Consider the following 56,511-nt stretch of genomic DNA (forward strand, 5'->3'; position numbering starts at 1 on the left):
GACGCTGACGATGCTGTGCGGCACCCAGGGCGTCAACGGCGGCGGCTGGGCCCATTACGTCGGTCAGGAGAAGGTGCGCCCGCTCACCGGATTCACGCATCTGGCGATGGCCCTGGACTGGTCGCGCCCGCCGCGTCAGGCGACGCAGACCCCCTACTGGTACATCCACTCCGGCCAGTGGCGCTACGACCAGTTCGGGACCGACACCTTTGCCGCGACGACGGGCACCGGACGCTTCGCGGGCACCTCGATCGCCGACACGATCGCGCTCAGCCAGCGGCTCGGCTGGCAGCCGTTCTATCCCCAGTTCGACATCAACTCCCTCGATGTCGCCGGCCGTGCCGCCGCAGCGGGTCAGGAGACCGTCCCGTACCTGGTGGACGCGCTCAAACAGGGAGAGATCAACTTCGCGGCCGAGGATCCGGATGCGCCGAACAACTATCCGCGCATCTGGTCGGTCTGGCGCGCGAACACCCTCGGCTCCTCGGCGAAGGGGGAGCAGTACTTCTTCCGGCACGTGATCGGCACGGAGGACGCCCTCGACGTCGAGGAGACCCCGGAGGAGTTCCGGCCCCGGGACGTGCGATGGCGGGAGGAGTCGCCCACCGGCAAGATCGATCTGATGCTGACCCTGGATTTCCGGATGACCACGCACACCCTGCACTCCGACGTGATCCTGCCGGCATCGACCTGGTACGAGAAGCATGACCTGTCCACCACGGACATGCACCCCTACGTGAACTCCTTCAGCCCGGCGATCGAGAACCCCTGGGAGGCGCGCACCGACTGGCAGGCCTGGGAGACGATCGCGAAGAAGTTCAGCGAACTCGCGGTGGAGCACCTGGGGACCCGGACCGACGTGGTCGCCCACCCGATGCAGCACGATTCGCGCGGCGAGCTCGCGAACCCTCACGGTCGCGTACGGGACTGGAAGGCGGGCGAGTGCGAAGCCGTGCCGGGCAGGACCATGCCGAACTTCATGGAGGTGGAGCGCGACTATACGGCGATCCACGAGAAGTTCACCTCCGCCGGCCCGCTGCTGGAGACCCTGGGGATGACCACCAAGGGACTGACCTTCGACGTCACCGAGCATGTCGAGCGCCTGCGCGGGCTCAACGGGACGGCACGCTCCGGCGTCGGGGCAGGGCAGCCGCTGCTGCGCACCGACCGGCAGGCCGCAGAGTTCATCCTCGCGCTGTCCGGCACCACGAACGGGAAGATGGCGACCGAGGGGTTCAAGACCCTGGAGGAGCGCACCGGGACCCAGCTGCACGACCTCTCGGCCGAGGCCGAGGGCAGGACCATCGAGTTCTCGGACACCCAGGCCTCTCCGCAACCGGTGATCACCAGCCCGGAGTGGTCCGGCTCGGAATCGGGAGGGCGCCGCTACAGCCCGTTCACCATCAACGTCGAGCGGATGAAGCCCTGGCACACCCTGACCGGGCGGCAGCACTTCTACCTCGATCACGACTGGATGCTGGAGACCGGGGAGGCGATGCCCGTGTTCCGCCCGCCGCTGAGCATGACGGCCCTGTTCGGGGAGGTGGGCATCGGGGAGACCACGCACGACGGCGCCTCGCCCGGGATCAGCGTGCGGTTCCTGACCCCGCACAGCAAGTGGTCGATCCACACGACCTATGTCGAGACCTCGCCGATGACGAACCTGTCCCGCGGCGGGCAAACCATCTGGATGAGCGTCGAGGACGCCGAGGCCGTGGGCATCGCCGACAACGACTGGATCGAAGCGGTCAACCGCAACGGCGTCGTCGCGGCCCGTGCGATCGTCAGCCATCGGATGCCGCAGGGCACCGCATTCATGTACCACGCCCCGGAGCGGATCATCGGCGTGCCGCTGACCGAGCGGGACGGGAAGCGCGGCGGCATCCACAACTCGCTGACCCGGCTCATGCTGAAGCCGTCGCACCTGATCGGTGGGTACGCCCAGCTCTCCTACGGCTTCAACTACATCGGACCGTCCGGGACGCAGCGTGACGAGGTCACCGTGATCCGCAGACGCACCGTCCCCGTCGAGTACTGAGCACCGGAGAACAGGAGGAGGAGCGGCATGCGCGTCATGGCCCAGATGTCCATGGTGATGAACCTGGACAAGTGCATCGGCTGCCACACCTGTTCCGTGACCTGCAAGCAGGCATGGACCAACCGTGATGGCACCGAGTACATGTGGTTCAACAACGTCGAGACGCGGCCCGGGCAGGGATATCCCCGTGGCTACGAGGACCAGGAGAAATGGAAGGGCGGCTGGGAGCTGGACAAGCGCGGCAAGCTGCGCCAGAAGGGCGGCGGCCGGCTGAAGAAGCTGCTGACCCTGTTCGCGAACCCGCTGCTGCCCGGCATCGACGACTACTACGAGCCCTGGACCTACGAGTACGACAACCTGCTGAACGCCCCGGCGCAGCAGAACATCCCCACGGCACCGCCGAAATCCCAGATCAGCGGCAAGCCGATCGATATCCAGTGGTCGGGCAATTGGGACGACGACCTCGGCGGGACCTACGCCAACAAGGACAAGGACCCGATGATCCGGGGGATCGAGGAGAAGGTCCAGCTCGAGTTCGACCAGACCTTCATGTTCTATCTGCCGCGGATCTGCGAGCACTGCATGAACCCCACCTGTGTGGCCGCCTGCCCGTCGGGCGCCATCTACAAGCGCAGCGAGGACGGCGTCGTGCTGGTCGATCAGGACGACTGCCGTGGATGGCGCATGTGCGTCTCCGGCTGCCCGTACAAGAAGGTCTACTTCAACCACAAGACCGGCAAGGCCGAGAAGTGCACCTTCTGCTATCCCCGGCTCGAGCTCGGGGAGCCGACCATCTGCGCCGAGACCTGCGTCGGGCGCCTGCGCTACATCGGCCTCGTCCTGTACGACGCCGATCGCGTCACCGACGCGGCCTCGACGCCCGACGAGAAGGACCTCTACGAAGCGCAGAAGGACCTGATCCTGGACCCGTACGACCCGGAGGTGATGGCGGCGGCCGAGAAGGGCGGCATCTCCTACGACTGGATCCTGGCTGCGCAGAACTCGCCGATCTATAAGCTGATCAAGGAGTACGAGGTCGCACTGCCCCTGCACCCGGAATACCGCACCCTGCCGATGGTCTGGTACATCCCGCCGCTGTCGCCGGTGGTGGACTCCGTGGCCGACAGCGGCTTCGATGCCGAGGACGCCGACAACCTGTTCGCAGCGATCGACACCCTGCGGATCCCGGTCGAATATCTGGCGAACCTGTTCACCGCCGGCGATGTCCCGACCGTGGAGCGCGTGCTGTACCGCATGGCCGCGATGCGCTCCTACATGCGCGATGTGGACCTGGGCCGGGAACCCAAGGAGGGCATCGCCAATGCGGTCGCCATGACGGGCCAGACGATGCGGGACATGTATCGGCTGCTCGCGATCGCCAAGTACGACGAGCGCTACGTCATCCCGCGAGGCCACGGCGAGTCCGCCCACAACCTGGAGGGCATCGGCACCGACTGCCCGCTGAACAGTGAGGGAGGGCCCGGGATGGCGGCGGAGGCCGAGGGCGCGGGCATGGCGGGTCCCGGATATGCGAGCAAGCGCGAGGAGGGCAACGTGCCGAGCCCGGGCGAGGGCCGGGTCAACCTGCTGAACTGGGACGGCAAGGGACTTCCACAGGGGCTGTTCCCCGAACCGACCGCCGGGGGTGCCTGATGGGACTGCTCTCCCGTGTGCTCGAGCGCCGCGGGGCCGAGGTGCCCCTGGCGCAGAAGCGAGATCCCCTGCACGCCTCCGGTCTGTCCGACGCCGAGCTGCGGGCCACCTGGATCTGCGCCTCCTGGCTGCTCGGGTACCCCGATGCCGCCCTGCTCGGACAGGCCGACGTGATCCGCCGGCTCGCCGAGGATCTGCCCGAGCAGACGGGATCCGGCCTGCTCGCCGGTCTCGAGGCGATCGGAGCACTCCCGCTGACCGAGCTGCAGTCCCGCTATGTCGACACCTTCGACACCCGCCGCCGCGGATGCCTGTACCTGACCTACTTCAGCCAGGGGGATACCCGCCGCCGCGGCATGGCCCTGGTCCGGATCAAGCAGGACTTCCGCGCCGCGGGGGCCGAGGTCGGCAACAACGAGCTGCCCGACCACCTGCCCACCGTGCTCGAGTTCGCCGCCGCGTACGACGCGGAGCGGGGCGCGAAGATCCTGCGCACCAACCGTCCCGGCCTGGAGCTGCTGCGGATCCACCTGCAGGAGATCGACTCACCGTGGCACGGCGTCCTCGAGGCGATCTCGGAGACGCTGCCACCGCTGGATATGGAGGACCGCGAGGCCGTGATGCGTCTGGCGGCCGAGGGCCCCGACGACGAGACCGTGGGGCTGGACGGCTACGGGCAGGAAGAGGACGCCGCAGCGGTCGCCGCCCACACCATGGCCGCCCCGTCCTCCTGCGATCACGACGCCACCGCGGGTGCCGTCCCGATCGAACTGACGAAAGGCCCCCGACGATGAGTGATGACACGACGCTGGACATCCTGCTCTGGACGGTTCTGCCCTATTTTGTGCTGGCGATCTTCATCCTCGGCCACGTGTGGCGCTTCCGAACGGACCAGTACACGGTCACCAGCCGGTCCAGCCAGCTCTACGAATCCAAGCTGCTCCGGTTCGGCTCGCCCCTGTTCCACTACGGCATCATCGCCGTCTTCTTCGGCCATCTGATGGGACTGCTGATCCCGCAGCGATGGACCGACGCGGTCGGCATCACCGAGTCGATGTACCACTGGGGGCCTTCGGGATGGGGATCGTCGCCTCGGCGGTCACCGCCGGCGGCATCATGATCCTCGCCTGGCGACGCACCACCAACGACCGCGTCAAGACCGTGACCCCGGTCGGCGACAAGATCATGTTCGGCCTGCTGGGGCTCTCCATCCTGCTGGGGATCACAGCGACCCTGTTCAACCTCGAGAATTCGTACAACTATCGGGAGGGACTGTCGATCTGGTTCCGGAACTTCTGGACCCTGAACCCGGATCCGTCCCTGATGGCGGCGGCGCCGCTGTTCTTCCAGCTGCACGTGCTGATGGCGCTGGTGCTGTTCGCGATCTGGCCGTTCTCCCGCCTGGTCCACGCATTCACCATCCCGTTCGGCTACCTGAACCGCCCGTACATCCTGTACCGGTCCCGGGACGACTCCGAGCGGAAGCCGCGCCCGGGCTGGGAGAAGAGCGACATCCCCGCGGTGCCGGGGCCCGCGACCGCACGGCGACGAAAAAAGACCTGAGCCGCGCCATCGTCCGGAAACGATGACACGGCCCAGGCCGATGGTCGGGCTGACAGGATTTGAACCTGCGACCCCCTGACCCCCAGTCAGGTGCGCTACCAAGCTGCGCCACAGCCCGCAATAATGCGGAGCCCTCCGTGACCGGAGGACCGAGGAATACAGTACCCCGACTTCGGCCCGAAGGGCGAATCGACAGGTGCGTGACCTGCGGCACCTATGACGGGGCCACCGAACTCCGGCCCGCCCGGCAGGGGCGCGGCAGACCCACGGGGCCTGGGCCCTGCGGGTCTGCCGGATCTGTGCAGGCCCCGCTCCTACACTGCTGTCATGCAAGAGGCCGGGCATCAGACTCCCCACGGCGAGACCCCGTACTCGCCGACCTCGCTGCTGCGCGCCCTGACCGCGAATCCGTACAGCGTGGCCCCATTGCGCCCGCATCAGCACCCGGCCGCCGAGGCGGCACCGCCGGATAACCGGTACACCAGGGTCGTCACGCTGCTGCTGGCCCTGCTCCTCGGCTTCGCGGTCGCCGTCTCCGTGGTGGACCTGCGCCACGAGGCCGCCGCGGAGGACAGCCCCCGAACCCTGCTCGAGACGGAGGTCCGCGAGACCCGCACCGAGACGGAGCAGCTCGAGCAGCGCCGCGCGGAGCTCGAGGGGCAGATCACCGACGCGCAGGCCTCCGTGCTGGAGAAGGGGGATGCCGGTGCCGCAGAACGTCTGGAGGCGTTCGAGACCGCAGGCACCGGCGTGGCGCTGTCCGGCCCGGGCCTGGTGCTCGAGATCGAGGACTCCGTCCCGCTGCCCGCGAGCCCGGGTGTGAGCACCGGCACCGTCAACCGGGTCACCGATGGGGACCTGCAGATCGCCGTGAACGGGCTGTGGGCGGCCGGCGCCGAGGCGATCGCCGTGAACGGGCAGCGGGTCGGTCCCACCACGGCGATCCGCACCGCCGGCTCTGCGGTGCTGGTCGACTTCAGCCCCCTGTCGCCTCCGTACCGCATCACCGCTCTCGGTGATCCCCAGCAGCTGCGCACCGAGTTCGAGGAATCGGAGGCGGGGGAGTACCTCCAGCAGATCTCCACCCGCTATGGCGTCCGCAGGTCGTGGGAGGACGCGGAGGAGCTCACGGTCCCCGCGCGGTCCAGCGGCACCCTGCGGGAGGCCTCGATCCTGGAGGCGGGCGGGGACGCGGCTTCCGAGACGGTCCCTTCCCAGCAGCCGTCGACCACCCCAACGACTGCCGCGACGCGCGGCCCCGAGGAGGACTCCCCGTGATCGCCATCATCGGACTGGTGCTGGGCATCGTGCTGGGCGTCGTCGTCCAGCCGGACGTGCCCGTCGTCCTGCAGCCCTACCTGCCCATCGCCGTGGTCGCCGCGCTGGACACCCTGGCCGGTGGCCTCAGAGCCAGCCTCGACGGTGCCTTCGACTCACACGTCTTCATCACCTCGTTCCTGTTCAACGTGCTGATCGCCGCGTTCCTCGTCTTCCTCGGTGATCAGCTCGGGGTCGGCTCGCAGCTCTCCACCGCGGTCATCGTGGTGCTGGGCATCCGCATCTTCTCCAATGCCGCCGCGATCCGGCGTCTTCTGTTCCGCTCATGAGCGACGGCACCCGCACGCCGACGACCACGCACCAGCAGAGGCTGGTGTGGCGGCGCCTGGGCGACACCCTGCGCCCGCAGGCGTCCCTCGCCCAGGTGATCGTGGGTCTGCTGTGCCTGCTGCTGGGCCTGTCGATCGCCGCTCAGGTGCGCGAGAGCGAGGATTCCCTCGAGGGCGCCAGCCAGCAGGAGCTGGTGCGGCTGCTGGACGAGTCCGGTCGGCACACCGCCGATCTCGAGGTCGAGAATGCGGAGCTCGAACGCACGCTGGAGACGCTGCGATCCGGCCAGGAGGACGACGTCGCGGCCCAGAACGCCGCCGAGGAGCGTCTGGCGGACCTCGAGATCCTCGCCGGGACCGTGCCGGCCCACGGCCGCGGCATCGTCATCTCGATCGCCGATCCCGCTCAGGGCGTGCGCGCCTCGACTCTGCTGGGCGTGGTCCAGGAGCTGCGCAACGCGGGGGCGGAGGTGATCCAGATCGGCGACGTGCGGGTGGTCGCCTCGACCTCCATCACCACGGGTGCCGACGGTCGGCTGCAGGTGGACGGGACCGCTGTCGATGCGCCCTATGTGGTGCGGGCGATCGGGGACCCCTCGGTGATGGAGCCCGCGCTGCAGATCCCCGGCGGGGCCGCCGACTCGGTCGCCGGCGACGGCGGGAGCCTCGCGGCGAACGCCGATGACGACGTGCGGATCGAGGCCACGGTGGAGCTCAGCACCCCGGAGCATTCTCGGGTGGTCAAATGATCGTCAATTCTTGTCCCCACGTGGCTCGGAAGTCCCCGCCGACCGCCTCGGGCATGCGAAGATGACGGTGCCGAATCCTCTGCGCTCATCGCACAGGATCCGCAGCAGGCCAGGAAGGGGTGCGCGGTGTCAGGGAACACCGAGTGGAACGACGAGAATCTCGACCACACGTCGAAGTTGAGCGCGATCTCGCCCAACGATCCCGTGGACGATGCCGAGCCCGGTCTCTCGTCGCAGGATCGCCGGGCGATCGAGAACCTGCCCCCGCGCAGCGCGCTGCTCATAGTGCGGAAGGGCCCGAACCTCGGGGCGCGCTTCCTGCTCGACTCCGAGACCACCGTCGCGGGCCGTCACCCCAAGTGCGAGATCTTCCTCGACGATGTGACGGTCTCGCGCAAGCACGCGGCCTTCGTCCGTGACGGGGAGGGATTCCTGGTGAGAGATCTGGGATCACTCAACGGCACCTATGTCGGCAAGGACCGCGTGGACGAAGCACGCCTGCAATCCGGTCAGGACGTGCAGATCGGGAAGTATCGGCTGACCTACTACGCGTTCAACGGGACGGTCTGACTCGATGCCGGCTTCTGCCTCGCGCAGGCTGAGCTCGTCCACAGCCTCTCGGCTCAGCATCGGCCAGGTGCTCGAGATCCTGCGCGACGAGTTCCCGGAGCTCGCGCATTCCAAGCTCCACTATCTCGAGTCCGAGGGTCTGATCGCGCCCGAGCGCACCGCAGCGGGGTACCGCAAGTACTGTCGCGAGGACGTGGACCGGCTCCGCTTCGTGCTGCGGGCCCAGCGTGATCGGTTCTGGCCGCTCAAGGTCATCAAGGAGCATCTGCTCGAGCACGGGGTCGACTCCGAGGTCACCTCCATCGCCTCCCGGCCCGGCCCCACCTCGACCCTGCAGGCGGTCCGGCTGGACCGGCGGGGCCTGGCCCGCGAGGCCGGCGTCGAGGAGGAGTTCCTCGTCGAGCTGGAGCAGTTCGGGATGCTGTCGGAAGGGCCGCTGTTCTACGGTGCCACCGAGCTCGAGATCGTCACCGCCGCCCGGGATCTGGCGGACGAGGGCCTGCACCCCCGGCACCTGGTGATGCTCCGCACGGCCGCTGAGCGGGAAGCGCACATGATCCGCTCCGTGGCGCGTCCCCGTTCCCGTTCCGGTGACTCCGCTGCACGCGGCGAGGCCGAGGATTTCGCACGTGACCTGGGGGAGTCGATGATCGCCCTGCACGGGGCGGTGCTGAGGACCAAGCTCCGGGAGAGCTGAGGCCCGCCGGGCCGTCACCTGTCCGTGACCTTCAGGCGGCGCGTTGCTGTCGGTCGGCGGACTCTTCGCGCTACCCTGGTCAGGTGCTCTCATCCTTCCCCCTCGGAGAGCCGGAACCCGGAGGTAGCTGTGAACGCCACGCCAGGCGATGATCGCACTGAACAGTCCACCATCCCCGCAGAGCCTGCCCAGGGCGTGCTCTTCGACGATGTGGTGGACACCCCGGGTGAACTCGGTTACCGGGGCCCGGCCGCCTGCAAGGCCGCCGGGATCACGTACCGCCAGCTCGACTACTGGGCACGCACCGGCCTCGTCGAGCCCGGGGTGCGTGCCGCACACGGCTCCGGCAGCCAGCGCCTCTACGGCTTCCGCGACATCCTGGTGCTGAAGGTCGTCAAGCGACTGCTCGACACCGGTGTCTCCCTCCAGCAGATCCGTGTCGCCGTCAGCGCTCTGCGCGAGCGCGGCATCGACGACCTGGCCGGCATCACCCTGATGAGCGATGGTGCCTCGGTGTACGAGTGCACCTCCGCCGAGGATGTCTTCGACCTGGTCCAGGGCGGGCAGGGCGTGTTCGGCATCGCCGTGGGAAGGGTCTGGCGCGAGGTCGAGAACGATCTCTCCGTGCTGCCCGGCGTCAATCCGGCCGACGATGCGGCTCTCGCGCTGCAGGACGAGCTGGCTGCTCGTCGTCGGTCCCGCCAGGCGGGCTGACCACCCCACCCCACGTCACACAGAACGGCGAGCCCTGGGAAGGGGCTCGCCGTTCTGTGTCATGCGGGTCCGGGTGCAGGGCCGGGACGCGCCGCCGCGCGGCGGTGGTTCAGGAGTTCTGCCGGGAATCCATCACGGTGCGCAGCAGGGCGTCGAAGTCCTCGGTGAGCCGCTTCCCGGAGGCGCCTTCGTACTTGTGCAGCGGCACCGCACCGCCCTGCGCCTGCTGCAGGCCCACCCGCTCCTCGATCACGGGCTCGAGCACCACGTCCCCGAACAGCTCCCGCAGCTCCGCCAGGCGGTACTGGTGCTCGACAGAGCGCGGCCGGTAACGGTTCACTGCCAGGCCCAGCGGCTGCAGGCGCGGAGCGATGCCGTCCTCGTGCATCTCGGTGGCGAGCTTGAGCGCACGATCCGCCGCGGTCACGGCGAAGAAACCCGGCTCGGCGACGACCAGTGCACGATCCGAGGCGGCCAGCGCCATCTGCGTGAGGCCGTTGAGCGAGGGCGGGCAATCGATGAGCACCAGGTCGTACTGGTGAGTGCGCTTGTCCAGTGCCTGGTGGAGGCGCCGGACGTCCTTCGCGCTCTGGGCGGGGGAGTCCATGATCGCGGAACGGCTCGATCCCGGGATGATGTCCAGGTGCGAGGCGGCATCGGCGGCCCACGGTGTCGGGATGATCGCCCGGTCGATGGTCTCGGTGCGCGGTGAACTGATCACCTCTGCGATGTCCAGGCTGCTGGCCGGCTCGCCGAGCAGGCCGAGGGTGGAGTCGCCCTGGGGATCGAAGTCGATCACGAGCGTGTTCACCCCCTGATGGAGGGCGGCAGAGGCCAGGCCGAGGGTCACGGACGTCTTGCCGACGCCGCCCTTGAGGGAACACACACTGACGATGAACACATCCGCCAGTCTACCGACCCGAGCCTGCACACCGGCACTGCGACGGGCGGTAGCCTGCGAGAATCGACCAGGAACAGGCAGACAGGGGAGAGCGGATGTCGCAGATCACGCACGATCTCGTGCTCGAGGTGCTCGACGGCTGCGGGCAGAGCGCCCTGCAGGAGGCGCGCGAGCTCGGTGCGGTCCGCCTCATCGGGCCCACTGAGCTGGCCCTGCGCACTGCGGACCTCGACGCGGTGCGCTCGCTGCGTCGCGTGGTCGCGGCCTCGACGAGCCTGACCGTCCCTGCCCGTCGGCCCCGGGAGCTGCTGGAGACCTCGGTCCAGCAGGAGCTCGCAGAGCTGCTGGGGGAGATCCGTCGCCAGCGCCCGCGACAGAAGTTCCACAGCCTGCGGCTGGAGGCCGCCGGCGCCGGCACTCCGGACATGCGCCGTCTCGCGAGCGCCCTCGCCGAGCTGGCGGGGCTGCCGGTGGACGGGGACGGCGATCTGGTGGTGCGGGTGCGCAAGGGAGCGACCCCGGTGACCTGGCAGGTGCTGCTGCGCACCACCCCGAGACCGCTGGCCACCCGGGCCTGGCGCACTGTGAACTATCCCGGTGCGGTCAACGCCACCATCGCCGCCACCGTGCTGGACCTGTTGCAGGTGGGCGCTGAGGACTCCGTGCTGGACATGACCTGCGGCTCCGGCACCTTCCTGGTGGAGCAGCTGCACGAGACGGTCCCCGCCCGCGCGGTGGGCGTGGACCTGGACCCCGCCGCGATCGAGGCGGCGCGGACTCATCAGCGCGCGGCCCGACGCAAGGGCCGCATCGACTGGGTCGAGGGGGATGTGCGCACGGTCGATCTCGAGCCGGGATTCACCAGGTTCGTGACGAACCCGCCTTGGGGCACCCTGCACGGCGAGCACGAGACCAACGAAGCGCTGCTGGAGGAGCTGCTGGCCCGTGCCGCCGAGCTGGCCGCACCGCGTGCCCGCCTGGGCGTGCTCACCCATGAGATCACCCGCATGCAGAGGGTGCTGGAGACGGCACCTTCCGGCTGGCGACCGGTGCGCGAGCACCGCTTCTTCCAGAAGGGCCATCATCCGCGGCTCTTCCTACTCGAGCGCGGCTGAGCCTCACCGCTGCGCTCACCGCGGCGGGATCACAGTCCCCGTCGGCCCTCGCGCAGCGCCTGCAGTGCGACCTGGTCGCCGTGGACCCTGACCCGGGCGACCTCGTCGCGGCCGCTGACCCACAGCAGCAGCTCGAGCGGATCCCCGTGGACCCGCAGGCTCCCCACCGCGCGGCGGGAGCGGAGCTGTCGGCCGCCCAGCGGCGAGACCAGCGTGACCTCCGCCCGCACCCGCATCGCCAGCGGTGCCATCAGCCCGACGGCTCTCCAGGCATCAGCCGCAGCCTCGGCGGGGAGCTGGCGCGGCTCCCAGCCGAGCTGCGCGCGACGGAGGTCCTCATGATGGATCAGCAGTTCACCCTGTCCGCTCAGCGCATCGATGCGGCCGATGGGGGAGAGGCGGCCCGGACCCTGCCGGAACCGCTCCACCCGCTCCTGCCAGGAGCTCGCACGCAGCGCGTCCAGCGCCCGCTGGGCACGGGCGCCGAGCGCACCGGGCAGATGCGATCCCACTCGCAGGTGCGGTGCGCCCTCGCGCAGCAGCAGATGCTCGAGCAGCTCGGCGGCATCCCAGCCCGGCAGGATCGTCGGCGCCTCCGGGCCATGGGTGAGGAACGTGCGGGCGAAGGCCTCGCGCTCGTCATGTCGGCGCTCGTGCATGATCGCCTCAGCCCTGGTTGCTGAACGCGGCATCGAAGGACACCTCGGAGACGGGATAGTCGAGGCTGCGCAGCAGTTCCAGGGCCTCCTTGGCCCCGTGGAGGCGGTCCATGCCGGCATCCTCCCACTCGATCGAGATCGGCCCGTCATAGCCGATGGAGCGCAGGGTGCGGAAGGCGGCGTCCCATGGCACGTCCCCGCGGCCGAAGGAGACGAAGTCCCAGCCGCGCCGCGGATCGCCCCAGGCCAGGTGCGAGCCGAGGCGGGTGTTGCGCCCGGTGATCCGGACCCGGATGTCCTTGCAGTCCACGTGATAGATCCGCTCGGCGAAGTCGGTGATGAAGGTGACCGGGTCGATCCCCTGCCACATGAAGTGCGAGGGATCCCAGTTCAGGCCGAACGCCTCGCGATGGCCGATCGCCTCCAGGGTGCGCTGCGTGGTCCAGTAGTCGTAGGCGATCTCGGAGGGATGGACCTCGTGGGCGAAGCGCACCCCGCACTCGTCGAACACGTCCAGGATCGGGTTCCAGCGGTCGGCGAAGTCCTGGTAGCCCTCATCGATGACCGACTGGGGGACCGGCGGGAACATCGCCACGTACTTCCAGATCTTCGATCCGGTGAACCCGATGACGGTCTTCACCCCCAGCTTCTGCGCCAGGCGGGCGGTGTTCTTCATGTCCTCGGCGGCGCGCCGCCGGACACCCTCGGGGTCGCCGTCGCCCCACACGGCCGAGCCGACGATCGCCTCGTGGCGGAAGTCGATCGGGTCATCGCAGATGGCCTGGCCCTTGAGGTGGTTGGAGATCGCCCAGCAGCTCAACCCATGCTTCTCCAGGATCCCCAGGCGCTCGGCGACGTAGTCGTCGTCGTCCCAGCGAGAGGCGTCCAGGTGCTCCCCGGAGACCGCAATCTCCAAGCCGTCGTAGCCCCAGCCGGCCGCCAGCTCGGCGACCTCCTCGAGGGTCAGGTCGGCCCATTGGCCGGTGAACAAGGTGTGCGGATGCGCCATGATCGGCATGCTCCTTCTCGGTGAGCGGTGGAGGTCGGTTCAGAGGGCGATGGCCGCGCCATCGGCGGCATCGGAGGCGATGATCGCGTCCAGCACCCGCTGCAGGGCGAGGCCGTCGGCGAAGTCGGGGGAGAAGCGCGCCGCAGGCTCGTCGGCCGAGGGCATCGCGGCGATGGCGAGCAGCAGGTCCCGAGCCTGATTGCTGAAGGCGTTCTCCCAGCCCAGCACATGGCCCTGCGGCCACCAGCCCTCGAGGTAGGGATGTTCGGGCTCGGTGACCAGCACCCGGGCGAACCCCTGCTCCGCGATCGGGAGCGTCGCGTCCAGGAACCACAGCTCATTGGGGTTCTCCAGGTCGAAGCGCAGGGCGCCAGCGGTCCCGTACAGCTCCACGGTGAGGCGGTTCTTCGCCCCGGTCGCCATCCGGGAGACCTCCACCGAGGCGATCGCGCCGCCGTCGAGCTCGAGGGTCGCCCAGGCCGCATCATCCACGGTCACCGGCTCGGGGCCATCGGGGCCGGGGCGCTGCGGCACCATGGTCGCCAGGCGCCCGCGCACCGCGGTGACCCGCTGGCCGGTGAGGTGCTGGACCTGATCGATCGCATGGGAGCCGATGTCGCCGAGCGCGCCGGAGCCGGCGGTCTCCTTCCGCAGCCGCCAGCTCATCGGTGCGTCGGCGTCGACCAGCCAGTCCTGGAGGTAGGCCACCTTCGCCTGGCAGATGGTGCCCAGGCGGCCGGCCTGCACGAACTGCCGAGCCAGGGCGAGCGCAGGCACGCGACGGTAGGTGAAGCCCAGTGCCGCGACCTGGCCGCGGGCGGTCGCCGCTGCGGCGGCCCGAGCCATCGCCTCCGCCTCGGCGGTGTCGTTCGCCAGAGGCTTCTCGCACAGCACATGCTTGCCGGCCTCGAGCGCGGCGATCGCGATCTCGGCGTGGAGGAAGCCGGGGGTGCAGATGTCCACGATGTCGATGTCCTCGCGCGCGATCACCTCGTGCCAGTCGGTCGCATGCTCCTGCCAGCCCAGGCGCTCCGCGGCCTGCGCGACCGCGGCGTCGTCACGGCCCACGATCACGCGACGGGCGAGCGGCAGCACGTCGAAGGCGGCGGCGACGGTGCGCCAGGCCTGGGAATGGGCACGGCCCATGAAGGCGTACCCGATCATGGCGATACCGAGCGGGCGGCGAGACCTCTGCGGCACTGAGAGCTCCTTCGGGCGAGGAATGATGTCCTGTTCACAACCCTATGTCCGCCCGCATCCGGCGGCAATGTCCCCGCACCCTGGGACTCTGCGGCAGAGGTGCGCTCCCGGGGTGCGATGCGGGACACTGCAGGGGTGGAACGACATGTGCACGCGTGGATGAGGGCCGAAGTGACGGCCGGGACCGACGTCGCCCTGCTGGTGGCGGCCTCCGCCGCGCCGATCGCCGAGGAGCGGCTGTCGGTGCTGGCCGAGGGGGTCGATCATCCGGTCTCCGAGACCCGGGACCGCTTCGGCAGCCGTGTGCACCTGGTGCAGGGCCTGCCCGAGGGGACGGTCGAGATCAGCTATGAGGCGCGCGGCGCGGCCGCCGCACCGGTGCCGACGACCCAGGAGGCCGATGCGGTGCTGCATCTGCGTCCCTCGCGCTACTGCGAGGTCGACGAGTTCGAGAGGATCGCGGCCGAGGTGATCGCCGAGCGGGAGGGGGTCGAGGCGCTCGATGCCGTGGTCGACTGGGTCCACGATCATCTGGATTACGTGCCGGGCTCGAGCACGGTCACCGACTCCGCCCGGTCCACCTATGTCTCCCGTCAGGGGGTGTGCCGGGACTATGCCCATCTCACCGCGACGCTGCTGCGCGCCGGCGGGATCCCGGCGCGCTGCTCCTCGGTGTACGCCCCGGGCCTGTACCCGATGGACTTCCATCTGGTGGTCGAGGCTCTGATCGAGGGGGAGTGGCTGGTGGTCGATGCGACCCACCTGGCCCCGCGCGCCGCCATGATGCGGATCGCGACCGGCCAGGATGCGGCCGACACGGCCTTCATGACCACCCTGGCCGGGAACGTGACCCTCACCGGTATCCAGATCACCGCCGTGGTGGACCCGGCGCTGCCGGACGAGGTCCCCCACGAACGGCTCGCGCTGCGCTGAGCGGCGCCCGGCGGGGCGTCAGCCCGTGGGCTGCTCGGGAGCTGGCCCGTCCGGGTGATCGGTGTCCTTGGTCTCGTCCGTCCCGCCGTCCTCCTGATCGAAGCTCGCGAGATACTCCTCGACCTCGGCGGCGATCGCGTCGGCGGTGGGGACCTCCGTGCCGGCGCCGGAGGTGATCATCCGGTCGAAGCGGGCCTCTAGGCCGTCGACCATCTCCTGCAGCGCCGGCTGGGAGTCGATCTGGGCGGCGATGGCCTCGCGCACCGGCCCGGCCTGTGCCTCGAGCGACTCGACCGGCAGTTGCGGGCCCTGCTCCTCGGTGATCGCTCCCAGCAGCGCGATCGCGGCATCGGGATAGGTCATCTCGTGCAGGTACTGGGGGACATGCACCGTCAGCCCCACCACCTCGTGGCTGCTCTCGGCCAGGCGCATCGTCAGCAGCGCGGTGAACGGGGCGCGCAGTCGGAAGGTGCCGGGCATGGTGCGGCGCACGGTGATGGAGTCCGGATCACCGGCGAAGCGGGTCACGGGCAGCTCACGGGTGTGGGGGACCGGTGCCGGGAAGCCCTGCAGCAGCAGGGTGCGCTCGATGCCGAGCTGCTCGACCACGATCTGCAGCGCGCTGGCGACCCGCTCCCATTGGAACGAGGGCTCGGGACCGGTGAGCAGGAAGAACGTCTCACCGTCGGCGGCGGTGACCTCGTGCAGCAGGATCTCCGGCTTCTCGTAGTCCGAGAAGTGATCGAGCTGGAGGGTCACCTCCGGGCGCCGCCCGGCGTAGTCGTAGACCTGGTCCATGTCCAGTCGTCCGACGACGCGGCTGGACAGGGAGTTCAGCAGCTGGTCATCGATCAGCTGCTGGGCGTCGCCGGCATCGCTGTACGCCCCGAGGGTGACCAGCAGGGTCCGCCCGTGCAGGGAGCGCGAGTCGACGTGGCGCTCGTAGCTGAACAGGGTCGTCGGATCCATCATGACCTCCAGGGCGACGGGCCGCGGGAAGCGGCAACAGGTGACGTCCAGTGCAACGAGGCTGCGGGAGGAGCTATTCCCGTCCCAGCGCAGGGTTCACGTGAGCAGCGCCACCGAATCGACGGCGAGCCGGAGCGCGAGCGCCCCGGTGACCACCAGGAACACTCCGCGGACGAATCCTGAGCCGAGCTTCAGCGCGAGCCGCGCCCCGAGATAGCCGCCCAGCAGGTTCGCGGCCGCCATCACCGCACCCAGGATCCACCACACCTCGCCCTGCAGCCCGAACACCAGCAGTGCGCCGACGTTGGTGGTGAGGTTCGCGAGCTTCGCATGGACGCTCGCCTCGAGGAATCCGTAGCCCAGCAGAGCGACCATCGCGATGATGAAGAAGCTGCCGGTGCCGGGGCCGAGGATCCCGTCGTACACGCCGATCACGCCACCGATCCCGCCGGAGCGCAGCAGATGGGCGCGCCCGCGGTGGCGGGGTGCGTGCTCGAGCCCCATCGAGGGGCGCAGCAACGTGTACGTGCCGATGGCCAGCAGGGCGAGCAGCACGATGGGGGAGAGCCACGGTCGGGGGATGAAGGAGGCGAGGGAGGCTCCCGCAGAGCTGCCGAGGAGCGCGCAGACCATCAGCGGCACAGCGGTCGCCGCGACCGGCATGATCCGGCGGATATAGGTTCCGGTGGACACCGCGGTTCCCGCCGCGGCGGCGAGCTTGTTGGTGCCGAGCACCGCGCCGGTGGGCGCGTCGGCCGGCAGAGCGGTCAGCAGCGCCGGCAGCTGGATCAGTCCGCCGCCGCCGACGACCGCATCGACCCATCCCGCCAGAAAGGCGGCGCCGATCAGCAGCACGAGGGTCAGGGCGGAGAGCTGGAGCAGCTGGTCGAGCAGGGGCACACAGGGCAGTCAACACCGGCCCGACGTGGATGACGAATCGGTCCGCGACCTGGCAGACTGCCGAGATGCGAGCAGTGATCTGGGACCTCGGCGGCACCTTGGCGGATACCTATCCCGATGTGGACCGGGCCCTCGCCTCGGCCATCGTGCCGAGGCCCGGTCAGCAGCTGCTGCACGAGGTGGCGCTGCTGACCCGCCTCTCCAGCTCCTACGCGATCAGCGCCCTGGCAGCCCGTCACGAGGTGTCCGAGCGTCGCCTGCGCACCGCCTACGAGGCCACGAAGCAGCACTGGCGGACGACTCCGCCACCGGCGATGGACGGCGCCCGCGAGCTGCTCGCCGCGGTGGGGGAGCCGGGCGGGCTGAACCTGGTGGCCACCCATCGCGACCGCCCCAGCGCCCAGGCACTGCTGGAGTCCCTCGACCTGCCGGTCGACGACATGGTCTGCGCACCCGACGGCTACCCCCGCAAACCGGATCCGGCGATGGCGCTCGCCCTGCTGGAGCGGCATGCGCTCGCCCCCGAGGAGTGCCTCGCCGTCGGCGATCGCGCCGGCGATGTCGAGGCCGCAGCGGCGGCAGGGGTGCGGGCCGTGCTCCTGGAGACTCCGGGAGTCCCGCTCGAGGTCACCGACGCAGAACGGGTCCGGTCCCTGCGCGAGCTGCTCGATCTGCTGCCGAGCTGAGGGCCGCCCGGGCTGCGGGCGACTACCGTAGGGGCATGGCGATCATCTACCAGGCAGAGCTCAGCCCCTCCAAGACCGAGATCCTGCGCGACTTCCTGTCCGGACGCTCCTGGGGCGAGGCCGGGGAGCTCGAGCTGCTCGGTGCGTACCGCTTCGATGACCCGGACGGCGTGGTCGGCGTGGAATGCCATCTGGTGCGAGTGGGTGAGACGATCTACCACCTGCCGTTGGCCTACCGACCCGAACGGCTCGACGGCGCCGAGGAGCAGCTGCTGGCCACGATGCAGCACTCGGTGCTCGGGGAGCGCTACGTCTACGACGGCCTCGGCGACGAAGTCGCGCTGGACTGTTTCCGCCGGGCGCTCTGCGGCGAGCAGGCGCAGGCCGAGCTCGGGATCTACTCGGACGAGGGCGAGCTGATCGAGACCCGTCCGCAGACCGTCACGCTGAGCCTCGAGGTCGACGAGGGCGAGGAGCTACCCACCGGGGACGAGCTCCTGGACGGGGCGCCGTTCACCATCGCCCGCACCGTCGGTGATCTGGACGGGACCGTCCGGCTGCACGCCCGGTGGTCAGGGGGAGAGGGAATCCTCGCCGCGATCTGAGCGGTTCGCTCGTTCGACTTTACATAACGTACATTATCGGCGTACTGCCAAGAGTCAGGCCTGCCTCTCTCAAGGCGCTCCGACGCCGTGATCGTTGTCGGCCGTGGCATCGTCGCAGCGTTATGAGATCGCCATGGATCGTCCTGAGTGCGCCTGCCGGACCCACTCAGCCCGCGGCATCTTCCGGTGAACCTGGTGACGTCGGGCCGTAAGATCTCCCGTGGTCCTCGGCCCCGCCGCTGATCGTCATGCGACCGCTCGTCAGGAATGATGGCTCTTCATACGGCTCCACGTGACTGGTCCCCGCTGTGGTCCGAGTGACCTCGATCGACTCGACGGACTTCTCTCCTGGGTAGAGCTCCGGAAGAGACGGAATTACAGGGATCATGTGCTTTTTTCTGCTCATCTCTTCCTCCTTAGGCACGCTGTTCCGAACAGGCGCTGACAACATCGGTGCCGTACTCCGAGACATACGACTCGACGACATAGTCGATGATTTCGGGATGTTGTGTCGCTAGGTCCAGCAGCTCGGACTCACGCCCGCCCTCCAGAGATGAACGGGCATCTTCTATCACTTGGGTCCCAGCGCCGCCTCCATAATCGAAAACCGAGCTCTCGACCCATCCATTCGCGTCTGCTCCGGCCTTGAACCTGAAATCAGAGGCGAGCGCCGTTGACAGAATACTTCTGCACTCAAATACCGTGTCTGGAACGAGGCGATCCGGCGAAATCGTCATGGATAGATCTTTCCATTCGGATGGCTCAATATGAGCGCCGCCCGGAATGCCCTCGACATATTCACGGGAGCCCACAATATAGCCGTCGGAGTATAGGATCGAAAGAATGACAGGATCTCCGGATGCCCAGATCCTCTCGTCCAGCACCGACGTGGGAAAGGATTCGTACCTCATCAGATACAATTGCGGCCCTCCCGTCAAGTCGACAATGCAAATCGAACCAGACCCCGAGACTGCGGACTGGACATCAAAATGAATGGGAAGAACCGCGGCGCAGCCGAGCGAATCAGTGAGCTCTGATGTCTCCGGCATGGAATCACTGGCTGCTGCAGGAAGCTCGAGTTCCGGTATTCGCGATTCAGTCGCCGGTCCGCCTGAATTGCCCGACTGCGGGTCATCTTGAGTTGAAGGAACGCATGAAGCGACCATCATGCTGAGCGCTACAAGCGTGCAAGAGAGTAGCCGTAATCCGACGAGCTTGCGCATGTGGCCCCTAACGCCAAACAACCATCACAGACGTTCCTGCTGTGGCGCCCGCTTTGCCTCGCATTGTCTTGCTGGCGGCGACTTCACCCCACGGGGCAGATACGCTACCGGATCGACCGCAGCCAGCGCCGTACCAGGTTCTCTTCTTCGCTGAGTTGAAGCCCACACCTTGCACGCAGGCCATGGGCCTACCTATAACTGAGTAAACATTCCAGCTATAGCCCGCTCTGCTGCCCTTTGAGCCTAGGACATAGCACGGCCCTCTCTGAGCATTACCCCATCCGACCGTTGCATGGACCATCAGCATGCTGGCACTTCCACAACCACGCGCCAGAGGTTCTAACGAGTCAGGGTCCCTGTGATCGATTGCCCTAGCGTTTTCAGCTTATACCTCCCCGTCAAACTCGGGAAGATAGGGGGCGTCGTCGTAATAGACTCTCCCATGGCCGTCGGTAACAGATCCGGGCCCTTCTGGTCCGTCGGCGGAGGCGGATCCACCCAAGAGCCCGAGCGCGGCGACTATCGCGCCGATAACAGGATACTTCCAACGATGACGCATCGAATTGATCCCTCCGAATGAGCCCGCCGCGCAAATATGCGCCTATGGCGTAAAGATGTGAAGTGTGTCACAGTCGGTAGCTGTCGTCAACGATGTGTGACTCCGTGGTGGCGAATACTGACCAACCGTCGACTGCGAGAGACGGCGTGTGACGGATGCCGACACATCACCCCAGGTGAAAGACTCGTTCTGCGCCAGCGTGCCCCTTGACTTCGGTGGATCGGAACTCAGACGGCTCCCGGCAAGCGCCCGGTATCGGTGCTGCTCCCCCGGCCCGCCAGCACGAAGAACGTTCCCGAGATCAGGCAGCCCACGACCATCGCGATCGCCATCGGCAGCGAGGAGTGCGTGCCGGCGATGCCCACCAGCGGCGCGGCGAGCGAGGCCGAGAAGGAGAAGCCCAGGCCCAGCATGGCCGACCCGGTGCCCGCGAACTCTCTCGCCTGGTTCGAGGCGAGCGCCCCGCCGTTGCCGAAGATCATGCCCTGCGGCGCGACGGTGAAGAAGAACGCCGGGAGAACGATCCACGCCGGCGTGTGCAGGAAGAGGCTCCCGATCAGCAGCGCGAAGCTCGCCAGCGACACCACGATCAGTCCCACCCGGATGAGCGCGCGCGGATGGATGGTGCGGGTCAGCCGCGCCGAGAGCAGCGACATCGTCATCATCCCCATCGAGTTGATCGCGAAGCTCACCGAGTACTCGCTCGAGGTGAAGCCGAGCATCTCCTGGACCACGAAGGAGGAGGCCGAAACATAAGCCATCAGCGCGAACGCAGAGAACGCATTGACCAGCATGTACGCGACGAAGATCCGTCGCCGCAGCAAGGTGCGCACGTTCCGCAGGAAGGTGCGGAAGCCGCCGGAGTGCCGACGGGAGACGGGCAGGGACTCCGGGATCAGGAAGAGCACCCCGAGCAGCGAGATCAGCGACATCGCGGCGATGACCAGGAAGATCTCGCGCCACTGGCCGAACACCAGGATGATGCCGCCCAGCAGCGGGGCGACGATCGGGGCCACACCGCCCACGCCCTGCATGATGTTCATGCTCCGGAACAGCTCCGGGCCGTCGGTCATGTCGATCAGCACCGCTCGGCCCAGCACCATCCCGAAACCGCCGCCGATCCCCTGCAGCACGCGCAGCACCAGCAGGATCTCCACGCTCGGCGCGAAGGCGCAGCCGATCGAGGCCAGCAGGCACAGGACGATGCCGATCAGCAGCGGTGCACGACGTCCCATCCGGTCCGAGAGCGGGCCGGCGACGACCTGACCGCTCGCGGTGCCGAGGAAGAAGGCGGTGATGGTCAGCTGCATCCGCGAGGCACTGGTCGACAGCTCGCCCGCGACCTCTGGGAAGGCTGGGATGTACATGTCGGTGGCCAGCGGTCCGATCGCGCTGAGCGTCGTGAGCACGACGATCACCAGCGCGGTCACCTTGCCGCGGGTGCGGCCGAGCTCCTCCTCGTCGGGCAGATGGGCGAACTCGTGATCCGCCAGGTCCTCGAGCACGGGGATCGCACCGGTGATGGTGGGTATCGCGCCGGTGATGGTCGGGAGGGAGCCGGTGGAGGTGGTCGGCTCCTCGCGAGGGTCCTCGCGCGGGGTGTCGTCGGCGGCGGAGGCCACGGAAGTCCTTTCAGGGCGGGCAGACGTGGTGCAGGCCGGGTCAGGCGGCGGACTGCCGGGCAGCGGCCAGGCGTTGCTGATAGCTCGTATCGGTGCGCTTCAGCCAACGGATCACGGCGGAGGTCACAGGAATCATCGCGTATTGGACGAGGACCTTGTACACGAACCCCAGGAGCGTGTATTCGGCCCATTGCTCGAAGGTGGTGATGCCGATGGCGACCGAGGCGATCGAGCAGAAGATGATGGTGTCCACCAGCTCGCCGAGCCCGGAAGAGGTGAACAGTCGCGGGATCAGTCCCCGCTCCCCCATCCGGCGCTTCATGCGGGTGACGACGAAGGAGTTCAGGCTCTGGCCCACCAGGAAGGCGGCGAGCCCGGCGAGGACGATGATCCAGACCGGGCCGAGGGCGAGTTCGAGGGCCTCCTGCTTGGCCTGCCCGAATTCGCCGGGGAACGGGGGCAGGGCGATAATCACCTGGTAGCTGAGCGAGGCGAGGATGCTGACGGCGAAGGAGGTGAGGATCGCGCGGCGGGCGCTGCGAGCTCCGTAGAGCTCGGTGATGATGTCGCCCAGCACGTAGGCGAGGGGGAAGAGGAAGAAGCCGCCGTCGGTCAGGATCTCGAAGCCGGTGCCCGGGATGGTCCCGAAGCTGACGCCCTTGGCGGCGCCGATCCCCGAGAGCACGACCACGGTGACCATGGCGGCCAGGAGGATGTCGAAGTGAGAGCTGCCCCGGTCGGCGTAGACGGCACCGGCCGGGCGTCCAGACTGTTCAGGTGGCGGTGAGGAGTTCTTGTCTGTGGTCACCGGGGAAGGGTACACAGCAGGGCGGGCCGCGACCATGAGGCCACGGCCCGCCCGGACGATCGGAGCTCAGATGCTCGTGCTCAGATCCCGGCGGCGCCGTAGTCGTACTCGCCGACGAAGCGCTCGAACTGCTCCTCGCCGCCGTACCAGAGGTTGGAGTCGCCGGCGAAGGGACCGGTGGTCGAGTACTGCCACATCTCCCAGCCCCACCAGCGTCCCGGCAGGGTCGTGGGAGGGTCCTCACGATAGGCGGCGAGGAACAGCGGGGAGTTCACCGGGGTCCAGTCCCCCACCACATCGTTCCACCAGTGCAGGTTCGTGTAGAGGGCAGGGCGGCGCCCGGTCTGCTCGCGGTAGCGGTTCGAGAAGCCCATGATCCAGTCGCGCATCTCCTGCCGGGAGAGCCCGTAGTCGCGCGGGAGCCCGGAGTAGCCCTCGAGGTCGAGCATGCCCGGCAGCGTGATGCCGTCCTCGGACCAGCCGCCGCCGTTGTTGAGGAAGAAGTCGACCTGCTCCTCGGGACCGCCGGAGTCGGGGCGAGCGAAGTGGTAGCCGCCACGCACGAGACCCGCGTTCCCGGCCCCGAGGTACTGATGGTCGAAGGCGGGACTGCGATACGAACGGCCCTCGGTGGCCTTGACGTAGGCGAAGCGGGAGCCGAGGCCGGCCTGGGCGGCCCAGTCGACCTCGCCCTGCCAGCCGGAGACGTCCTGACCGAAGATGCCGGCGGCCTGGGCTGCCGGTGAGGTCAGCGCTGCGGTGCCGGCGCCGAGGGCGGCCGCGCCGAGCGCGCCGCCTCGCAGCAGGGAGCGGCGGGAGGGGGCGACCAGCTCGGGGGCGGCGGGAGGAGGGGTGAGATGGCGGGGACGGTAGGACGACATGGCGTCTCCTGGGGGAAGCAGGGGAACGGGACGGGACTGCGGGAAAGCGCGGTGCGACGGTCGTCACACCGGGTTCACCGTACGTGCTCCCGATTCCCCGGGGGATCCGTGGTGCCCCAACTCGGCGTGTCCCGGCGAAACGGGCGGATCGGGTGGGACCGCAGCGTCGCCGGGTGCAGATCAGTCCGTGGACGGCGAGGTGTCCGCGATGAAGGCGTGGAAGGTCCCCAGGATCGTGGTGGCGGCGAGCTCCGTGACGTCCCGGTCCTCCATCTGCTCGCGCAGCATGAGGTCGATGAAGATGCCGATCAGCAGCTGCGCGAGATCCTCCGGGGCCAGCAGCGCCCGGGCTCCGGAGGCCTCCAGCCGCACCGTGAGCATCGCGCCGATCTGGTCCCTGAGCCGTTCGCGCTGGACGGCGAGCTCGGCCCGCATCTGCTCGTCGCGCAGGGAGCGGGCGATCGCATCGGAGTAGAGCAGGTACCACTGGCGCCCGAACGGCCGGATCCCCTCGAAGACGGCGAGCATGACGCCGGCGTCGTCGAAATCGCTCAGCTGCTGCGCGTCCGACGAGGAGGCCTCGGAGATCGCGGACTCGACCGAGGCGTTCGCGATCGCGATGAACTCCGCGGTGACCTCGTCGAACAGCGCGGTGAAGACCTCCTCCTTGGTGGAGAAGTTCGAGTAGAAGGCGCCGCGGGTGAACCCGGCGGCCGTGACCAGGTCGTCGACCGTCACCCCGTCGATCCCCTTCTCGACGAAGACCTCGAGGGAGGCCCGGACGAGCTTGGTGCGGGTGTTCTCCCGCCGCCGGGTGCCGGCGGACTCCGGCAGCGGCTCGAACAGTTCGCTCATGGCTCCTCGTGGATGTGTCGACGCTCACTCCCCCGCCATCCGTTCTCGCCGGGGTGTTGTGCCGATAGTATCCCACCGATACATTCGTGTATCGAATGCGTGGGCGTCTCGAACAGGCGATCCGGCGTCTCCCCTGCTCGTGCCCGTCCTGGAGGTCCTGTGTCCTCGTCCCTGTACCGCCTCGGCCGACTGATGGCCTCGCTGCGCTGGAAGATCGTCGGCGCATGGGTCGTCCTGCTGCTGATCGTGGGCGGCCTCGCCGTCGGCCTCGGCGGCACCTTCGCCTCCGACATCGAGATCCCCGGCACCGAGGGGCAGCGCGGCATCGACGCCCTCGCCCAGCGCTTCCCGGAGATGGGCGGCACCTCCGGGCAGGTGGTGTTCGTGACCGAGGACGGCTCGACGGTGCAGGAGCACCAGGACGAGATCGACGCGGTGATGGAGGAGATCGGCGAGGTCGAGTACGTCTCGGTCGCCCCCTCCCCCTTCGACGACCTCTCCCCCGGGACCCTGAACGAGGACGACAGCGCCGTCATCGGCCAGTTCCAGATGGACTTCCCCACGAGCGTGTACCCCGAAGCATCGGTCGAGGAGATCAAGCAGCTGGTCGAGGAAGCCGACACCGCGGAGCTGGACGCCAACCTCGGCGGCCAGGTGCTGCAGAGCTCGGAGATCCCCTTCGGCGCCGGCGAGATCGCGGGCGTGATCGTCGCCCTGCTCATCCTCGCGATCGTGTTCCGCTCCCTGGTGCCCGCGGTCATCCCGATCATCACCGCGATCGTCGGCGTCGGGGTCTCGATGCTCGCACTGGTCGCCCTCTCCGCCGGGATCGACATCCCCTCCGTCACCACCGCGCTCGGCGCGATGCTCGGCCTCGCCGTCGGCATCGACTACGCCCTGTTCATCCTCTCCCGCCACCGGGATCAGCTCAGCCACGGCGATGACGTCCACGAATCGATCGGCAAGGCCCTGGCCACCTCCGGCAGCGCCGTGATCTTCGCCGGCATGACCGTGATCGTCGCCCTGGTCGGCCTGTTCATCACCGGCATCCCCTTCCTCACCGTGATGGGCGTGGCCGCGGCCGCGACCGTGGCGCTGTCCGTGGTGGTCGCCCTGACCATGCTCCCGGCCCTGCTGGGGATCTTCGGCGAGCGGCTGCGCCCGCGCCGCATCCGCCGCCAGATGGCTGAGAACGGCGGCACCCTGCCCGCCCCCGACCCGCAGTCGCGACCCCGCCGCAATCTCGGCCGCAGCTGGGTGCGCCTGGTGACCAAGGTCCCCGCACTGACGATCCTGGTGGTGATCGTCGGCGTCGGCGCCCTCGCACTGCCGATCAAGGACCTCGAGCTCGCCCTGCCCGACCTCGGCACCGAGCCCACGGGCACCGCCGCCCGCGACACCTACGACCTGGTCGCCGAGGAGTTCGGCCCCGGCTACAACGGCCCGCTGCTGGTGACGGCCGACATCATCAACACCACCGACCCCCTCGGCGTCGTCGACGAGCTCGAGAGCGACATCGCCGCCCTCGACCGCGTCAAGGAGATCCAGCTCGCGACCCCGAACCAGGGCGCGGACATGGCCGTGGTGGTGGTGATCCCCGAGGGCGGCCCCACCGACCAGTCCACCAAGGACCTGGTCGCCGCCCTGCGGGACAGCGCCGACGGCTGGGAGCGGGATCTGTCGATCTCCGACGTCACCGTCACCGGCGCCACCGCCGTCGGCATCGACGTCACCGACAAGCTCTCCTCCGCCCTGCTGCCTTTCGCACTGTTCGTCGTCGGGCTCTCCCTGATCCTGCTCGCCCTGGTGTTCCGCTCCATCTGGGTGCCGCTCAAGGCCTCCGTCGGCTACCTGTTCTCGGTCGCAGCGGCCTTCGGCGTGACCGCGATGGTGTTCGAGTACGGCTGGTTCAACGGACCGCTGTTCGTGGACGTCAACGGCCCGGTGGTCTCCTTCATGCCGATCATGGTGATGGGGGTGCTGTTCGGCCTGGCGATGGACTACGAGGTGTTCCTGGTCTCCCGGATGCGCGAGGAGTTCGTTCACACCGGCGATGCCCGCGGCGCGATCGAGCGGGGCTTCACCGCGAACGCCCCGGTGGTCACCGCCGCCGCACTGATCATGGTCTCGGTCTTCGCCGGCTTCGTCACCTCCGGCTGGTTCATGCTGCAGCCGATCGCCGTCGCGCTCGCCGTGGGCGTGCTGGTCGATGCCTTCGTGGTGCGGATGACCTTCGTGCCCGCCGTGCTCGCCCTGCTGGGCCGGCACGCCTGGTGGCTGCCGGGATGGCTGTCCCGGGCACTGCCCACGGTCGATGTCGAGGGCGAGGGCCTGGCCGCCGTGCTCGAGCACCGCCGCTGGACCGAGGCGCACGGGCCGCATGCGCTCCGTCTCGAGGAGACGGTCGCCCCGCTGCTGGACGAGCCCGGCACCCTGGGCCCGCTCACCGGCGCCATCGCCCCCGGCACCCTGCTGGTGGTGCGCGCCCCCGACGACGCCGCTCGGGCGACCTTCCTCGCGCTCGCCGCAGGACGCCACCGCCCCACCTCCGGCGTGCTCGCCGTCCACGACCGTCTCGCTCCCGACGACATCGCCACGATCCAGGGCCGCACGTACTGGATCGGCGCCGGCGAGAAGGTCTCCCAGCGCCTGGCCGCGATCAGCGGCCGCGGCCTGGATCGCGCCGTCGTCATCATCGAGCAGATCGGGGACCTCGCCCATGCCGCCGCCACCGACGACATGCTCGTCGAGCGGCTCGACGCGCTGCTCGGGGCCGGCGCGACGGTGATCGTCGGCTCCCGCAAGGACCACCCCATCGATGCCGAACGCCGCCTGCACGGCGCGCTGCGCTCCCCTGACCGCCTGCTCGCCCTGTCCGTCCAGCGCTCCACCGCCGCGACCCTCGAAGGAGCCCACGCATGAACCGCCTGTCGCATCCCCGCACTCTCCTCGTCGTCCTGGTGCTGCCGCTGCTGGTGGTCGGGCTCGGCATGTGGGCCCTCAGCGGGCGTGTGGACCGCCTGGACACCGTGCCCGCAGCCGTGGTGAACCTCGATGAGGGCGCCGAGATCGAGAACGCCGACGGCGAGGCTCAGACCGTGCCCTTCGGCCGGTTGCTGGCCGGATCGCTCACCCAGCCCGGCACCGTCGAGGGCCAGGACACCCCGGAGACCACCGGCTTCGACTGGCAGCTGACCAGCCTGGACGACGCCGAGCAGGGCCTGCAGGACGGCAGCTACTCCGCGATCGTGGTGATCCCGGAGGACTTCTCCGAGCATCTGGCCACGATCGGCACTCCGGAGGCCTCCCAGGCGATCCTCGAGGTCACCACCAACGACGCCAGCGGCCAGATCAACACCCTGGTGGGCACGGCGGTCGCCGAGGCCTCTGCCTCCACCATGGGCGGGCAGATGGCTGAGCAGTACCTCAACGGCCTCTACCTCGGCTTCAACGACCTCCAGGACGGCTTCTCGGACTCCGCGGACGGTGCGCGCGAGCTCGCCGACGGCACCGCGGACCTCGACGACGGGGTGGGCGATCTCGCCGACGGCAGCCGCTCCCTCGCCAAGGGCACGAATGACGCGGCCGAGGGGGCCCGGCAGTTCTCGGGCGGGGTCTGGACCTTCGCCGACGGCACCTGGCAGGTCGCCGACGGGTCCCGCACGCTCGCCGAGGGCCTGGACGACCTGGCCACCGGCAGCGAGGACCTCGCCGACGGCGCCAGCGGGCTCCAGCAGGGAATGCGCGGCACCGACGGACAGCCGGGCCTGCTCGACGGTGCCCGGCAGCTCGCCGCGGGCGTGGAGGGTGACGGCACCGCCGAGAACCCGGGGCTGGCCGCCGGCGCCGATCAGCTCGCCACCGGTCTCGAGCAGTTCTCCGGCGGGGTCGCTCAGACCGACGCCGCCGTCTCCGGTGACGGCAGCGCCGAGAACCCCGGTCTGGTCCCCACCGCGCAGAGCGTCGCAGGCGGCACCGCCGAGCTCGGCCAGGGCGCTCAGCAGGCCGCCGACGGACTGGCCGGCACCCCCGAGCAGCCCGGCCTCGCCCAGGGCGCCGAGGGCGTGGTCGGATACTCCGAGGGGATCTCCACTGTCCTGGAGGGCGACGGCACTGCCGAGAACCCTGGGATGAACGCCCTGCTCGAGGGCAGCGGCACGGCGGAGGATCCCGGCATGACCGCGCTGGCCGGGAGCATGGAGCAGTCGGCCTGCGATCTTGCCGAGCGCTACCCCGATGATCCCCAGGCTCAGGGTCTGTGCCAGCAGTCCCAGGGGATGTCCGGGTACGTCGACGGCATGGATGGATACGCGGAGGGTCTCGACACGATCGTCAGCGGCGACGGCACCGCCCAGAACCCCGGCCTCACCGCCACCGCGCAGGGTGTGGGACAGGGCGCGAGCGACGCTGCGGACGGCGTCCAGCAGCTCGCCGACGGCATCAACGGCACCGATCAGCAGCCCGGCCTGGTCCAGGGGACCCAGGGCCTGGTCACCTACTCCGAGGGCATCGAGTCCGCCTTCGCCGGCGACGGCACCGCGGCGAACCCCGGCCTCACCGCCTCCGCCGAGCAGCTCGCCACGGGTGCCCGCTCCAGCGCCGACGGCGCGGGAGAGCTGGTGACCGGGGTGACCGGGCTGCGCGACGGCCTGGTGCAGTACGCCGACGGCGTGGATCAGCTCGCCGAGGGCGCCGACCAGCTGGCCGAGGGTGCTCGCGCCAGTGCCGAGGGCGCGGGAGACCTCGCCGACGGCACCGGTGAGCTGGCCGAAGGAGCGGATGATCTCGGCACCGGCGCGGACCAGCTGGCCGACGGCACCGAGGAGCTCGCCGAGGGCACCGGGGACCTGGCCGACGGCACCGATGACCTCGCCGAGGGCACCGATCAGCTCGCCGAGGGCAGCGACGAGCTGGCCGAGGGTCTGCGCGAGGGCGCCGACTCCGTGCCGACCTACACCGAGTCGGAGCGCTCCCGGATGGGCGAGATGGCCGCCTCCCCTGTCGGGACCGAGGTGGAGCGGGAGAACGAGGCCGACGGCGCGGACACCGCCACCTTCCCCTTCGTCACCGGGCTCGCGCTGTGGCTGGGCGCCTTCGGGACCTTCCTGCTGCTGCCGGGGCTGCGGCGCCGGCTGCTGGACCGGGCAATGCCGATGTGGCAGGTGGTGCTGCGCTCCCTGGCCCCCGCACTGCTGATCGCGGTGGTGCAGTCCGTCGCTGTGCTCGCGGTGCTGACCGCCATCGGCATCGCCCCGGTCTCCCCGCTCGCCGTGGGCGTGGTGACCCTGGCCGGGGCGGTGATGTTCGCGGCCCTGCACCAGGGACTGCTGACGGTGCTCGGCGCGCGCATCGGGCGGATCTCCTCGATCGTGCTGATGGTGCTGCAGGTGGTGACGCTGGTGGGGATCCTGCCGGTGGAGACCGCGCCGGAGCTGCTGCAGTCGCTCAGCTCCCTGATGCCGCTGTCGATCGTGACGCAGGGTCTGGTGCATGCCTCGCTCGGCGGCACCCTGGTCAGCACCACCAGCACCCTGCTGGCGATCCTCGCCTGGACGGCGGTCTCGCTGCTGCTGACCCTGGTGGCCTCCCGCCGGGCGCGGCTGGCCGATCGCTCCGAGCACGTGGGCGCCCGACCGCTCCCGGCGCTGGCCTGAGCGGGCTGGTCACTGGAAGTCCCTGGACCGGCCCGCCGCGGCCAGGTCCAGGGACCCCACCTCGTCGGCGACCAGGTTCACCGCCCCGCTGCGGTTCTCCACGATGCCGCGCAGCACGATCGCTCGGGCGGTGCGCAGCACGGCCCGGTGCCGCACCCAGAACCCCTGGGAGCAGACGACGTTGAGGATCCCGGTCTCGTCCTCGAGGCTGAGGAAGGTGACGTTCCCGGCCGTGGCCGGGCGCTGGCGATGGGTGATCACCCCGGCCACCCGGATCCGGGTGGAGTCCTCCACCTCCCGGGTGCCGGCGATCGAGAGCACCCCGTCGGCCGCCAGCTGCTCCCGCACCAGCGCCATCGGGTGCTCGTCCAGGGTGATGCCGGTGGCCCAGGCGTCGGCGGTGGCGAGCTCGGCATCGCTCATCCCCGGCAGCATCGGCGCCTGCGCGCCGACGGCGAGATGGGGCAGGGTGCCCGGGGACTCCTGGGCGGCGGCGCCCGCAGCCCACAGCGCCTGCCGGCGCGTGCTCGCCAGCGTGTCCAGCGCCCCGGCGGTGGCCAGCGCCTCGAGCTGACGTGCGGTCAGCCGCACCCGTCGGGCGAGCTCCGGGACGGAGCCGAACGCCCCGCCCCGCTGCCGCTCCCCCACGATCTCCTCGGCGGTCCCGGTGCTGATCCCCCGCACCTGGTCCAGGCCCAGCCGGATCGCCGGGCCGCGCGCTGCAGCCTCCCCCTGGACCTGCTCCCGCGGCGGATCCACCCGGTATCCGTGATGGTCCTCGTCGGTCTCCAGATCCGTGCGGGCCCGGCTCCTGAGCACGTCCGGTCCGCGGGTGAGCACGCCATGACGGCGGGCATCGGCCACCAGCGACTGCGGGGAGTAGAAGCCCATCGGCTGGGAGCGCAGCAGCGCTGCGGTGAACGCGGCCGGATAGTGGCACTTCAGGTACGAGCTCGCGTAGACCAGGTACGCGAAGGAGTAGGCGTGGGACTCGGGGAAGCCGTAGTTGGCGAAGGCGAGCAGCTTGCGGTGGACCGCCTCGGCGTCCTCCCCCACGATGCCGTGCCTGGCCATCCCCGTGAACAGGGCGTCGGAGAGCTCGAGCATCTTCTGGGTGGAGCGCTTGGAGCCCATCGCCCGGCGCAGCTGATCGGCCTGGGCGGGGGTGAAGTCGGCGACGTCGACCACCATCTGCATCAGCTGCTCCTGGAACAGCGGGATCCCGAGCGTGCGCCCGAGCGACTTCTCCAGCCGCGGGTGGAGGAAGGTGACCGCCTCCTCCTTGTTCCGGCGCCGGATGTAGGGGTGCACGGAGCCGCCCTGGATGGGGCCGGGACGGATCAGCGCCACCTCCACCACCAGGTCGTAGAACACCCGGGGCCGCAGCCGGGGCAGGGTGGAGATCTGCGCGCGGGACTCCACCTGGAACACGCCCACGCTGTCGCCCGCGCATAGCATGTCGTAGACCGCTTCGTCCTCCTGGGGCAGGGTGCGCAGCTCGAAGTGCTGGCCGTGGTGCTCGGCGATGATCGCCAGTGCATGGTCCAGCGCCGTGAGCATCCCCAGGCCCAGCAGGTCGAACTTCACCAGTCCCGCGTCGGCGCAGTCGTCCTTGTCCCACTGCAGCACGGAGCGGTTCTCCATCGCGGCCCACTGCACCGGGCACACCTCGATCACCGGGCGGTCCGCGAGCACCATCCCGCCGGAGTGGATGCCGAGGTGGCGCGGAGCATCCCGCAGCTGATGGGCGAGCTCGACCACATCGGCAGGGACGTCGGCGTCGGCGAGCGAGGAGAAGGAGCGCTCGATCCGCTTGGCGAAGGCGTCCTGCGCACCGGGGTCGTAGCCGAGCGCTCGGGCGGCGTCGCGCACCGCGAGCTTCGCGCGGTAGGTGATGACGTTGGCGACCTGGGCGGCGTTCTCCCGTCCGTAGCGGTCGTAGACGTGCTGGATCACCTCCTCGCGGCGGTCGGAGGCGATGTCGATGTCGATGTCCGGCGGTCCGTCCCGCTCCGGCGCGAGGAACCGCTCGAACAGCAGGTGGTGGCCGACGGGTTCGACCGCGGTGATCCCCAGCGCATAGCAGACGGCGCTGTTCGCGGCCGAGCCTCGCCCCTGGGCGAGGATCCCCTCCCCGGCGCAGAAGTCGACGATCTCGTGGACGATGAGGAAGTAGCCGGGGAAGTGCAGGTCGATGATGACCTTCAGCTCGTGGTCGATCTGCGCCCAGGCTCCGGGGATCTGCTCGGGACGCTCCGCCGTCGGCCGGGGACCGTAGCGCTCGCGGCCCTCGATCTCCACCAGTTCCACCAGCCAGCTGGCCTCGTCGTGCCCGGAGGGCACCGGGAAGGGCGGCAGGTCCGGGGCCAGCAGACGCAGGTCCAGGGCGCAGTCCCGGCCCAGCCGCGCCGCCTGTGCGATGGCTTCCGGGTAGCGGGGCAGCAGCTGGGCCATCTCCTCCCCGCTGCGCAGGTGGGCGGGGCGGGAGGAGAGGTGGGGATCGGCCTGGGCCAGCGGCACCCCGGCCCGCAGAGCGGCGTGGGTGTCGGCCAGGCGCTTGTCCGAGGGGCGGGCGTAGTGGGCGTTGGTGGTGGCCACCAGCGGCAGCGAGATCTCGTCGAGGCCGTGGTCCTCCCGCACCAGGCGCGCGCCCTGGGCGAGGGCGTCGTGCAGCTCGTCCGCCTCTCCCCCGCCGCCCGCGATCAGCTCCACGGCGACGTTCCCGGTGCCGAACAGCTCCACCAGGCGGGTGATCGCGCCCGCCGCGGCGCGGGCCGCCGCCTCCAGGTCCCCGCTCTCCAGGTGCGGGGCCGCGGCCCGGGCCACTGCTCCCTTCCGGCAGCCGGTGAGGATCAGCCAGTGCCCCTCCCGGGCCAGGCGCGACAGCTCCGCCAGCCGGTAGCGCGGGGCGGCCTTCTGCCCGCTGTCGAGGTGGGCGCGGGCGATCGCGGCCGAGAGCTGCCGGTATCCGGCCGTGTCGCGCACCAGCACCAGCAGGTGCTCCCCGTCCGGATCCGGGACCCCGGTGCGGGGCGCGGAGACGATCGGGGTGGAGCTCGCGGCCTCCGCGCCGGGCTCGAGGCCCAGGGTCAGCTCCGCCCCGAACACGGTGGCGATCCCCGCCTCCCCCGCGGCCTTGGCGAAGCGCACCGCCCCGGGCAGTCCGTCGTGGTCGACCAGAGTGATGGCCCCCAGCCCCAGCCGGGCGGCCTGGGTGACCATGTCCTCGGGGCTCGAGGCGCCGTCGAGGAAGCTGAAATGGGAGTGGGCGTGCAGCTCCGCATAGTCGACGGTGCGGGCGGGCCGGTAGATGTCATCGGTGACCTGACCGGTGTGCTCGACGATGACCGGCGGGGAGACCACCTCGGCGGGGCGGTCCGAGAGGATCGCCTCGAGATCCTTCCAGGCGGGCGGGCCCAGGAACCAGCGGGCCATCAGAGCACCACCTCAGTCATAGAGCCCCTCCAACGACCACTCCCCCGTGCGTGACAGCGCCAGCACCGCGGTCTCCTCGGCGTTCGCGCCGCGCACCACCAGCTGCAGACGGGCGGCGCGGTGGCCGTCCCGCGCCCACCAGCGCTCGTCGATCACGGTGGGGGCGCCGTGGCCGAGCACCGGGCAGGCGGAGCCGGCGCGCAGTCCCGCGCGCTGCAGGGCGGGCAGGCCCGGTGCGGCGACGAGGAGCCGGGTCGGCGCAGCGCTCAGCAGCCCGCGGGCGGTGACCACGACGGGCCGGCCCGCGGCGTCCTCGAGCCGCACCGACGGCGGCTGCCGGAACACGGTGGCGGGCACCGGGCGCGGCAGGGAGCCCGGCCAGGGCCCCTCGCGCCGGGCGGGCCTCTCGCTGCGCCAGGGCACGAGCGTCACCTCCTCGGCGAGCAGCCGGCCGCCGACGGGGACGGGGACCTGGACCGCATCCTCCCCCGCCAGCCCCTGGGCCCGGGCCAGGGCACGGGAGGCGCGCTGGGCCGCCTCCCCGGCGCTGCCCCACAGGGCGGGAGCGTTCTCCCCCGCCGGGGCCAGCTGCAGCGGGTGCAGGCCGAGCCGGGTGATCGCCCCGGTCGCGGGGCCGCCCAGGCGGGCGCGGGTGATCCAGCCGTCGCACTGCCAGCGGAGGCGGTCCACGATGTCGGCGACGCTCAGCGCCCCGTCATGCCGCCAGGTGCGCTCCATCTCCTCGCCGCCCTCGGTGCGGGCCACGATCCGCAGCCGGGTGCACACCAGCCCCCGCTCCACCAGCATGGTGTGCAGCTGCTCGGCGAGCGGGCGGGCGATGAAGGCCGCCTGGTCGGTGCGCACCAACGGGGTCTCCAGCGTGGTCTCGGCGAGGATCGGCTGAGTGGGATGGTGCGCGGCGGGCGGCGCGGGTTCCTGGCCGCGGGTCAGCAGGTGCAGGGTCGCGACGTCGGGTCCGAAGCGGTCGGCGACCGCGGCCGAGGGGAGCGCGGCGAGGTCGCCGAGCGTGGTGATGCCGAGCCGCTGCAGCAGATCGACGGTCTCGGCGAGGTCCAGCCGTCGTTCCGGGCGGGTGGCCGAGGGCTGGCCGCGATGACCCCAGCCCGGACCGACGGGAGCACTGCGCAGGGTGGTGATCGGGTGCGGGGCGAGGTACTCCGCGCTGCGTCCCTCGCGCACGATCCGACCCGGCGGGGAGGCCAGCAGCGCGGCGAAGGGGCCGTCGGCGATCCCGACGGCGCAGTCCCAGCCGGTGAGCTCGGCGACCGCGTCGAGGATCCGCTCGGCCAGGGACCCCTCGCCGCCCCGATGGCGGGCGGGGCCGCGGGCCGACATCAGCAGCACCCCGGGCCGCAGCACGTCCACCCCGGCGGCGATCGTGTCCACCGCGGCGGCGACCAGCTCGAACAGGGAGGATTCGTGCTCCCGGTCCGCCTCCAGCACCAGCGCCTCGGGACAGGCGGCACGGGCGGCGCGGCGCTTCATCCCCGGCAGCACCCCGGCCTCCCGGGCCGCGGCCCGGCATGGGTGACCCGGTGCTGATCGAGCAGGACCACGGGCTCGAGGTCGAGGTCGAGGGCGGGGGCGTCCTCGTCGCGGCGCTGGTGGCGGTCCAACGCCGCGAGCAGCGGCCAGTCCGGGACGGTCACGGCGACGGTGCGGGTCGCGGCAGCGGTCGCAGCGGGGGCGACAGCCGTGTTCATCAGCCCGCCCTCCGCACCGGCGGCAGCAGGCGCATCGGGCCCTCACCGGCACGATCCTCCGCAGCGCTCCGGGGCGCCTGCGCGATCATGCCGTCCACCTGCGGCAGCACGACCCGGGCCGTGCGGTGCCCGGCGATCCCCCGCCCCTCGGCGGTGATCTCGAGACGGCGCCGGCGCAGCCGTCCCGAGCCCTGCCCGAGCCCGGTCCACCCCTGGGTGGTGGCCCGCAGCGTGAGATCGGCGCGGCCGGGCGGGATAGCGGCGAGGACCAGGGTGTCGGCGGTGCGGGCCCGACCCAGCAGGCTGCGCCAGAGCGCGGGGGCGAGGTCCAGCTCGGGGCCGAGCACGAGCACTCCCACCCCGTCGGCCAGGGCGGAGAGCACCTGGGGGCGCTGGTCACCGCCCGCCGGAGCGAGGGCGAGCCGGCAGGGGTCCAGCCCGGCGTCCAGGGCGGAGCGCAGCCCCAGATCGGGCATCCCGGCGATCGCGCACCAGGAGTCCTCCCCCGCCGCGGCGACCGCGAGGGAGAGCAGCAGGGAGGTGCTCGCCGCACCCTCGAGCGCCACCGAGCTGCCGGCCCGCAGGCTGCCGCGCGGGAACAGCGTCGCCAGCGGTCCCGGCACCGGCAGGCGGGTGCCGAGCCCGTCGTCGGCGGCATCGTCGACGGACTGCGGCGAGGACCGCAGGGCGGTGCGGTCGATCCGGCCGCCCCAGCGGGCGGCGGAGCGCTCGGCCGCGCCCAGGGCGGCCCGGGCCCGGGACAGGCGCTGCTCGCGCTCCTCCGTCGCCTGCACGGCTGTGCTCATCACGCGTCCTCCTCCCGCTCCTCAGCCAGTCCTCTTCGCACAGATGTTCGAACAGGAGTTCGAACTGTACGCCTCCGCGGGGCGCACCTCAAGCGGGTCGGGTCGCACATTCGAACATGCATGCGAAGCCTGTGGGAGGGGTGTGACAGGCGACGGTCACGAGGGGGCAGGAGCGGGGCGGCGCCGACCGGTCAGCCGTCGGTCATCGGCGGGCCCTCCGGGGCCCTCCCTGCCAGTCGGTCCACCTTGTGCGATCGGGCGAGCCAGAGCTCTCGGACGATCCGGATGCTGGGCTTCGCGGCGAAGAAGAACGAGCCGACCAGGAAGCAGACAGTTCCCGCGAACTGCGTCTGCTCGGAGAAGAACAGGATGCTCCCGACGACGAACAGGAGCGCGGCGAGGACGTCGGCGATCGTGTGCAGGATCTCGAACATCGCGTAGCGACGAGCCTGCTGCGCGGTGACCTGACGGGCTCTGGGGTCGAAGAGTCGCATTGTGCCTCCTGACGGGTCGGGCGTGCCAGGTTACGTCGCGTCCCCTCACGGGGATCCGTCGTGGCCTCAGTACGGCGGTGGGGGCGGGTTCTTCCGCCGCTCGAGGGCGCGCCGTCGCGATTCGAGTCGTGCCTGGTAGCGGGTCCAGGAGTCCATGAGCGCCTCGGTCGTGTGCGGGGTGGCGAGGTCCTCGTTGTCGTGGACGATCACGCTCGCCCGATCCCGGATCGACCAGGTGGTCCGCCCCGGCAGTCCGGGAGTGCTCGGCAGGCGGGTCGGGTCGAGCAGGCCGGCGGTCTTCGCCCGGTGGTGCTGCCAGCACAGCAGGTGCAGGTTCTCGATCTCGGTGAGACCGCCGTGCTCCGGATCCCCGTGGTCGTACTCCTCGATGTGGTCCGCCTCGGAGGCCCAGGAGGTGGGGCGGGTGCATCCGGGGACCGCGCAGGTGGTGTTGCGCAGGCGCAGGTGCTCGAGCATGGCGCGGGTCGGGGTGTAGCGCGTCGCGGGCAGCGCCAGGAAGGCGCCGCTGCACGGATCGGTGAGCACGCGGTGCCAGGTCTCGCTCGCTCCGGCGAGCTCACGCGCCATCGAGGCAGGGATCGGGGTCGTGCCCTCCAGCATGCCGGGCTCCTGGGAGCCGCCGAGCAGCGTCAGGACGGGCACGGTGACATTGAGGCGGAAACGGGGCTGCGGCACCTGGACCCCGTCGGTGCCGAAGGCCGCACCGCCCAGCAGGTCGTACTGGAGGAGAGCGAGGGAGGCGGGGGTCGCCGTCCCGGCGACGGTGCCCCGCGGATCCAGCGGTGGCGTCTCCCCCGCTTCGAAGGCGCGACGCTGGGCGGCCTGGATCGCGCGGGCGGCGGAGTCCAGCCGCTGGGCGAGGGCGAGGATCTCCGGTGCCGGGCCGACCACCCGCAGACAGCCGATCCCGTCGTCGCGGGTGGGCAGCAGCTCCACGCGGCGCCGGCCCTCAGGGGTCAGGTGGGCAGGGGTCTCCTGCTGGGACTCCAGGCGGCCGAGCAGCCGGGAGAGGCGGTGATGGAACTGCTCTGTGGTCGACGTGGCCGGCCAGCACGAGGCGGCGGCATCCACGAAGGCCATCTGGCGCGCGGTGAGATGCCGGGTGCGGCGCAGGATGCGGTCGAACCAGGCGGCGGGGAACTCCCCACACTCCAGCCGGGCCAGGGTGAGAGGCAGTTGGGTGAGCGCGATGTGGGCATCGCGGAGGATGCGGTCCGCGACGGCGCGGGTGCAGCGCAGGGCGAGCGCCGCCGAGAGGATCTCCGCCTCGGCGGCATCCGCGTCGTAGTCCTCGCTCTCCGGGTCGTGGAACGACGGGGCGAGCGCGGTGAAGCGCGCCGCGAGGCGCCGGCTCTCCTGGATCGAGGCGGCATGGACGGGCCGCAGATGCGGCGGGAGGACAGGAGCGGCGGGGGTCGGCTCCGAGAGTGCGTCGACCGAGAGCTCCGCCCGGGAGGAGACCTCACCGGTCGCGTCCTCGTCGAACGGTACGTTCGCGCCATCGCGAAGATCACCCATTGTGCACACCTCCTCCCGGCCCTGGTCGGCGAATCCTTGTGAGAACGACAGTGAAGTCCTGCGAGCTGAATATGACAAATTGTCTTCCCGCAACTCTATCGAGACGTCGAGTCGGCGCAAGACCCCACGGAGAATCTGTGGATAATGTGGATAAACGGGTGGTGTGGAGGAAAGATTCTCCAGGGGATTCTGTATAAGTGACCTCGGTGGAGGAACGGTCGGCCTGCTCACGGTGGACGGGCACCCACTGCGGAGGAGCGGTCGCCCCCGGGTGTCGCAAGCAGGTGGGCTCTGCGGGCGAGCGATGCAGCACCGCGAGAACGCGCCTCGTGCACGCCGATCACCGGGACGCCGAAGAATGATTCTGGCGGGCGCTGAGAAACTCATTTACGAAGAATTTCCGAGAGGTGTCGACGAATGTGGAACGCACCCATGTCGTCGCCGGTGACGCGGGGACGGTAACACAGCCCGAGGCCGCCCGATAATCAACGCCGAGAAGGGGATCACAGCGCCGGAAACGCTATTGTCGGGCCATGCCGAAGAATGCGCGCAGCCGACGCCGACCCTCGCTCGGGAAGCTGTTCGCCGCCCCCTACGTCACCGCCGCGGCGACGATGTCCGCATCCCCCGCGATGCGCCTGCTCGCGCTGCTCACCACCGTCAATGCGCTCGGCAACGGGCTCTTCGCCACGATCAGCGTGCTGTTCTTCACCCAGCACCTCGGCTTCTCCATCGGCTTCGTCTCCGGGGTGCTCGTCGCGGCGACCGTGCTCGCGATCGGCGGAGATCTGCTCAGCGGCAGGTTCTCCGATGCCTCGAGTCCGAAGCCCGTGCTCCTGGCCGGGCTCGTCCTCTCCGCCGTGGCCACCGCCCTGCTGCTGGTGGTCCGGGACCAGGTGAGCTTCGTCCTCGTGCTGTGCCTGATCAGCCTCGGGCAGGGGATGTGCATGTCCTCGAACACCACCCTGATCCGGCGCGTGGCGCGAGAGGATCCGGCGCTCGCCCGCGCCTCGCTGAGATCCCTGCTCACCCTCGGCATCTCCGCCGGTGCCCTGCTGGCCGGGCTGGTGCTGGCCAGCGGCAGCGCGACGGCGTTCCGGAGCGCGATCCTCGGCGATGCGGTCACCTTCGTGATCGCTGCCGGGCTGCTGCTGCGTATCGCGGTGCCACCGGCGCCGGAGGGCGCAGCCGGGCGTCCGCGGCCGGTGTTCCCCGATCGGCGGTTCGCCGTGTTCTCCCTCGCCAACGGCGCGATCGGCCTCTACCTGCACGTGCTGTCCTTCGCGCTCCCCCTGTGGACGGTGCTCCATCATCCGGAGCTGACCTGGGTCGTCGGCCTCCTGGTCGCGCTCAATGCCCTGCTCACCGCCACCTTCCAGGTGCCGGCCAGTGCCGGGATCACCAGCATCCGCACGGCGAGTCGGCGCCTGGTGATCGGCGCCGTCTGCCTGGCGATGTCCTACCTCTTCTTCCTCTCCGGCTGGTCGGCCTCGCCGGCGGTCCTGGTGCTCGCGCTGGGCGTCTTCCTGCTCGCGCATACCGCCGGGGAGGTGCTGTACAGCGCCGGCACGATGGAGCTGCTGTTCCGTCTGGCGCCGGCGCGGCAGCAGGGGCAGTACGGGGCGTTCTACGGGATCAGCAACGGCGTGATGTCCTCCGCCGCGCCGGCCGTCCTCGGTGCGGCGATCGCGCTCGGTGACGGGTGGGGATGGTGGGGGCTGGCGGTGGCGACGGTGCTGCTGGCGCTGCTGATCCGCGCAGTGAGCGATGGAGAGCGGACCGTCCGGTGAACCGGCACGAACCACCGCGGAACGGTGTGGCAGAGTTCATCGCAGGGCCCTGGACGGCCTGTCACGCCCGAGCGGAGGAGTACTGGATGCGCGCGCTGATGCTGCACGAGAAGAACCGGATGTCGATCGCGGAGGTCGGGCCCGTCGGCTCCCCCGGCCCCGGCGAGGTGCGGATCGCTATGCACACCGTCGGCATCTGCGCCTCGGATGTGCACTACTGGACCGACGGCAAGATCGGCCCGTTCGTGGTCGAGGCGCCGATGATCCTCGGGCACGAGGGCGCCGGCACCGTCGCCGAGATCGGCGAGGGCGTGACCCATCTGGCCGTCGGCGATCGCGTCGCGATGGAGCCCGGGGTCCCCGATCCCAGCTCCCGCGCGGTGCGGGAGGGCAACTACAACGTGGATCCCGGCGTGCAGTTTTGGGCCACCCCGCCCGTGCACGGCTGCCTCGTCGACGAGGTCATCCATCCCGCCGCCTTCACCTATCTGCTTCCCGACAGCCTCAGCTTCGCCGAGGGGGCGCTGATCGAGCCGTTCTCCGTCGGCATGTTCGCGGCGACGAAGGCCGGGATCGCACCCGGCGATGTCGCGGCCGTCGTCGGCGCCGGGACCATCGGGATCATGACCGCGCTCGCCGCGCGCGCCGGCGGTGCCAGCACCGTCTTCATCTCCGACGTGCTGCCGCAGAAGCTCGCCCTGCTCGACGGGCTCGAGGGCATCGTCACCGTGGACGCCACCCAGGAGGACCTGGGCGAGCGGGTGCGTGCGGAGACCGGAGGCTGGGGACCGCAGGTGGTGTTCGAGGCCACCGGCGCCGCTCCCGCCTACGCGAAGCTGTGGGAGCTGCCCGCCCCGGGTGGCCGCATCGTGCTGGTGGGCATGCCGGTGGATCCGGTGCCCTTCGACATCGCCACCGCGCAGAGCCGCGGCATCTCGCTGGAGACGGTGTTCCGCTACGCGAACGTCTACCAGAAGGCGATCGACCTCGCCGCGACCGATGCGATCGACCTCAGCCGCTTCGTCTCGGAGACCTTCGCCTTCGACGACTCCGTCGGCGCCTTCGAGCGCTTCCTCGAGGGCAGGCCGACGGATGTGAAGATCCAGATCGCGCTGTGAGGCGACGCCCGGGACCTAGAAGCGATCGGTGATGGACATCGAGGAGGTCGACCCGGCGCTCCGGGAGGCGACGCAGAAGCTCCCCGTGCCTGATCCGTCGCGGGCATGGATGCGCACGGTGCTGCGCCTGGCCACCCGGATGATGCGGGTCCCGCAGGTCGCGAAGGTCACGGTCAGGGCCCAGAGGTCCGGAGCGCTCCGGATGCGGGTGTACCAGCCGCGGCACCGCACCGGGGACGCGGCACTGCTCTGGATCCATGGCGGGGGTCTGCTCTTCGGCGATGCCCGGCAGGACGAGGCGCTCTGCGCGGAGACCTCGCTGGACCTGGGGATCCCGGTGGTCTCGGCCAACTACCGCTTCGCTCCCGAGCACCCCTTCCCCGCCGCGCTGGACGACGTCCATGCGGTGTGGGGATGGATGCATGAGCACGCGGAGGAGCTCGGCATCGATGCGGCGCGGATAGTCATCGGCGGACAGAGCGCCGGCGGTGGCCTCGCCGCCTCGCTCGCGCAGCGCCTCCACGACGAAGGGGGCGTCCAGCCCCTCGCCCAATGGCTGTTCGCCCCGATGATCGACGATCGCACGGCCGCGGACGAGTCGCTGGACGGGACCGACCACTGGGTATGGAACAACCGCGCCAACCGGGTGGGATGGACCGCCTACCTGGGGACGGATCCCGGCGCGGACACCATCGCGCCCTACGCCGCGGCCGCGCGGCGGGAGGACCTCTCCGGCCTGCCACCGACCTTCATCGCCGTCGGCGACATCGAGCTCTTCCGCACCGAGGACGAGATCTACGCGATGAGGCTCGAACGGGCCGGTGTGCCCGTGGTCCTGGACCTCGTGCCCGGTGCCCCGCACGGCTTCGAGAGCTGGGCCCGGGGCTCCGGTCCCGCGCGGGCGCTCATGGGGCGGGCGCACGAGTGGCTGCGCCGCACGCTGCTGGAGGCATCCCCCACAGGGTGAGGACGCGAGGCAGAGTGAGGGCGCGAGCGCTCACTGCGAGCCGAGCGCCGCCCGTCGCTGCCAGAACACCACGGCGCTCGCCGCGGCCACGTTCAGGGAGTCCACTCCCCGGCCATCGGGATCACCACGTGCTCGTCGACCGCGCGCAGCGTCGCCGGCTTCAGCCCGTGGCCCTCGGCGCCGAGCACGAGGGCGACCTTGCGGTCCGGCCCGAGGTCCACCTGATCCAGCGACGAGGCGCCCTCGCTCAGCGCCAGCGCGAGCACGTCGAAACCCGCCTCGTGCAGCAGATCCACTCCGGCCGCCGGCCAGGCCTCCAGCCGCGTCCACGGCACCTGGAACACCGTGCCCATCGAGACCCGGATCGAGCGACGGTACAGCGGGTCCGCGCACTGCGGGGTCACCAGGACCGCGTCGACCCCGAGAGCCGCGGCCGAGCGGAACATGGCACCGACGTTGGTGTGGTCCACGATGTCCTCGATCACCGCGACGGTGCGGGCGGTGCGCAGCACGTCGGGCACTGCGGGGAGCTGGGGCCGCTGCATCGCCGCGAGCGCGCCGCGGTGCAGGTGGAAGCCGGTGAGCTGCTCGAGCAGCGGCTCCGCGCCGACGAACACCGGCACCTCGGGGAACTGCTCGTACAGCGGCGCGAACTTCGCCAGCCACTTCTCGCTCATGAGGAAGGAGCGCGGTGCCATGCCGGCGTCGATCGCCCGGGAGATGACCTCATAGCTCTCGGCCATGAACAGCCCGCGCTCGACCTCGACGCGGGAGCGCAGGCGTACATCGGTCATGCGCAGGTAGTCGTCCAGCGCCGAGTCCGAGAGGTCGGTGACCTCGGTGATCTGCCGCAGCTGCGGAGTCTCCACCGCAGGGTCAGTTCAGGGAGAGCGAGCGGGCGGTGAAGCGCTCCCCGCGCTGCTCGACCACCAGCGGCAGCCCGAAGGTGCGGGTGAGGTTCTGGGAGGTGAGGGTCTCGCCGATGGGGCCCGCGGCGACCACGGCGCCCTCGCGCAGCAGCGCGACATGGGTGTAGCCGGGCGGGATCTCCTCGACGTGGTGGGTGACCAGCACGGTGACCGGGGTAGCGGGGTCCTTCGCGAGCCGGCCCAGGGTGCGCACCAGCGATTCGCGCCCGCCCAGGTCCAGGCCGGCGGCGGGCTCGTCCAGCAGCAGCAGCTCGGGGTCGGTCATCAGGGCGCGGGCGGCGAGCACGCGCTTGCGCTCGCCGGTGGACAGGGTGCCGAACATGCGGCCTGCGAGATCACCGACCCCGAAGGCGGCCAGCAGGGTGCGGGCACGGTCCAGGTCCAGCTCGTCGTACTCCTCGCGCCAGCGCCCCACCACGCCGTACCCGGCGGTGACCACGACGTTCTCCGCGGTCTCCTCGGCCGGGACGGTGTCGGCGAGCTCTTGGCTGGCCAGGCCGATCAGCGGACGCAGCTCGAAGATGTCGACCTTGCCGAGCTGCTCACCGAGGATGTGCACCGTGCCGGTGGTGGGATGCATACGGGCCGAGAGCAGGCGCACCAGGGTCGACTTCCCGGCGCCGTTGGGGCCGAGGACCGCCCAGCGCTCCCCCTCTCCCACCTCGAGGGAGACCGCGTCGAGGATCGCGGTCCCGCTGCGGCGGACGGTGACATCATTCAGGGCTGCTGCTGCGACGGACATGGCCCTGAGCCTATCTGCTTCCCGGCTCCGACCCGGGCCACCGGGACGCCGAGCCGAGCCGTGGTGTCCCCCATAGACTGGCCGGGCCCGAAGCACCGCCCTCAGGAGGTCCCTGTGCTGCGTCGTCCCGTCTCCCTGCACGCCCCGCGAGGCTCGGTCGCGGCCGATGAGCTGCGCACCGGCATCGACGCGCTGCTCGCGGACCATGACGGAGAGGTGCCGCTGGAGTTCCCGCCGGAGGTGCTCGCAGCCGCAGAGAGCGCCGCCGACCGCGCGAGCTCGCCGGGCGAGCGCATCGACCGCACCGGGATCCCCTTCGTGACCCTGGACCCCGAGACCTCCACCGACCTCGACCAGGCGATGCACCTGGAGCGCTCCGAGAGCGGGTACCGGGTGCTGTACGCGATCGCGGACGTGCCGTGGTTCGTCGATCTCGACGGCCCGATCGACCAGGAGGCGCGTCGTCGCGGCGAGACCCTCTACCTCCCCGACCGTCGCATCCCGCTGCATCCCGAGGTGCTCTCCGAAGGGGTCGCCTCGCTGCTGCCGGACCAGTCGAGCCCGGCGTTCGTGTGGGTGCTCGACCTCGATGCGGCCGGGGAGCTGATCGGCATCGATCTGGAGCGCGCCCAGGTGCGTTCGGTCGAGAAGCTCGCCTACGACCGGGTGCAGGCGGAGCTCGACCGGGGCGAGGGGCATCCGACGATGCTGCTGCTGCAGGAGATCGGAGGGCTGCGCATCGCGCTGGAGGCACGGCGCGGAGGGGCGAGCCTGAACGTGCCCGAGCAGGAGGTGGTCGCCGACAACGGCCAGGTGCACCTGCAGTGGCGCCGGCCCAACCCGATCGAGGACGCCAACGCCCAGATCTCCCTGTTGACCGGGATGGCCGCGGCGCAGCTGATGCTCGAGCACGGTGCCGGGATCCTGCGCACCATGCCTCCGGCGGAGCAGGCGGCGGTGGACCGCTTCCGCCGCCAGTCCGAAGCGCTCGGCAACCCCTGGCCCCCGGAGCAGAGCTACGGCGCGTTCCTGCGGTCCCTGGACTGGCACGACCCGGTGCACCTGGCCCTGCTGAACCAGGCCACCTCACTGTTCCGAGGCGCTTCCTATGCAGCGTTCACCACAGCGGACGAGGTGCCCGAGGATCCGGAGCAGTCCGCGATCGCCGCGCCCTACGCCCACACCACCGCGCCGCTGCGCCGCCTGGTGGACCGCTTCGTGCTGCTCATCTGCCATGCGCACGTCCGCGGGATCGAGCCCGCCCCCGAGCTGCTCGATGCCCTCGCCGAGATCCCGGAGGCGATGCAGGCCACCGGGGCACGGGCCGGGAACCTCGAGCGGGCGGCGCTCGAACTGGTCGAGACCATGGCCCTCGCCGCCTGGAAGGGCGAGGTCTTCGAGGCCTCGGTCATCGAGCGGCGCGAAGCGACCGAGACCGAGAACGGGGACGGAGCCCCCACTCGCGTCGAGGTGCAGCTGAGCGATCCGCCGGTCACCGCGTGGGTGCCGATGGACGCGGCGGTCGGCGAGGTGGTCCGGGTGCGGCTGGAATCCGTCGACCCGTCGGCCCGTCGGGCGGAGTTCGTCGCGGCCGACGGGGGCGGGGCGTGAGCGAGGCGGCCGCCGGCCGCGATCTGGTACCCCTCCCCCGCGCGGCGGTGCTGATGCTGTGGAGCGCCGCCTATCTGCGCGGCGACATCGGGCCCGACGATGCTGCGCAGATGAGCTACGGGGTGGGACGCTCCGGTCCCAGCGGGCAGGGCGAGGACCTGTTCGAGTGGATGACCTCGCTGCGCCGGCTGCCGCTGGCCCAGCTGCGCCTGGCGCTGCCGATACCCGGGCGGCTGGCCGGGCTGGTGGGCCCGCCCGCGGCGATCGGTCCTGCTCTGGAGGCGGAGCAGGCGATCGTGGTCACCGCCGCCGGGATCGCCGACCACACCCTGCTCCCGGAGATCACCCCGGTCCTGCACGAGGAGCGGTCGGTCAGCGCCGTCACCTGGGTGAAGGTGCCCGCTCCGGTCGGAGCACAGGTCCCGCCGACGGCGAGCTCCGGCAGCGCGCGGGAGGAGCTGCTGCACGCCCTGCACCGCACCGCCGGAGGGAGTGTGGATCTCGATCTGGTGCCCGAGGAGCCCGTCGAGCCCGCCCGCATCCCGGAGACCTGGATCTCGACCGCGCTCCCCCGGCACCTCGATCGGTCCGCAGCGCATCTGCTGGTGCTCGCCTCACGCACCCTGCTGCTGACCCGGGCGGAGATCGAGGAGGGCCACGGCCACACCGTGCACCTGGCCGAGGCGCTTACCCGGCGGGGGCTGCTGGATGAGCTGCACGAGGCGGCCCGCGGTGCTCTCATCGAGACCGTCGAGCGGATCGTGGCGACAGAGACCGGCTGAGAGCTGCGGGCCGAGCGGCTCTCAGGAGCTCTGGGCGATCACCGTGCGGTAGACCTCCAGGGTGCGCTCGGCGATCGAGGTCCAGGAGAAGTGCTCGGCCGCGCGGCGGCGCGAGGCCTCGCCCATCTCCTTCGCCCTCGCCGGGTCGGAGACCATCCGCACCAGCGCATCGCGCGTGTCCGCGATGAACTTCTCGGGATCCACGGGGATGCCGGTGCCGTCGGTGAGCTGCTCGAGCTGGACCAGGTAGCCGGTCTCCCCGTCGACGACCACCTCGGGGATGCCGCCGGTGGCGGAGGCGACGACGGGGGTGCCGCAGGCCATGGCCTCGAGGTTCACGATCCCCAGCGGCTCGTAGATGCTCGGGCACGCGAAGGCGGTGGCGTGGGTGAGGATCTGGGTGAGCTCGTGGCGGGGCAGCATCTCGGTGATCAGATGCACGTTGCCCCGGTTCTTCGAGAGCTCTTCCACCAGCGTGTTCACCTCCTGTGCGATCTCCGGGGTGTCCGGGGCCCCGGCGCACAGCACCACCTGGTACTCGGCGGGCAGCTCGCGCACTGCTCGCAGGAAGTACGGCAGCCCCTTCTGCCGGGTGATGCGGCCGACGAACACGATCGTGGGCGCCTCGGGATCGATGCCCCGGGAGGTCAGCGCCGAGGTCTCCGGATTCGGTGACCACTGCTCGATGTCGATGCCGTTGTGGACCACGTGGACCTTGTCCGGGTCGACCGACGGGTAGGCCCGCAGGATGTCCTCGCGCATCCCGGCGGAGACCGCGATGACACCCGCGGCGCCCTCGTAGGCGGTGCGCTCGGCGAAGGAGCTGACGGCGTAGCCGCCGCCGAGCTGCTCGGCCTTCCACGGCCGCAGCGGCTCGAGGGAGTGGGCGGAGAGCACATGCGGCACACCGTGCAGCAGCGAGCCCAGGTGGCCGGCGAAGTTCGCGTACCAGGTGTGGGAGTGCAACAGGTCCGCGCCGGCGCAGTCCGCGGCGATCAGCAGATCCGTGCCCAGGGTGGACAGCGCCGCATTGGCACCCTCGAGCTCGACGGGCGTGGTGTACGAGGAGGTGCCCTCCTCCTCGCGCTCGGCACCGAAGGCGCGCACCCGCACGTCGATGTGCCCTCGCAGCACCTTCGTCAGCTCGGCCACGTGCACTCCGGCGCCGCCGTAGACCTCGGGCGGGTACTCCTTGGTGAGCAGATCGACACGCATGTCCGGCTCCTCCTCCTTCTGCGGGGGCTGTTCGGCCAGCGTCCCAGATCGAGCTGTCGTCCGAATGGGACGGACGGCGCGTGACGAGTGCCACGTCTGGACTATCCTCCCATTATGTCGTCCAAAAAGGTTCTCGCCATCGTCCTCGCCGGCGGTGAGGGGAAGCGGCTGATGCCGCTGACCCTCGATCGGGCCAAGCCCGCAGTACCGTTCGGCGGCATCTACCGCCTCATCGATTTCGCCCTGTCCAACATCGTCAACTCCGGCTACCTCCGCGTGGTCGTCCTGACCCAGTACAAGTCGCATTCTCTGGACAAGCACGTGGCCCAGACCTGGCGCATGAGCTCGCTGCTGGGCAACTATGTCGCCCCGGTCCCGGCGCAGCAGCGCATGGGCAAGCACTGGTTCCGCGGCAGTGCCGACGCGATCGCCCAGTCCCTGAACCTGATCTACGACGAGAAGCCCGAGTACGTCATGGTGGTCGGTGCGGACAACATCTACCGCATGGACTTCTCTCAGATGCTGGATGCACACATCGAGTCCGGGAAGTCCTGCACCGTCGCCGCGATCCGGCAACCGATCGAGATGTCGGACCAGTTCGGCGTGATCGAGACCGATCCGGCGGACCCCACCACGATCAAGGCCTTCGTGGAGAAGCCGAGCGAGACCGAGGGGCTGGCCGACGATCCCGGCTCGATCCTCGCCTCCATGGGCAACTACATCTTCACCGCGGATGCACTGGTCGAGGCCGTGACCCGGGACGCGCAGGACGACTCCTCCAAGCACGACATGGGCGGGGACATCGTCCCCTCCTTCGTCGCGGAGGGTGACGCCGCGGTCTACGACTTCATCCACAACGACGTGCCCGGCTCCACCGACCGCGACCGGGACTACTGGCGCGATGTCGGCACCCTCGACGCGTTCTACGACGCCCACATGGATCTGATCTCGATCCATCCCGTGTTCAATCTGTACAACCACGAGTGGCCCACCTTCACCGGGCACCGCAACGCCCCGCCGGCGAAGTTCGTGCACGCGGGTCCGGGCCGCGTCGGCTCCGCGGTCGATTCGGTGATCTCCCCCGGGGTGGTGGTCTCCGGCGCTCAGGTCTCCAGCTCCGTGCTCTCCCCGGGCGTGCGCATCAACTCATGGTCGAACGTGTCGGACTCGGTGCTGATGGACGACGTGATCGTCGGGCGTCACTGCCAGATCCATCGGGCGATCATCGACAAGGGCGTAGTGGTGCCGCCGCGCACCCAGATCGGCCTGGATGCGGAGAAGGACCTCGCCCGTGGCTGGGTGGTCACCGAATCCGGCATCACCGTGCTCGGCAAGGGCACGGTCATCACCCCGTGACAGTGCACCATTCCGGCTCGGTGACCGGGCTGCTGGTCTCCGACGTGGACTCCACCTTCCTCACCCAGGAGGTGATCGAGCTGGTCGCCGAGCATGCCGGGGTGCGTGATCAGGTCGAGGAGATCACCACCGCGGCAATGCGCGGGGAGCTCGACTTCGCCCAGTCGCTGCGCGCCCGGGTGGCGCTGCTGGAGGGCTTGGACGAGTCCGTGCTGGCCGAGGTGCGGGCGGTGCTCGTGCCGACACCGGGCGCGCTCGAGCTGGTGCGTCGCGCGAAGTCTGCCGGCTGGGTGACCGCCCTGGTCTCCGGCGGGTTCCATGAGGTGATCGACGAGCTCGCCGCCCGCTCGGGGATCGACCACGTGCGCGCCAACCGCTTCCAGATCGCCGAGGGCCGCTTCACCGGCAAGGTGGAGGGGCCGATCATCGACGGTGCCGCGAAGCGTCGCACCCTCGAGGAGCTCGCCCGGCGCTACGAGATCCCACCCGCGAAGATCGTCGCGATGGGCGACGGGGCCAACGATCGCGAGATGCTGCTCGCCGCCGGGACCGGGATCGCCTTCCGGGCCAAGCCCGCACTGCGGGAGATCGCCGATGCGGTGCTCGAGGGGCCGTCGCTGCTGGAGGCCTGGCCGCACCTGGAGGTGGCAGGTCGGCGCTGAGTCGTCCTGACGCTGTGCGCGCTCAGGGGCGGACGATCGTGTGCAGCGTCAGCGACGCCTCGGCGAGGCTGCCCCACCCCTGCAGCGGCCCCGAGAGCACCGCGGTCGCACCGGTGGGCATCCCGATCCTGGCCTGCGCGGCCGCACCCGCCTCGGAGTCCTCCGTCGCCAGCAGGGAGGTGAGGGTGGAGATCGTCGGCTCATGGCCGACCACCATCACCACCGGGTGGCGGGCATCCACGCCGTGCACCAGCGCCAGCACGTCGGCCGCTCCGCCGGAATAGATCTCCTCATGGAAGGAGACCTCGCCGTCGAATCCCGGCATCGCCGCGGCGACAGCCTCCCAGGTCTGAGTGGTGCGCACGGCGTCGGAGACCAGCACCCGGGAGACCTGCACGTTCTGGGCGTCGAGGTACTCCCCCACCAGCTGGGCCTGCGTCACCCCTCGATCGGCCAATGCGCGTTCGTGGTCCGGTCGGCCGGACCCGCTCTCCGCCTTGCCATGACGCATCAGGAGCAGCAGGCGACTGTCGGGGTCGGAAGAAGACATCGGGGTGGATTCACGCCTTACGTCGAGGAGGGTGCGAGGACTGGGTCAGTGTCCCATGCCCAGTCCGCCGTCGACCGGGATCACGGCGCCTGAGATGTAGGCCGCGTCGTCGCTCGCGAGGAAGCTGACCGCCTTCGCGACCTCGGCCGGATCGGCGAAGCGGCCGGCCGGGATCGCCTTGCGATAGGTGGCCTGCAGATCCTCGGGCAGGGCCTGGGTCATCTCGGTGTCGATATAGCCGGGCGCGACCACGTTCGCCGTGATGCCGCGCGAGCCCAGCTCACGGGTGAGCGCGCGGGCGATGCCGATCAGCCCCGACTTGGAGGCGGCGTAGTTGACCTGCCCGGGCGAGCCGTACAGCCCGACCACAGAGCTGATGAGGACGATCCGGCCCTTCTTCTTGCGCATCATCGACTTGATGACCCGCTTCACGGTGCGGAAGGCGCCGGTGAGGTTGGTGTCGAGCACCTTCTCGAAGGAGTCGTCGCTCATCCGCAGCAGCAGCTGGTCATCGGTGATCCCGGCATTGGCGACCAGCACCTCGATCGGGCCGTGCGCCTCCTCGACCGCCTTGAGCGCCGTGTCCAGGCTGTCGCCGTCGGTGACGTCCGCGGCCACGGTGAGCGCACCCTCCGGACCGCCCTGGCCGGACCTGCTGGTGACAGCCACCCTGTCCCCGCGGCGGAGGAACTCCTCGGCGATCGAACGGCCGATCCCCCGGTTCCCTCCGGTGATCAGGACACTGCGCGGCTCGGTGATGGCGTCGGTCATGCGAACTCCTGGGTGAGTGATCTGGGTATGGGATCCGTGGTGCCGTGGTCGGCGCCGACGGACGGGGTCGGAGCGCGAGGGCAGATGCCTCGACGCATCCCTGTGCTCTACGATACGGGGCGAGAGAGTGTCGGGATCCGAGGGGGAGCCCGTCCACCCACATTGCTCCGGAAGGTGCTACCCGATGGCTTACCGCTTCAACCCTCCGCCGAACTGGCCGATCGAGGATGCCAGCTGGAGCCCGCCTCCCGGCTGGCAGCCCGATCCCGCCTGGGGGCCGGCCCCTGAGGGTTGGAACTTCTGGATCGCACAGGAGCAGCCGCCCGCCGCCCCGCCACAGCCCGAGGGCCAGGCCCCGGCCGACGCTCAGGCCCAGGCCGACGCCGAAGATGACGCCACCCGGGTGGTCTCCACCGGTGAGCAGGGGATGGACGAGCCCCGCGCCACCGAGCAGCCTGCGACTGCGCAGGACGGCACGGTGCAGGAATCGACGCCGGCAGCGGAACCCGTCGCCCAGTACGGAGCGATGAACCCCTACGGCGCCGCACCGTCGCAGGCCGAGGCAGCGGCCGCCGAGGACGTCCACGGCCGCCATGCCGTCGGCCCGGAGGACGATGCCACCCACGTCGCCGACTCGTCGCAGCGCACTGCAGCTGCCGAAGCACCGGACCAGCAGGCTGCCCCGCTCGCGCCCGCGGCCGATGCGCCGCAGGGATCGACAGACGATGCGGACGCGCAGAGCGGCGGAGCCTCGCAGACCGCCGAGTATCAGGGACCGGATCTCGAGGCCGATCTCGCCCAGCAGACCCCCTACGAATCCACCGGGCCGGTGTCCGATCAGGGCCATGACGCTCACACGCCGCAGGACGGGCAGCCCGACGAGGCCTCCGGCGCCGGCTACGGGACCGCCGCAGCGGCCGGTGGGATCGCCGCCGGAGGCGCGGCGGCAGGCGCTGCTGCTGCGGGCTACGGCCAGGCATCGCCCGCTCCCGGCTATGGCCAGGGCTCCCCCGCACCCGGCTATGGCCAGGGCTCCGCACCCGACTACCCCGGGCAGGGCTCGGCCTCGGACTATCCCGCCCAGGGCTACGGCCAGGGCTCCCCTGTACCGGGCTACGGCCAGGGCTCCCCCGGTGTCGATGACGGCGCAGCCTGGACGGCGTCGACCGGCGCGGGAGAGCCGCCGCGGAAGAGCTTCCTCAAGCGCTTCTGGTGGCTGGGCTGCCTGTTCATCCTGCTGCTCGTGCTGATCCTGCTCATCGGCGGCGGCATCTGGCTGTTCAGCCGAGACAGCGGCAACGAGGCCGGCGGCGGTGGCGGGGCGACCACCAGCCAGGAGGAGACCACCGACGGGAACGAGTCCGCATCGGAGGAGCCGTCCGAGGATCCGTCCGAGGAGGCGACCACCGAGGAGGAGGAGGAGGACGCCACTCCGGAGGCCGTCACACCGACCGATCTCGTCACCATCGATCCCTCGGCCGAACCGGTCGACTTCGTCGGCACCGACGGCACCGGCACCATGGCCGTGCACATGACCTACGCAAAGGCGGAAGATCTCGAGAGCTCCTGGGGCGGCACCGTCGAGGAGAGCGAGTACGGCGGGTACCTCGTGGTCACCGCCAAGCTCACGGTCACCGAGGGCGAGGTCAGCCTCAACCCCTTCCAGTTCTCGGTCAAGACCCCCTACGGCGGCGCCGTGGACCCCTCCTCCGAGAGCTACAGCCTGGTCGGTTCCGGGATCGGCGGAAACGCACCCAGCGAGTTCGAAGCCGGGGACGAGTACACCGTCCAGATGCTCTTCGAGGTGGCGCGTGCCGGCGGGAACACCCTGAACTTCAACACCTACACCGACAACTACACCTGGGACGTCCCTGAGTGACCCAGGGCCAACGCTTCAACCCGCCACCGAACTGGCCGGAGCCGCCGCATGACGGGTGGATCCCGCCGGCGGACTTCAGCCCCGGGCACTCCTGGGGCCCGGTCCCGGCCGGGTGGAGGCTCTGGGCAACGGCGGCGGGCGACGGCGAAGCACCGCTGCAGTCCTCGGAAGATGTGCCTGCCAGCGGAGCCCGCCCGCGCCGCCGGGTCGACCAATACCCCGTGGCCGTCCTCAATCCCGGCATGTGGGCCGATAACCACCTCGAGAGCGAGGACTACGGATTCCCGCCCGCCACGCCCCGCAGGGACCGGCCCCGGCTGCGCCTCGGCGTGACCATCACGGTGACAGCACTGGGCTTCCTGCTCGCCGCAGCCACCGCGATCATGTTCGTGATGATCGTGGACTTCGGGACCGAGGACCTCACCAGGGTGCTCGGCGGAGCTGCGGGGCACCTGCACGCCGCGACCGGCGCTCCCGGGACCGGGACGATCTCACCGGTTCACGGATGAGGACGACCTCCTCCCGACGAGAGATCCTGCTGAGCCGTGAGACCCTGCTGGGTCTGGTCGGCGTGCTGGTGCTCGCGGCGGTCTGCGTGATGCTGGGCCTGTGGCAGTTCGGCCGCTACGAGGGCCGCGTGGAGCAGGCCGCGGTGATCAGGGCCAACTACGAAGCCGCCCCTGTGAGCCTCGGCCAGGCGCTGCCCGATCTCACCGCGGCGCTGCCCGTGGCGGACGAATGGACCCCGGTCACCCTGCACGGCAGCTACTGCGCCACCGAGGACTACGTCCTGTACGTGCGCAACCGACAGCTCTCGGGCCGGGTGGGGTTCTGGCAGCTGGCTCCCTTCCGCACCGACGACGGGGAGACCCTCCTGGTGGTGCGCGGCTGGGTGCCCTCGGACAGCGGCTCCTCGCAGCCGGAGGATCCGGCCCCGGTGCCCGACGGCGAGATCACCGTCACCGTGCGCCTGCGCCCCGCGGAGGAGGTGCTGGATCGTGAGCCGCCACCGGGGCAGACCCACTCCGTCAATCCCCGACAGTCCGCAGGGCTGATGGGTCTGGACACCACCGATCTGGTCACCGGCGCGTACGGGGAACTGGCCACCGAGGAGCCTGCCGCCGACAGACCCGTCGCGCTGCCGTATCCCGACACCTCTCTGGGCCCGCACCTGTCCTATGCGTTCCAGTGGTGGCTCTTCGCGCTGTTCTTCCCCGCCGCCCTGGTCTACACCACCCGCCGGAAGCTCCGGGACGCCGCTGCCGAGGAGCAGCACGAACAGGCCGAGGCCACCGCGCAGGACGGCGCCGTCGAATCCGACCCCGATCACCAGGCCGGCACCACCGCCCGGACCATCGGCCGCACCACCGATCACCGCCCCCGACGCACGGTCCATGCGCGCCGCCGGGGCCAGGACGAGGAGGAAGAAGATGCTCTCATCGACCAGCAGCGGCCCTGAACAGGGCCGGCCGCGCCGCTCCCGGTTCCTGCCCGGCCCCCGACCCCGCCGCATCGCCCACCGGGGCCTGGCGCCCGATGGGGCCGAGAACACCCTGCGCGCTTTCGAGCACGCCCTGCGGGCCGGCGCCGACATGCTGGAGACCGACACCCGCGCCACCCGGGACGGGCTCGCGCTCGCGGTCCATGACGAGGATCTGCGGCGCGTCGCCGGGGATCCGCGCCGCATCGACGAGCTGACCGCGCACGAGGCCGGTTCCGTGCGGCTGGCCGGTGACGAGCCGCTGGCGATGCTCGAGGACGTCCTGGGGACCTTCCGTGACGTGCCGATCAACATCGACATCAAGTCGCCCTCGGCGATCGGACCCGCGGTCGCGGCGATCAGCCGCACCCGCAGCGCCGATCGGGTGTGCGTGGCCGGCTTCGACGGGGACGTGGTCCGCAAGACCATCGCGACACTCTATGCCGCCACCGGGGTCACCGCCGTGCGCAGCCCCTCCCGCGGCGCGATCGGCCGGTTCCTCGCCGCGCGTGCGGTCGAAGCCCCGCAGCCCGTCATCTCCCGGCTGCTCGCGCCCTTCGGTGCGCTCCAGGTTCCCCCGGCCTACCGAGGTGTGCAGATCGTCACCACGGCCAACATCGCCGCCGCTCACCGAGCCGGCTGCGAGGTGCATGTGTGGACCGTCGATGACCCGCTGACCATGCAGGATCTGCTGGTCAAGGGCGTAGATGGTATCATCACGAACCGTGTCGATCTGCTCTCGGAGCTGCTCGACGGCCCGTGAGCCGCGAGGGTTCGACCGGTCCCGGGAACAGAACCGGCTCCGCCGGCGTTGACAGCACTGGACCACCAGACCTCATCGGACGGCGCGCCGTCCGACCCCCATCCCCGGCAGGAAGCGAGAACCGCATGAACAGCCGCAGCCTGCGAGGCACCCGACTGGGCTCCCTCTCCATGGAGACCGACGAGGGCGTCCTCGCCGCACCGCGCCAGGAGGCCGTCTACGACTGCCCCAATGGCCACACCATCGTCCTCCCCTTCTCGGTCGAGGCCGACGTCCCGGCCGTCTGGGTGTGCCGCTGCAGCGCCTCCGCGCTGCTGCGCGACCACGAGCGGCCCGAGGAGAAGCCGGGCAAGCCCGTGCGCACCCACTGGGACATGCTGCTCGAGCGTCGCAGCGAGGAGGACCTCCAGGTGCTCCTCGACCAGCGCCTGGAGCTGCTGCGCGCCGGCAAGCTCCACCAGCGCCGGAACCTCTGACCGGCCCCCTCACCACAGCGCCCCCGCGTCCGCCTCATGGCGGAGCGGGGGCGCTGTCGTCGGTGGCGTCCGATCAGTCCTGGATCAGGGTGGGCGGGGTGCCGTCCTCACCACGATCGCGCGAGGTGTTCTCCAGGATGATCTCACCGTCGATCACCCCGCGGCCGGAGCGGCGGTAGAGCACGGTGCGCGCACCTGCGGAACCGCTGCCGAGCCCCATCGCCTTCACGGAGCGGCGCTGGACCGGGGTCAGCAGCAGCACGATCCCGATGAGATCGGTGAGGATGCCGGGGAAGAAGAAGAACAGCGCGGCCAGCAGGGTGAACGCGGGGCGGGAGAGATGGTCCTGGACATCGCCGCGACCGCTCACCGCGCGCAGCAGGGAGCGCAGTCGCACGAAGGACTGCTGGCCCGCGGCGACCAGCAGCGCGATGCCGACCACCCATCCGATCGCGACGGCCAGCACCGCCCACCACAGGCTGGTGTTGATCCCGATCAGCACGAGGATCGCGAGCTCGACCAGGCCCAGCACGACGATCAGGACAGGCACCCACGACCCCCGGCGCGAGCCGCCGCGCGGCGATGGAGCACCCGATGCGGCGGGGCGTGCGGATGGGCCCTGGCTGGAGGGCTGCTGTGCGGCCACGGGGGCTCCCTTCCTGAGGCTTCCGATCTGTTCAGACTAGCGCAGGGCCTTGCGAAGGCCCTGGACGCGACGTGACAGTCCCCAGGACGTCACCTTCATCAGCGCCTCACGCACGATGTGCCCGGACATCTTGCTCGCGCCCGCCGTCCGCTCGTCGAAGTCGATCGGGACCTCGGCGATCGCGGCGCCCAGATCCCGTGCCCGGCGAGTCATATCGATCTGGAAGCAGTAGCCCTGGGAGGCGATGTCCGTGGCGATCAGCTGCTCGAGCAGCTCGGCCCGGAATACGCGATATCCGGCGGTCGCATCGGAGACGCCGAGTCCGAGCAGTGCGCGCACATACAGGTTCGCACCGCGCGAGAGCAGCAGGCGATGCAGCGGCCAGTTGTGCACCGCCCCGCGCGGCACCCAGCGCGAACCGATCGCGAGATCGGCACCGCGCCGCACCGCCTCGAGCAGCCGGGGCAGCTGCTCCGGGCGATGGGAGGCATCGGCATCCATCTCCGCCAGCTGCCGGTAACCGCACTCGAGGCCCCAGGCGAAACCCGCGAGATAGGCCGGCCCCAGGCCCTGCTTCCCGGCGCGGTGCAGCACGTGCACCGCCGG

At 70.4% G+C, this 56,511-nt stretch carries 50 protein-coding genes, 1 tRNA gene and 2 pseudogenes (2 of these 53 running past the window's edge); 28 read left to right on the forward strand and 25 right to left on the reverse strand.

From position 1 onward, the window contains the following. From CFK39_RS00250 to narI, 4 genes and pseudogenes are all read left to right on the forward strand, one after another. Positions 1 to 2,038 carry the 3' portion of a nitrate reductase subunit alpha gene (locus CFK39_RS00250; protein WP_089063782.1) on the forward strand. The gene continues 1,715 nt to the left of window position 1, outside the view, so 2,038 of the gene's 3,753 nt are visible here — the last part of the coding sequence; the start codon falls outside the window, past its left edge; the stop codon is at positions 2,036 to 2,038. Between the two features lie 27 nt (positions 2,039 to 2,065). Beyond that, positions 2,066 to 3,691, forward strand: coding sequence for a nitrate reductase subunit beta (narH, locus tag CFK39_RS00255; protein WP_089063783.1), 1,626 nt, complete (start codon positions 2,066 to 2,068; stop codon positions 3,689 to 3,691). Beyond that, a complete protein-coding gene (gene narJ, locus CFK39_RS00260) occupies positions 3,691 to 4,485 on the forward strand; it encodes a nitrate reductase molybdenum cofactor assembly chaperone (protein WP_089063784.1) in 795 nt (264 codons plus the stop codon). Before narH ends, narJ begins: the two co-directional genes overlap by 1 nt. Next, a pseudogene (gene narI, locus CFK39_RS00265) lies at positions 4,482 to 5,254 on the forward strand (respiratory nitrate reductase subunit gamma). The gene narJ and the pseudogene narI overlap by 4 nt, the downstream one beginning before the upstream one ends. 41 nt (positions 5,255 to 5,295) lie before the next feature. Here the strand turns inward: narI and CFK39_RS00270 are convergent. Continuing rightward, positions 5,296 to 5,372: transfer RNA gene (locus CFK39_RS00270), tRNA-Pro, on the reverse strand. Positions 5,373 to 5,581: 209 nt separating this feature from the next. Between CFK39_RS00270 and CFK39_RS00275 the strand changes: the two genes are divergently transcribed. The 6 genes from CFK39_RS00275 (at position 5,582) to CFK39_RS00300 (ending at position 9,591) form a co-directional block, all read left to right on the forward strand. Next, entirely contained in the window at positions 5,582 to 6,532 is a 951-nt protein-coding gene (locus CFK39_RS00275) for a DUF881 domain-containing protein (RefSeq protein ID WP_089063785.1), read from the forward strand. Continuing rightward, complete coding sequence (locus CFK39_RS00280; protein WP_089063786.1) at positions 6,529 to 6,861, forward strand: small basic family protein; 333 nt, start codon at positions 6,529 to 6,531, stop codon at positions 6,859 to 6,861. Before CFK39_RS00275 ends, CFK39_RS00280 begins: the two co-directional genes overlap by 4 nt. Beyond that, on the forward strand, positions 6,858 to 7,610 hold the full coding sequence (locus tag CFK39_RS00285; protein WP_089063787.1) for a DUF881 domain-containing protein: 753 nt from the start codon (positions 6,858 to 6,860) through the stop codon (positions 7,608 to 7,610). The genes CFK39_RS00280 and CFK39_RS00285 overlap by 4 nt, the downstream gene beginning before the upstream one ends. Positions 7,611 to 7,736: 126 nt before the next feature. Continuing rightward, entirely contained in the window at positions 7,737 to 8,180 is a 444-nt protein-coding gene (locus CFK39_RS00290; protein WP_089063788.1) for an FHA domain-containing protein, read from the forward strand. 67 nt (positions 8,181 to 8,247) lie between these two features. Continuing rightward, entirely contained in the window at positions 8,248 to 8,877 is a 630-nt protein-coding gene (gene ftsR / locus CFK39_RS00295; RefSeq protein ID WP_245822737.1) for a transcriptional regulator FtsR, read from the forward strand. 129 nt (positions 8,878 to 9,006) lie between these two features. After that, positions 9,007 to 9,591, forward strand: a complete 585-nt coding sequence (locus CFK39_RS00300; RefSeq protein WP_089063790.1) for a MerR family transcriptional regulator — start codon at positions 9,007 to 9,009, stop codon at positions 9,589 to 9,591. 109 nt (positions 9,592 to 9,700) lie between these two features. On the opposite strand, the gene CFK39_RS00305 is transcribed toward CFK39_RS00300, so the two are convergent. Continuing rightward, positions 9,701 to 10,492, reverse strand: a complete 792-nt coding sequence (locus tag CFK39_RS00305) for a ParA family protein (RefSeq protein WP_089063791.1) — start codon at positions 10,490 to 10,492, stop codon at positions 9,701 to 9,703. A 95-nt stretch (positions 10,493 to 10,587) separates the two neighbouring features. On the opposite strand from CFK39_RS00305, the gene CFK39_RS00310 reads away from it, so the two are divergent. Further along, positions 10,588 to 11,607, forward strand: a complete 1,020-nt coding sequence (locus tag CFK39_RS00310; RefSeq protein ID WP_089063792.1) for a methyltransferase — start codon at positions 10,588 to 10,590, stop codon at positions 11,605 to 11,607. Positions 11,608 to 11,636: 29 nt separating this feature from the next. Here CFK39_RS00310 and CFK39_RS00315 read toward each other — a convergent pair whose 3' ends face one another. From CFK39_RS00315 to CFK39_RS00325, 3 genes are read right to left on the reverse strand one after another with little or no spacing between them, the layout of a single operon-like run. After that, positions 11,637 to 12,299, reverse strand: a complete 663-nt coding sequence (locus CFK39_RS00315; RefSeq protein ID WP_245822739.1) for a TIGR03085 family metal-binding protein — start codon at positions 12,297 to 12,299, stop codon at positions 11,637 to 11,639. Continuing rightward, on the reverse strand, positions 12,274 to 13,275 hold the full coding sequence (locus CFK39_RS00320; RefSeq protein ID WP_089066217.1) for a sugar phosphate isomerase/epimerase family protein: 1,002 nt from the start codon (positions 13,273 to 13,275) through the stop codon (positions 12,274 to 12,276). The genes CFK39_RS00315 and CFK39_RS00320 overlap by 26 nt, the downstream gene beginning before the upstream one ends. A gap of 39 nt (positions 13,276 to 13,314) precedes the next feature. Further along, positions 13,315 to 14,439, reverse strand: a complete 1,125-nt coding sequence (locus tag CFK39_RS00325; RefSeq protein WP_172805680.1) for a Gfo/Idh/MocA family protein — start codon at positions 14,437 to 14,439, stop codon at positions 13,315 to 13,317. A gap of 195 nt (positions 14,440 to 14,634) precedes the next feature. Between CFK39_RS00325 and CFK39_RS00330 the strand changes: the two genes are divergently transcribed. Further along, positions 14,635 to 15,408: a transglutaminase-like domain-containing protein gene (locus CFK39_RS00330; RefSeq protein ID WP_245822741.1), complete on the forward strand. Its 774-nt coding sequence runs from the start codon at positions 14,635 to 14,637 to the stop codon at positions 15,406 to 15,408. 18 nt (positions 15,409 to 15,426) lie between these two features. Here CFK39_RS00330 and CFK39_RS00335 read toward each other — a convergent pair whose 3' ends face one another. Then, entirely contained in the window at positions 15,427 to 16,380 is a 954-nt protein-coding gene (locus tag CFK39_RS00335; RefSeq protein WP_245822743.1) for a PAC2 family protein, read from the reverse strand. A 93-nt stretch (positions 16,381 to 16,473) separates the two neighbouring features. Then, positions 16,474 to 17,277 carry a TSUP family transporter gene (locus tag CFK39_RS00340; protein WP_089063797.1) on the reverse strand — a complete coding sequence of 268 codons (804 nt, stop codon included), beginning with the start codon at positions 17,275 to 17,277 and terminating at the stop codon, positions 16,474 to 16,476. Positions 17,278 to 17,342: 65 nt separating this feature from the next. Here CFK39_RS00340 and CFK39_RS00345 point away from each other — a divergent pair, with 65 nt between their 5' ends. Next, positions 17,343 to 17,963 carry an HAD-IA family hydrolase gene (locus CFK39_RS00345; protein ID WP_089063798.1) on the forward strand — a complete coding sequence of 207 codons (621 nt, stop codon included), beginning with the start codon at positions 17,343 to 17,345 and terminating at the stop codon, positions 17,961 to 17,963. A 35-nt stretch (positions 17,964 to 17,998) separates the two neighbouring features. Continuing rightward, positions 17,999 to 18,568, forward strand: coding sequence for a maltokinase N-terminal cap-like domain-containing protein (locus CFK39_RS00350; protein WP_089063799.1), 570 nt, complete (start codon positions 17,999 to 18,001; stop codon positions 18,566 to 18,568). A 416-nt stretch (positions 18,569 to 18,984) separates the two neighbouring features. On the opposite strand, the gene CFK39_RS16080 is transcribed toward CFK39_RS00350, so the two are convergent. The 5 genes from CFK39_RS16080 to CFK39_RS00370 all read right to left on the reverse strand — a co-directional run bounded on the left by CFK39_RS16080 (position 18,985) and on the right by CFK39_RS00370 (position 24,516). Then, the gene (locus tag CFK39_RS16080) at positions 18,985 to 19,791 is read right to left on the reverse strand and encodes a hypothetical protein (protein ID WP_157697012.1); all 807 of its coding nucleotides are present in this window, start codon (positions 19,789 to 19,791) and stop codon (positions 18,985 to 18,987) included. Between the two features lie 786 nt (positions 19,792 to 20,577). Continuing rightward, positions 20,578 to 21,972 (reverse strand): multidrug effflux MFS transporter, encoded by a 1,395-nt coding sequence (locus CFK39_RS00355; protein WP_157697013.1) that lies wholly within the window; start codon positions 21,970 to 21,972, stop codon positions 20,578 to 20,580. Between the two features lie 40 nt (positions 21,973 to 22,012). Then, positions 22,013 to 22,780: a queuosine precursor transporter gene (locus CFK39_RS00360; protein ID WP_089063800.1), complete on the reverse strand. Its 768-nt coding sequence runs from the start codon at positions 22,778 to 22,780 to the stop codon at positions 22,013 to 22,015. 80 nt (positions 22,781 to 22,860) lie between these two features. Next, complete coding sequence (locus CFK39_RS00365; RefSeq protein ID WP_089063801.1) at positions 22,861 to 23,661, reverse strand: GH25 family lysozyme; 801 nt, start codon at positions 23,659 to 23,661, stop codon at positions 22,861 to 22,863. A 180-nt stretch (positions 23,662 to 23,841) separates the two neighbouring features. Continuing rightward, positions 23,842 to 24,516 (reverse strand): TetR/AcrR family transcriptional regulator, encoded by a 675-nt coding sequence (locus tag CFK39_RS00370; protein ID WP_089063802.1) that lies wholly within the window; start codon positions 24,514 to 24,516, stop codon positions 23,842 to 23,844. A 159-nt stretch (positions 24,517 to 24,675) separates the two neighbouring features. Here CFK39_RS00370 and CFK39_RS00375 point away from each other — a divergent pair, with 159 nt between their 5' ends. Both CFK39_RS00375 and CFK39_RS00380 read left to right on the forward strand, forming a co-directional pair. Next, the gene (locus CFK39_RS00375; RefSeq protein WP_089063803.1) at positions 24,676 to 27,438 is read left to right on the forward strand and encodes an MMPL family transporter; all 2,763 of its coding nucleotides are present in this window, start codon (positions 24,676 to 24,678) and stop codon (positions 27,436 to 27,438) included. After that, positions 27,435 to 30,170 (forward strand): YhgE/Pip domain-containing protein, encoded by a 2,736-nt coding sequence (locus CFK39_RS00380; RefSeq protein ID WP_089063804.1) that lies wholly within the window; start codon positions 27,435 to 27,437, stop codon positions 30,168 to 30,170. The genes CFK39_RS00375 and CFK39_RS00380 overlap by 4 nt, the downstream gene beginning before the upstream one ends. 9 nt (positions 30,171 to 30,179) lie before the next feature. On the opposite strand, the gene CFK39_RS00385 is transcribed toward CFK39_RS00380, so the two are convergent. The 6 genes from CFK39_RS00385 to CFK39_RS00405 all read right to left on the reverse strand — a co-directional run bounded on the left by CFK39_RS00385 (position 30,180) and on the right by CFK39_RS00405 (position 38,168). Beyond that, the gene (locus CFK39_RS00385) at positions 30,180 to 33,605 is read right to left on the reverse strand and encodes an error-prone DNA polymerase (protein ID WP_089063805.1); all 3,426 of its coding nucleotides are present in this window, start codon (positions 33,603 to 33,605) and stop codon (positions 30,180 to 30,182) included. Between the two features lie 12 nt (positions 33,606 to 33,617). Next, a complete protein-coding gene (locus CFK39_RS00390; RefSeq protein ID WP_245822745.1) occupies positions 33,618 to 35,123 on the reverse strand; it encodes a DNA polymerase Y family protein in 1,506 nt (501 codons plus the stop codon). Next, positions 35,108 to 35,329 (reverse strand): hypothetical protein, encoded by a 222-nt coding sequence (locus tag CFK39_RS16570; RefSeq protein WP_245822747.1) that lies wholly within the window; start codon positions 35,327 to 35,329, stop codon positions 35,108 to 35,110. The genes CFK39_RS00390 and CFK39_RS16570 overlap by 16 nt, the downstream gene beginning before the upstream one ends. Then, entirely contained in the window at positions 35,329 to 36,135 is an 807-nt protein-coding gene (locus CFK39_RS00395; protein ID WP_245822749.1) for a hypothetical protein, read from the reverse strand. Before CFK39_RS00395 ends, CFK39_RS16570 begins: the two co-directional genes overlap by 1 nt. 191 nt (positions 36,136 to 36,326) lie before the next feature. Further along, the gene (locus tag CFK39_RS00400; protein WP_089063806.1) at positions 36,327 to 36,629 is read right to left on the reverse strand and encodes a YrhK family protein; all 303 of its coding nucleotides are present in this window, start codon (positions 36,627 to 36,629) and stop codon (positions 36,327 to 36,329) included. Positions 36,630 to 36,695: 66 nt separating this feature from the next. Next, on the reverse strand, positions 36,696 to 38,168 hold the full coding sequence (locus CFK39_RS00405) for an HNH endonuclease signature motif containing protein (RefSeq protein ID WP_089063807.1): 1,473 nt from the start codon (positions 38,166 to 38,168) through the stop codon (positions 36,696 to 36,698). A 533-nt stretch (positions 38,169 to 38,701) separates the two neighbouring features. Here CFK39_RS00405 and CFK39_RS00410 point away from each other — a divergent pair. The 3 genes from CFK39_RS00410 to CFK39_RS00420 all read left to right on the forward strand — a co-directional run bounded on the left by CFK39_RS00410 (position 38,702) and on the right by CFK39_RS00420 (position 42,043). After that, complete coding sequence (locus tag CFK39_RS00410; protein WP_089063808.1) at positions 38,702 to 39,958, forward strand: MFS transporter; 1,257 nt, start codon at positions 38,702 to 38,704, stop codon at positions 39,956 to 39,958. Positions 39,959 to 40,044: 86 nt separating this feature from the next. Continuing rightward, positions 40,045 to 41,076, forward strand: a complete 1,032-nt coding sequence (locus CFK39_RS00415; protein ID WP_089063809.1) for an NAD(P)-dependent alcohol dehydrogenase — start codon at positions 40,045 to 40,047, stop codon at positions 41,074 to 41,076. 31 nt (positions 41,077 to 41,107) lie between these two features. After that, positions 41,108 to 42,043, forward strand: coding sequence for an alpha/beta hydrolase (locus CFK39_RS00420; RefSeq protein ID WP_089063810.1), 936 nt, complete (start codon positions 41,108 to 41,110; stop codon positions 42,041 to 42,043). A 30-nt stretch (positions 42,044 to 42,073) separates the two neighbouring features. Here the strand turns inward: CFK39_RS00420 and CFK39_RS00425 are convergent. Further along, positions 42,074 to 42,912 (reverse strand): annotated as a pseudogene (locus CFK39_RS00425) (TrmH family RNA methyltransferase). A 7-nt stretch (positions 42,913 to 42,919) separates the two neighbouring features. Then, positions 42,920 to 43,714, reverse strand: a complete 795-nt coding sequence (locus CFK39_RS00430) for an ABC transporter ATP-binding protein (protein WP_089063811.1) — start codon at positions 43,712 to 43,714, stop codon at positions 42,920 to 42,922. Positions 43,715 to 43,828: 114 nt separating this feature from the next. On the opposite strand from CFK39_RS00430, the gene CFK39_RS00435 reads away from it, so the two are divergent. Both CFK39_RS00435 and CFK39_RS00440 read left to right on the forward strand, forming a co-directional pair. Further along, a complete protein-coding gene (locus CFK39_RS00435) occupies positions 43,829 to 45,325 on the forward strand; it encodes an RNB domain-containing ribonuclease (RefSeq protein ID WP_089063812.1) in 1,497 nt (498 codons plus the stop codon). After that, complete coding sequence (locus tag CFK39_RS00440) at positions 45,322 to 46,107, forward strand: hypothetical protein (protein ID WP_089063813.1); 786 nt, start codon at positions 45,322 to 45,324, stop codon at positions 46,105 to 46,107. The genes CFK39_RS00435 and CFK39_RS00440 overlap by 4 nt, the downstream gene beginning before the upstream one ends. A 21-nt stretch (positions 46,108 to 46,128) precedes the next feature. Here the strand turns inward: CFK39_RS00440 and glgA are convergent, their stop codons facing one another. Next, positions 46,129 to 47,322 (reverse strand): glycogen synthase, encoded by a 1,194-nt coding sequence (gene glgA, locus CFK39_RS00445; protein WP_089063814.1) that lies wholly within the window; start codon positions 47,320 to 47,322, stop codon positions 46,129 to 46,131. A 114-nt stretch (positions 47,323 to 47,436) separates the two neighbouring features. Between glgA and glgC the strand changes: the two genes are divergently transcribed. Both glgC and serB read left to right on the forward strand, forming a co-directional pair. Then, positions 47,437 to 48,678 (forward strand): glucose-1-phosphate adenylyltransferase, encoded by a 1,242-nt coding sequence (glgC, locus tag CFK39_RS00450; RefSeq protein WP_089063815.1) that lies wholly within the window; start codon positions 47,437 to 47,439, stop codon positions 48,676 to 48,678. Beyond that, entirely contained in the window at positions 48,675 to 49,340 is a 666-nt protein-coding gene (gene serB / locus CFK39_RS00455; RefSeq protein WP_089063816.1) for a phosphoserine phosphatase SerB, read from the forward strand. The genes glgC and serB overlap by 4 nt, the downstream gene beginning before the upstream one ends. A gap of 22 nt (positions 49,341 to 49,362) precedes the next feature. On the opposite strand, the gene CFK39_RS00460 is transcribed toward serB, so the two are convergent. After that, entirely contained in the window at positions 49,363 to 49,890 is a 528-nt protein-coding gene (locus CFK39_RS00460; protein ID WP_089063817.1) for a SixA phosphatase family protein, read from the reverse strand. Positions 49,891 to 49,935: 45 nt separating this feature from the next. Then, entirely contained in the window at positions 49,936 to 50,661 is a 726-nt protein-coding gene (locus CFK39_RS00465) for a beta-ketoacyl-ACP reductase (protein WP_089063818.1), read from the reverse strand. Positions 50,662 to 50,845: 184 nt separating this feature from the next. Between CFK39_RS00465 and CFK39_RS00470 the strand changes: the two genes are divergently transcribed. The 5 genes from CFK39_RS00470 to CFK39_RS00490 all read left to right on the forward strand — a co-directional run bounded on the left by CFK39_RS00470 (position 50,846) and on the right by CFK39_RS00490 (position 55,259). Continuing rightward, entirely contained in the window at positions 50,846 to 52,540 is a 1,695-nt protein-coding gene (locus tag CFK39_RS00470) for a hypothetical protein (RefSeq protein WP_089063819.1), read from the forward strand. Between the two features lie 221 nt (positions 52,541 to 52,761). After that, a complete protein-coding gene (locus tag CFK39_RS16575; protein WP_245822750.1) occupies positions 52,762 to 53,049 on the forward strand; it encodes a hypothetical protein in 288 nt (95 codons plus the stop codon). Then, the gene (locus CFK39_RS00480) at positions 53,046 to 53,999 is read left to right on the forward strand and encodes an SURF1 family cytochrome oxidase biogenesis protein (protein WP_089063821.1); all 954 of its coding nucleotides are present in this window, start codon (positions 53,046 to 53,048) and stop codon (positions 53,997 to 53,999) included. The genes CFK39_RS16575 and CFK39_RS00480 overlap by 4 nt, the downstream gene beginning before the upstream one ends. Continuing rightward, a complete protein-coding gene (locus CFK39_RS00485) occupies positions 53,971 to 54,783 on the forward strand; it encodes a glycerophosphodiester phosphodiesterase family protein (protein WP_089063822.1) in 813 nt (270 codons plus the stop codon). Before CFK39_RS00480 ends, CFK39_RS00485 begins: the two co-directional genes overlap by 29 nt. A gap of 125 nt (positions 54,784 to 54,908) precedes the next feature. Further along, the gene (locus tag CFK39_RS00490; protein WP_089063823.1) at positions 54,909 to 55,259 is read left to right on the forward strand and encodes an RNA polymerase-binding protein RbpA; all 351 of its coding nucleotides are present in this window, start codon (positions 54,909 to 54,911) and stop codon (positions 55,257 to 55,259) included. Positions 55,260 to 55,332: 73 nt separating this feature from the next. On the opposite strand, the gene CFK39_RS00495 is transcribed toward CFK39_RS00490, so the two are convergent. Both CFK39_RS00495 and CFK39_RS00500 read right to left on the reverse strand, forming a co-directional pair. Continuing rightward, on the reverse strand, positions 55,333 to 55,809 hold the full coding sequence (locus tag CFK39_RS00495; protein WP_245822752.1) for an FxsA family protein: 477 nt from the start codon (positions 55,807 to 55,809) through the stop codon (positions 55,333 to 55,335). Positions 55,810 to 55,941: 132 nt separating this feature from the next. Beyond that, positions 55,942 to 56,511: the 3' portion of a polyprenol monophosphomannose synthase gene (locus CFK39_RS00500; RefSeq protein ID WP_089063825.1), read on the reverse strand. Its footprint extends 186 nt past the window's final position; the window shows 570 of its 756 coding nt (coding positions 187–756); the start codon falls outside the window, past its right edge; it ends in the stop codon at positions 55,942 to 55,944.

The sequence above is a fragment of the Brachybacterium avium genome (assembly GCF_002216795.1).
GTDB lineage: Bacteria > Actinomycetota > Actinomycetes > Actinomycetales > Dermabacteraceae > Brachybacterium > Brachybacterium avium.

What these genes read in the sequence shown, in the direction of transcription:
- narH (WP_089063783.1), top strand. Translation starts at nt 2,066, where the DNA reads ATGCGCGTCATGGCCCAGATGTCCATGGTGATGAACCTGGACAAGTGC.
- narJ (WP_089063784.1), top strand. Translation starts at nt 3,691, where the DNA reads ATGGGACTGCTCTCCCGTGTGCTCGAGCGCCGCGGGGCCGAGGTGCCC.
- CFK39_RS00275 (WP_089063785.1), top strand. Translation starts at nt 5,582, where the DNA reads ATGCAAGAGGCCGGGCATCAGACTCCCCACGGCGAGACCCCGTACTCG.
- CFK39_RS00285 (WP_089063787.1), top strand. Translation starts at nt 6,858, where the DNA reads ATGAGCGACGGCACCCGCACGCCGACGACCACGCACCAGCAGAGGCTG.
- CFK39_RS00310 (WP_089063792.1), top strand. Translation starts at nt 10,588, where the DNA reads ATGTCGCAGATCACGCACGATCTCGTGCTCGAGGTGCTCGACGGCTGC.
- CFK39_RS00315 (WP_245822739.1), bottom strand. Translation starts at nt 12,299, where the DNA reads ATGCCGCGTTCAGCAACCAGGGCTGAGGCGATCATGCACGAGCGCCGA.
- CFK39_RS00320 (WP_089066217.1), bottom strand. Translation starts at nt 13,275, where the DNA reads ATGGCGCATCCGCACACCTTGTTCACCGGCCAATGGGCCGACCTGACC.
- CFK39_RS00325 (WP_172805680.1), bottom strand. Translation starts at nt 14,439, where the DNA reads ATGATCGGGTACGCCTTCATGGGCCGTGCCCATTCCCAGGCCTGGCGC.
- CFK39_RS00330 (WP_245822741.1), top strand. Translation starts at nt 14,635, where the DNA reads ATGAGGGCCGAAGTGACGGCCGGGACCGACGTCGCCCTGCTGGTGGCG.
- CFK39_RS00335 (WP_245822743.1), bottom strand. Translation starts at nt 16,380, where the DNA reads ATGATGGATCCGACGACCCTGTTCAGCTACGAGCGCCACGTCGACTCG.
- CFK39_RS00345 (WP_089063798.1), top strand. Translation starts at nt 17,343, where the DNA reads ATGCGAGCAGTGATCTGGGACCTCGGCGGCACCTTGGCGGATACCTAT.
- CFK39_RS00350 (WP_089063799.1), top strand. Translation starts at nt 17,999, where the DNA reads ATGGCGATCATCTACCAGGCAGAGCTCAGCCCCTCCAAGACCGAGATC.
- CFK39_RS16080 (WP_157697012.1), bottom strand. Translation starts at nt 19,791, where the DNA reads ATGCGCAAGCTCGTCGGATTACGGCTACTCTCTTGCACGCTTGTAGCG.
- CFK39_RS00365 (WP_089063801.1), bottom strand. Translation starts at nt 23,661, where the DNA reads ATGTCGTCCTACCGTCCCCGCCATCTCACCCCTCCTCCCGCCGCCCCC.
- CFK39_RS00370 (WP_089063802.1), bottom strand. Translation starts at nt 24,516, where the DNA reads ATGAGCGAACTGTTCGAGCCGCTGCCGGAGTCCGCCGGCACCCGGCGG.
- CFK39_RS00380 (WP_089063804.1), top strand. Translation starts at nt 27,435, where the DNA reads ATGAACCGCCTGTCGCATCCCCGCACTCTCCTCGTCGTCCTGGTGCTG.
- CFK39_RS00385 (WP_089063805.1), bottom strand. Translation starts at nt 33,605, where the DNA reads ATGGCCCGCTGGTTCCTGGGCCCGCCCGCCTGGAAGGATCTCGAGGCG.
- CFK39_RS16570 (WP_245822747.1), bottom strand. Translation starts at nt 35,329, where the DNA reads ATGAACACGGCTGTCGCCCCCGCTGCGACCGCTGCCGCGACCCGCACC.
- CFK39_RS00395 (WP_245822749.1), bottom strand. Translation starts at nt 36,135, where the DNA reads ATGAGCACAGCCGTGCAGGCGACGGAGGAGCGCGAGCAGCGCCTGTCC.
- CFK39_RS00400 (WP_089063806.1), bottom strand. Translation starts at nt 36,629, where the DNA reads ATGCGACTCTTCGACCCCAGAGCCCGTCAGGTCACCGCGCAGCAGGCT.
- CFK39_RS00405 (WP_089063807.1), bottom strand. Translation starts at nt 38,168, where the DNA reads ATGGGTGATCTTCGCGATGGCGCGAACGTACCGTTCGACGAGGACGCG.
- CFK39_RS00410 (WP_089063808.1), top strand. Translation starts at nt 38,702, where the DNA reads ATGCCGAAGAATGCGCGCAGCCGACGCCGACCCTCGCTCGGGAAGCTG.
- CFK39_RS00415 (WP_089063809.1), top strand. Translation starts at nt 40,045, where the DNA reads ATGCGCGCGCTGATGCTGCACGAGAAGAACCGGATGTCGATCGCGGAG.
- CFK39_RS00420 (WP_089063810.1), top strand. Translation starts at nt 41,108, where the DNA reads ATGGACATCGAGGAGGTCGACCCGGCGCTCCGGGAGGCGACGCAGAAG.
- CFK39_RS00430 (WP_089063811.1), bottom strand. Translation starts at nt 43,714, where the DNA reads ATGTCCGTCGCAGCAGCAGCCCTGAATGATGTCACCGTCCGCCGCAGC.
- glgA (WP_089063814.1), bottom strand. Translation starts at nt 47,322, where the DNA reads ATGCGTGTCGATCTGCTCACCAAGGAGTACCCGCCCGAGGTCTACGGC.
- glgC (WP_089063815.1), top strand. Translation starts at nt 47,437, where the DNA reads ATGTCGTCCAAAAAGGTTCTCGCCATCGTCCTCGCCGGCGGTGAGGGG.
- CFK39_RS00460 (WP_089063817.1), bottom strand. Translation starts at nt 49,890, where the DNA reads ATGTCTTCTTCCGACCCCGACAGTCGCCTGCTGCTCCTGATGCGTCAT.
- CFK39_RS00465 (WP_089063818.1), bottom strand. Translation starts at nt 50,661, where the DNA reads ATGACCGACGCCATCACCGAGCCGCGCAGTGTCCTGATCACCGGAGGG.
- CFK39_RS00470 (WP_089063819.1), top strand. Translation starts at nt 50,846, where the DNA reads ATGGCTTACCGCTTCAACCCTCCGCCGAACTGGCCGATCGAGGATGCC.
- CFK39_RS00480 (WP_089063821.1), top strand. Translation starts at nt 53,046, where the DNA reads ATGAGGACGACCTCCTCCCGACGAGAGATCCTGCTGAGCCGTGAGACC.
- CFK39_RS00485 (WP_089063822.1), top strand. Translation starts at nt 53,971, where the DNA reads ATGCTCTCATCGACCAGCAGCGGCCCTGAACAGGGCCGGCCGCGCCGC.
- CFK39_RS00490 (WP_089063823.1), top strand. Translation starts at nt 54,909, where the DNA reads ATGAACAGCCGCAGCCTGCGAGGCACCCGACTGGGCTCCCTCTCCATG.